Origin of the sequence: Streptomyces polyrhachis, assembly GCF_042663125.1 — a bacterium.
Classification (GTDB): Bacteria; Actinomycetota; Actinomycetes; order Streptomycetales; family Streptomycetaceae; genus Streptomyces; species Streptomyces polyrhachii.
Window position 1 is genome coordinate 56237 of record NZ_JBHSZO010000024.1, and the last position, 41588, is coordinate 97824.

Consider the following 41588-nt stretch of genomic DNA (forward strand, 5'->3'; position numbering starts at 1 on the left):
TGACCTGGGCCCAGGAGGTGTCGCGCCGGGTGTCCTCGGTGACCGCAATCAACTCGCGCAGGACGTGTGCGCCGCACAGGGCCTGGCCGGTGCCGTAGACGGTGTAGGAGGCCAGCGCGTCGGTGACCAGGGTGCCGGTGAAGGCGGGCAGGACGGCGAGGTCGTCCATCGCCACGCGGTCGCGGCGGGTGTGGATGCCGTAGAAGGTGACCAGGTGCGTGCACATCACGTGCAGCCAGTGCAGTTTCCCCGCGACCCGCACTGCGGACTCGTCCGCGTGCGCGACCGCGACGGTGGTCAGATGGTCCTTGACCTGCGCCTCGAAGCCTTCGAGTCCGTCGTGGGCACGGGCGAGTACGGAGATCACGGTGCCGGTGGACAGCGGCAGCTCGAACAAGGACTCCATCGCCTCGGCCAGCCGCTTGGCCGGCAGATGCTGGTAGGCCGACAGGTAGCAGATCGCCGCGCGGACGCCGGGGCCGTACACGGTGGCCGCGTTCACCAGATCCGGTGCCGGCGCGGTGGTGGCGTGTCCGCAGCCACAGACGGCCTGGTGCAACCGGTGCTCGGTCACCTCAGGGGTGATCTCGAGCAGGTCGAAGACCTGCCGGGCCCGATAGCCCACGCTGCGGGCGGAGTTCAAGGCATCACCGCAGCCGCCGCACGCGGCGGGATGGTGGTCGACTATGTCGTCCGGGTCAGCGACCTGTTCCAGACGTCCGCCCGGATCACCCTTGGCCCGGCCGGGCTTGCGGCCCGAACGCTGCCGCAGCGACTTCGGCGCGGGCTTCTTGCGCAGCCCGTCACTGGACGGCGGCCGGGAGGAGTTGTGCGAGTCCGCGGCCAGACGGCGCTTCAGTTCCGCGATCTCCGCCGCCTGCGCGGACACCAGCAGCTTCAGCTCCACCACCAGCGCAGCCAACTCCTCATAGGAAGGCGGCGACTGCTCGGCGGGGAACACAAGATCAATCTACCGGACCGCCACAGCGGGCACGCACCGCGTTCCCGCAGCTCACAGGCCGTCCTAAACAGTCACCCTGACCCGGCGATTCAACCGACTCCTCGACCGCGCCGGACTCCGCCGCATCCGCTTTCATGATCTCCGACATACGACCGCGACCCTGCTCCTGGAACAAGGAGGCGACCTCGTCGTGATCAAAGACCTCCTGGGCCACGCCCACATCGGCGTCACCGCCACCGTCTACGCCCACGTCCGACTCCACCTCCAACGCCAAGCCATCGACACCCTTGGCGACGCACTCGACGTGCCTGATAACCCCGACGAGCCGCCGCCCGCAGCAGCCCTCGTCCAGTGACGTTGCCGTCGGCGTTGCCGTCAAACACCACAGAAGCCCCACCAGAAACAAACTCTGATAGGGCTTCCAGTGCATGCCATCACTCACGGCGAATTACCAAGGCGCACCACGAGGTCACCGAGAACTACCCTCAGGAAAGAACCCACATGCGTGCTCTATCTGGCGTTACCTGACTGCGACTGAAATCGTCGCCATCGACACCACTCAAAGAAATACAACCCATCACTCCGGGGCATAATCCTCGAATTCCCAATACCCGATCCTGCCGATTTTCTCAGCAAGTTCAGTCCACGTCGAAGCAGCGAACGCCTCGACTCGATTCCTCAAGAACTCCTGAATCTTTGGCGGATCATACTCTGGAATGACCAGAAAATGACGGGCGATGAGCGGCCCGCTCCTCTGAACTTCACGCCCTAGCCATCGAGGCGTGCAGACCATCACTCCGAATGATTCTTCGCCTGGACCGCCCTCAGGCCCGACCAGCATCTGGACGAGGAATCCGACATCCTCCACATCCTCAGGCCAGTAGGTGTTGAAGTCGACGTCCGGGCTAAGGAAATGGCGTACAACTGCCTTCATAATCGATCAGTCCGTGATGTCTAGGTGCCCATTACTTTGCCACTGGCCTCGCGGGATGTAGCGTTGCTCGAAGTTTGCCTGGACTGGAGCATATCCCGTTGTGGCGCTATTTGGCTTGTTCGACGGGGGTCGGAACTGGCGCAGCCCGTCTTGACTTACCAACGTCTTCCCGTCACTTGCCACGGTATATCCTTCACCTACCCACGCCCGGCCAAGATCGTCTGCATCAGCTCGAGTTCCAGACCCGAGACCGAAATTCCCCTTCCCCCTCGAAGCGGACCGGAGTACTTCAGTCTGTGTGGCCCAATCCATCCTACTGCAGTTGGAATTATGAACGAGGACCGGCGCATTTCCGGCGAGTACATAGTACGTGTGCACGTCCGTGACTGTGAGGTCGTGCGTGCGTTGGCGCTTTTGGAAGTAGCGGATTCCCTTCAGTTCGACGGTCATGCCGTCGGGAGTCCGCAGGTGCATATTAGGCTTCAGATCGCCAGCATCGACCCAAGCGTTTTCGGACACTACCCAGAAGGGATGGGTGGTTGTGGAAATGAGAGCCGCATCACCGTCTTTGGTGGTTACGGTGAGGTCGACAAATTCTTTGTCGTCTTCGGTGACGATAGCGCCAGCGACCTTGCGGGTCGTGGTCTTTCCAGTTTCCAGGTCAGTAACGACTACCTTGTCGCCTGGCTTTACTTCCTCGATGTCCTTGGTGGTGCCGTCAGCAAGCAGCACGTCTGTTCCTGGAACAAAACTGTGCTTGATCAAGCACTCAGTCACTGCAGCGCCGGACTTGTCAAGGCGCTTGAATTTCATGAGCTTAGCGAGCTTCGCGTACGGCAGGACACTCACGGTCTCGAGTGCGCAGTCCCAGCTCACGGCATTTGCGCAGGACGCTGGGTCAAATACCAGGGCCTTCGCAAGCTCTTTGGATTTCCTCCAAAGATGGTGCTCGCCCTCGGGTACTACGAAGGGATAGGTAACACCCCGACTCAGAGTGACGTATTCGACCGTCTTGGTCGCGCCTTCGGTGTAGGTGTAGGACCAGACAATGGACCCGTCGTTGCGGGGGTTCGCCTCACGCTTCATCGTGTGCTGGGTCCACGTCCCATCCCCGTCCATCGTGAACCACTCGTCGGTCCTATCGAATCCACGCTCTTCGGCTACGCCGCCACATCCGCCGGCGCCCTCGCACATCCCGATAGGCCGCAACCCATCAGGGTCGGACAACGAAACGGGGTTGTTGTTGGCGTAGCTGTAGCCGTGGATTTGCTGAGGATCGACGACGTCCATCAGAGGATCAACACTGATGAAGCGGCCCGTGGTCGGGTCGTAGTCGCGGGCGCCGAGGTGGGTGAGGTTGAGGTCCTCGTCCTGGGTGCCGCCTACGAAGCCCTTCGTGCCGGGCCACGCGGTGGGGGCCTTGCCACGTGGGGCGCCGAAGGGGGTCGAGCGGCGCTGCTGCATGGTCAGGTCGGTGGCGTTGATGGCGAGTTCACTCGTGGCGTGGTGGTCGCCGAGGAGGAAGGAGAGCTTGTCGTCGTCGGTGCGGATCGCCTGGTTTCCGCCGCCCAGGTCGTAGTAGCGGGTCGCCTTCGGTGTCGCGCTCCCCTTCGGGAGCACGATCTCCGTGCCGCCGAGGTAGAGCGTGGTTTCGGTGGCCGTATGGGTGATGAGGCGGTTGCCGTCTGCGTCGTAGACGTAGTCGGTGTTCTTCGTGCCGCCAGCGCCGTCGGGCGCTGCGACGCGGGTGAGGTGGCCCTCAACATCCCAGGTCAGGGTCTGTGTGTCTCCGCCCAGAGTGCGGGTGGCCGTGTCGCCGAAGGCGCTGTACGTGTAGGTGTCCCGTGCCGCTCCGCTCGGGCCTGTGGTGTCGACCTGGGTGAGGGTGTGGGGGCGGGCCGCTTTCGGGTCGGGGTAGGTGTAGGTGCGCTTGGTGTCCTTCGCGGTGTTGCCGGTCAGGTCGTGCGCGGTTTCCGAGGTGCGGTTGCCGACGAGGTCGTATTCGTAGCTGAGCCAGTACGGGGCCGGGCCGCCCAGAGCGCTGCTGGTGGGAGTCCCGGCGCAGGCGGTGGTGGGCTGGGTCCAGGCTTCGGCGAGGCGGCCGAGGTAGTCGTAGTCGAAGCACTGGTTGTCGGTGCCGTCGCGGGAGACGTCCGAGATGCCGGTGATATTGCCGGCCTCGTCGTAGGTGTAGGTGGCGGACTTGTCGACGCCGGGGACGTCCTGGCGGTCGACGCGCGAGTTGCGCAGGCGCTGGGTGCCCCACTCATAGGTGTTGGTGACCTGGGTGAGCTTGGACCCGGCCGCCTGGTAGGTGTACTGCAGCGGCTTGCCCGTGAGGCTGTATGTGGTGTCGGTGACGTAGGTCAGGCCGCCGCTGCCCACGAGGGTCTTGGGCCGCAGGATCTCGTCGTAGGTGGGCGTGATGACCTCGGCGGACAGTGCGCCGGCTGCCGGGTAGCCGACGGACGACACGGTGCCGTCCATGTTGTAGTTGATCGTGCTCTGGTACGAACCGGCCAGAGCACCGTTGGCGGTGGTGGCGGGGATCGTGGTGGTGGTGCGGTGGGGGCGGTAGAGGGTGTCGTAGAGGCCGTAGGTGGTGGTGTAGGCGTCCGAGCCGACGTAGCGGGTGGCCGAGGAGAGCTGTCCTTCGTAGCCGAGGGGGTCCCACACGCGCTTGGTCAGCAGCGTGCCCGTCGCGCTCCCGGAGCGGGTTTCCAGATCACGACCGAGGTTGTCGTAGATGCGGGTGATCTTCTTGTCGTCCGCGGTGGTGGCCGGATCACCCTGGCGGGTGGAGGAGATCAGTTCACTGCGGTCACCGTAGACCGACACACTCGTGCCCGCGTCGGGGTCGACGGACTTGGTCTGGTTGCCACGCAGGTCGTAGCTGTAGGACCACTGGTTGCCCGCCGGGTCGGTGACCTGGTCGAGTTGACCGGCCGGGGTGTAGCGGTAGAGCGTCTTGTCCGGGGTTCCGGTGGGGGTGGAGCCGTGGTACTGCCACAGCTCGGTGGTCTGTCCGCGTACGTCGGTCAGGGTGGTCGTAGCCGTTGCACCGGTCGGTGGCGTGACGGTAACGCGGTCGCCGCCGTAGGAGGTCGCGGTGGTGGCCAGGGTGGCGCCGTGGTCGCTGTTGCCCTCGACCTGCTGGCTCTTGGTCAGGCGCCCCAGACCGTCGTAGGTGTTCCAGGTCTGCGTCTCCACCGACAGCGCGTCATCCAGGGCGAACAACCCCGTGGAGGGCGCCTTGGTGGCGTAGTACGGCGCGAACGACTTCGCGGTCAGGCCACGCTCGTCGTAGAAGGTGTCGGCGACCAGCATCCCGCCGTTTGGACCCGGAGCCTGGATCTGACGTGGGCGCAGGAAGCCGTCGTAGAGGGTGTAGGTGGTCTGGCGCCCGATGCCGGCGAGCGTAGTGGTTCCCACGGCGATCGGCTTGTCGGCCACTGTGCTGTAGCTGTACTCGTGGTTCGGGGTGTCGCTGGTCTTGTTGCGGTTGGGCAGCCACACCTTCAACTTGCGGCCCAGCGCGTCGTAAGTGGTCTCGGTCTTACGTGCGTTGGTGTCCTGTTCGGTGACCGGTAGCCCACGGATCGGCTCCAGAGTCGTCGTCTGGGTCTGGGCAGTGGCTGCGTTTCCGACGGTGGCCGGCGGCGTGGTGACGGTTACCGTCGTGGGAAAGCCCGTGGCGGGGCTGTAGGCGGTCGTGTGCGTGCGGCCGTCGGTACGGTCGCCGCGCACCGGGGCGGTGGTCTCGGTCGCGGTGACGTTGCCGGTGAGGTCGGTGGCCGCGGTCTGCCGGGCGTAGGAGTCGTAGGTGATTCCCGATTCCAGGTAGGTGGCCGTGGTGCCGTCGTGCGACTTGAGGGTCGCGATACGGGTGGCGTCGCCCTTGGTGGGGACGGCGCCGTAGGCCAGTCCGTCGTAGGCGGTGCGGGTGTCGGAGAGGACGTCCTTGGTCCGGTCGGGCGTGACGGAGCAGGAGACCGCGACCGTCTCGACCCGGGCGACGGCGTCCAGAATCCACTTGGTTCCGGTGGCGGTGCCGGGGTCGGCGTAGGTGGTGCGGGTGCACTTGCTGTCGGTCGCGGAGGTGTTGGCGCCGTAGTCGCGGACCTCGGTGACGCGTCCGGCGACGTTCTCGTGTCCGTATGAGACGTACGTGTTGCGCCAGTTGGTCCCTGCCCCGCCGTCCAGGGAGGTGTACGCGGTGGAGTTCAGGGTGCCGGCGAGGTTGGCGGTCGTGGTGCCCCAGGAGCGCACCCGCTTGGCCGTCTCGTAGTGCCAGGGCGTGTTCAGGGTCTTGGAGAGGATCTTCCCGCCGGGACCGCTGTAGTTCTCCGTCTTGTACTCGAAGCCGGCCGCCGAGTCGTGGTCGACGATGGTGTTGCCGTTGTCGTCGGTGACGGACACGGCCTTGGTGCCACCGGACGGAGCGGCCCTGTCGCCGTCCATGCCACGCAGGAAGTAGTGGTCGCTCTGCGACTTCATCCCCACCGGGTCCTGGCCGCCGGTCTGCACGCGCACATGCCCGTAACCGCGGTAGCTGGACCAGGTCTTGTGCTTCTCCTTCGTCAGCCCGTCATCGTCGTCGTAGTGCCAGGCCGCCCCGTCGAGGTAGGTGTAGCGGGTGACCATGTCGGGGGCGTTGGAGTTGGTGCGATCCGTGCGGGTGACGGCGTCGACCACGTACTTGTTGAACCACTGCAACTGCGGATCGGCGTAGCCGGGTTTGGGGGCGTAGACGGGGAAGCAGCGCGTGATGTTGGACTGCGGGGTGGGCGGGCTGTCCGGGTTGCAGGCCGCTGCGGAGTATGCCACGTCGATCTGACCACCGGACTCGTCCGAGATCGTGGAGAGGCGTTCCTTGATGAACGGTGCCAGGTCGTCGCCCAGGACGTCGGGGCGGTTGGGGCGCTGGTCGTACTCGAACGTCACCTTCGGCAGCGGGACGTCGGTGGCGGTGTCGGCCTTGCCGATGTGCTGCACATCGTCCAGCAGCAGCTGGTAGTCGGTGTCCGCCATGCCCCAGCGGTGGTTCATCGTCCAGGAGTCCACCGGCGCGTACGTGCCGTCCGTCTTCAGTACCTGGGTGGTGACGTCCGTCAGGCGCAGCCGGGTCCAAAAGCTCGGGGAGGCGGACTTCGTGCAGTCCACGCCGGACTTGCAGTTCAGGTCCCAGGGGGTGTCGTACCAGTAGAACGACTGGGTGTCGATTGAGGACGCCGTACACGTCACGCCCGACTCCGGCAGGCAGCGCTCCTTGGAGGTGAAGTCGACCTTCGCCAGCGCCTTCGTGCTGTAGATTCCGGTGTCCTTGAAGCCGTACTCGATACGGTCCAGCGAACCGCCGCGATCGTAAGACGTCTCATCGGCCGCCTTGAGATTGCGGGCGTAGTAATTGGATTCCTTGTCGTAGTAGTAGGCGATCGCGTTGCCGTGCACGTCGATGGCAAGGTCGAGGTTCCATCGCCAGGCCTGCTGACACCACGACGTCTCGAAGGTCGACCCGTGGCAGGGCTCGTTCGCATCGTCACCGTAGACAGGGGCGGTCCAGGCGGAGTCGGAGGTCTCCTTGTCCGTCGCCCAGCCCTGCAGTCGGTTGTAGCCGAAGTAGTAGCGGGTGCCGTCGGTGGTGGTCACCCGCCAGTACTCGTCGTCGTTGTCGCCGTTGGCCCGCACGTTGGTGGAGCTGCCGAAGATCCTGGTGACCTTCGTGCCGTCATCGCCCTTGATCTTGAACTCGTTCGCGGTGCCGGTCGGGATCAGCTCCCCCGCACGGCCGTTGAAGGAGATCGTGGCGTTGTCGTACGCCCAGCACAGGTCGCCCGGATCTGTCCCGTTCACACTCGTGACGTTGTCGTCCGCACACGACTTGTAGCTGCGCTCGATCGACCCCGGCCACAGGTTGAAGCCGTCACCGGCCCACGAGGACTGGTTGTTGGTGTTGGCTGTACGCCCGTCCACACCCCCCGAGCTGTAGGACAGGCCCACCTTCGGCGAGAAGCCGCCCGGCACACCGGGAACGCCCATCGTGTACGACCAGCCGAAATCACCGGTGCTGAGATTGGTACTCCAGGTCGCGGACGCCGCGAGAGGGCTGGCTGCGTAGTCGCCCTGGTCGCTCGATGCCCCGGCGGTGACCGCCAGGACCAGGGGGGCGCCGGCGGTCAGCAGCGGACCGCTGTCCGCTGCTTGCACGTTCAGCGAAGTCGCCGTCAGAGTTCGGGTCTTGGGATCGTTGTGGGAAGCGACCGGCCTCGCGGTCGAGCAGTGATTCAGCTCGGGGGTGGTGGTGGCACAGGCCGGCAGCTGCACAAGTTGCAGTCGGCGCGCCCACGCTCCGCCGTAGGACTGGGCGAAGGCGGAGTAGTCCACTGCTATCTGGACGTCGCCGCTGGACGCGCCGAGGGTGGGGATGACGGAAAGCAGGGGCCCGTCCACTCCCGCACGGCGAGAGGTCTTCCGGTCATGGAGGCGTACGGTCGCCTCGCCCCTGAACACCTCGCGTTTCGCGCTCTTGGACTTGGCGGCCGGAGCGCCCACCGTGATGGGCAACGCGCCAGCCCGCGCACGGGCCTCCTTGGCGCTGCCGGAGCCCTTCAGCGTGACCGTGGCGCTTCCGGGAGCCGGCCATATGTGCTTGGGTTGCTGTTCGGGGACACGTGGCTGGCCATCTCTCTTGCGGGGCTTCATCTTCACCCCGTGACCCGACAGCGGTTTCTCCGAAGCCGGAATCCCGGGCAGGTCGTCCGCCTGCGCTGGCGTCGAGGTGATCGCGCCCTGCAGCAAGGTGCCGACCATCACGGCGGAGACGAGCACCGCGATCCGGCGGTTTGTGTAGAAACGTGTCCTCATGCCATCCCTGCTTCAAAGTGGTGCACGTAATGCCCCGTACGCGGGGCGGAGAAGTCTCTTTGGTACGAAACCTGCGAGCCGCAGCCCTTGGAGGGGCGGAGACGTATACGTCTCCGCCCCTCCAAGGGGCCTCGCACTATGGCCCCTTGGCTGTCAGAAGCTCGGTCTCGCTGGCCAGCGCCTGGATCTGGGTGTCGCTCAGCACACCCTGGAACGCCCACACGTCGTCGATCGCGCCCGGCCAATACTCACCCCAGCTGCTCGCGCCGGTCTTCGCCCGGCCGAGTTGCAGGCCCTTGGTCGCATCGAACGGCGCCGCACTCGAGCTCCACGACACCCTCGTGACGCAGCCCGCCTCGTTTGGCTTACCGTCGCCGTCGTCGTCCGCACATACGTTCTGTACCAACTCCTTGTCCACGTACAGGCGAATCTGGCCGCCGAAGGCATCGCCCATGGCGTCGTAGACCACCGCGATGTGGTTCCACGAGGTGCCGTTCTGGAAGTTGGTGTGCGTAGCCACCACCGTGCCCGCGGTCGTGGAGTCCGCATCGTAGACTCGCAGCTCCCAATGACCGCTCACCGACTGCCCATCGGTCGATTCCGGCGGCGGTGCGTCCGGTACGTAGCGGACCTTGAAACCGTTGGTGTTACTGCCGACTTGACTCAGCACCGTCACCGGCTTCTGCGGTCGCCCCAGGGCGAAGACCCGCGCCGCCACAGTGAAACTGGTGTTGGTGTGCACGGGCGAGGTGCTCGTACTCGCATAGCCCGTGACGCCGTCCAGCAGCAGGCCGCCACCCTGTCCGAAGAAGTCCGCGCTGGGGTCGACCTGCGCACCACTTCCCAGAGTCAGCGGATGCTGCCCCTGCTGCACTGTCACATCGTCCGGCGAGACAGCAGGGCTGCCGGAAGCCGTGTTCAGCTTCCAGCGTCCCTCGACCAGTGCACGGGCGTCGTACATCGTGGAGATCTCTCCGCTGGGGAGCATCCGGTCGAAGACCTGCACGTCGTCGATCTGTCCGGGGAAGAAGCTGGCCGCAACCCCGCCGTAGGAGCCGGCGCCGATCACCATTGGTTTGCCACCGTGCCACGTGTTGACGTGGTCGACGTAGTCGACGTACTTGCCGTTGACGTAAAGCCGCAGTTGCCCGGCCGGCTGGGAGTACACACCCGTCAACAACGTCCACTCCCCCGGCGCGATGGCGTTCGGGTTGTTCACCGTGGCGCGGGTGATACCGCTGGTGGTGCTGTCGGTGTCGTAGTTGTTGAACGACCAGCCGTAAGTGGTCGAATAGTACAGCTCGAAGGCCGACTTCTGGTCGCCGGGCTGCGCGGCCACGATCGCCGAGGCGGTCGGCTTCTTCGACAGCTTCACCCATGCCGATACGGTGAAGCTGCGCATCGTGTGGACATAGGGAGCACCGGTGGTGGCGTAGTCGTTAACACCGTCGAACGTCGCCGCGTTGCCGTCAGGGGTGTCCTCCCCTGCGACGACGCCGCCCTGGTAGACGGCCGGGAAAGCGTCGGCCTTGCCGCTCACCTCGGTGCGCGGTGCGCCGTCCGCGTCGGTGGGCGTCTCGTCCAGCTTGAACACCGCCCGCGCCGGACGACCGTTGCCCATCGGCTGCTTGTTGTAGAGGGCTGTGATCTCCGACTGGGCCAGCCCCTTGTCGAAGAGCCGCACCTCGTCGACGGAGCCTGGGAAAAAGCTGTCGGCAACTCCGCTGTAGGAGCCGGCGCCGATCCGCAGTCCCCGGCGTGCATCCCACGGGGTGGTGTAGGGGGTGGAGCCTGCCAGGGTGCCGTTGACGTAGAGCTGCAGGACGTCGTCCACGGAGTTGTACAGCCCGACCAGGTGCACCCACTCGCCGGTCTTCACTCCACCGGCTGCCGATTGCATGGCCCGAACCGGGGTGGCGTTAGCAGTGTCGGCCGTGTACTGGTTGAACGCCCACCGCTGATACCCGCTGGAGTAGTACAGCTCGAACCCCGGACTATTGTTGCCCGGCTGCGCGGCAATGATCGCAGCCTCGGACGGCAGCGTCGACATGTTCACCCACGCCGACACCGAGAAGGACAGCGACGTGTCCACCGTCGCAAGGTCCGACTCCAGGTAGTCATCGACGCCGTCGAATGCTATGGAGGAACCGACCGCGCCCGTACCGCCCAGCGCCGGGTTGCCGTGGATGGCAAGGGTGCGCTCTCCTGCTGTGCCTACGCTCTGCGTGGCACCTGCCCTCTCGTCGAAACTCCACTGAGCCCGGGCGGGTTGACCGCTCGTCACGCGGAACATGTATGTGGTCTGCTCGTCCGTGGGACTGACGTTACCGGCGATATCCTTGGCCACGGCGGTGATGAAATTCAAGCCTGGCTTTGGCGCAGCGATCGACACACTCTTCTCGGCACCCCCCGAGGTTGTGATCGTGTGGGCACTGTCACACACGGGATCACTGTTAATGCCCCAGCAGTACTTCACGACGTCCGAAGACGAGGAGTCGAACGTGAACGTACCGTGGCGGCCCACTCCGTCGTACCATTTGTCGCCCGGATCTCCGGTCATCGAGCCCGGGTAGTCCCCCGAAGCAATCTTGGGTCCGGATGGGACAGAAGTGTCGTACTGAAAGTAGCAGTTGGTCGCGTTTCCATCGGACACCCAGGGCGACCAGGCGGCCCCGTCGCTGACCCGCACCGACCACGAGACCAGCTTGTTCGCCGGGATCATAGTCGGCAATTGAACACCGAAGTCCGAGCCGGCCGCCTTGTATCCGGTGATGACGTTCCAGCGCATGGAGGTGCCGTTGCCATCACCGGTATCCCAGAAGACACCAAACTGGACCTTGACCCGATCCTTGTCCGGGTCAGTGATGTTGTTCGCCGTCACGTACGGACGCGAGCGTACCCAGTCCTTGTTCGCAACCGAGTCACAGTCACCACCCGGGCTCATCGCCAACTGGGACATCGACGGCTGCCGAGGCGGCACGTTGTACGTCACCCGTAGATAAGCGTCGTCAGTGAACCGCTTCCACGCATACCGGTCACCCTCATCCTTTGCCTTCAGACCGAAGGTGGTGTAGGAATCACCGCGTGCAGCAGCATACTTCACCCCATCAATGGCGTTGAACTCCACATCGGCCGGGCCCGCGCACCCATCCCCGCCGTAGGCCACGTCCCGGTAGGACAGGTAGTCCAGCCAGTCATCCGCCGAGTTATCCCACGTCGTCGTAGCTCCCATCCCCTTGGTACGCCACAGCTCGACTGTCCGCCCGTCACAGGAGGCAGACCACGTCTCGTGGGCGACAAACTCCGCGCTGATGATCGTCTTGCCGTCGAAGCGGGCGGTGGGGAACTTGTAGAAGAGCCGCTTGGTGTCGTACGGCGCGCAGTACGACCAACCGCAGTAGCCGACCCCCTGGTTGGAGTCGCCGTTGAAGCGGTACTGCGGCGAGTCGTGCCAGTACTTCGACACCATCGTCCAGTCACCCGCCTTGGGGGTGTACGACTGGGGGTCGATCATCACAGGCCATTGGGTCTGCTCGTCCTTCAGCAGCCTCTGGTCGGGCGTCAACCGCAGCTCCTTGGCCGCCGACGCCACCTCCAGGCCGATCGGCGCCACTCGGGACAGTTCTCCCGGACCGTCCGAAACGGTCGTGGTCGACCGTGCGCTCACCGTGTCGGGCACACCGGCCGAGTCCCACATGATCGGCTTCAGTGAGGTGAACACCACGCCGCCCGCGCTCTTGTCCAGCGCCTCCAGCCGGCCGTCGGGCGTCTCGTGTACATCAAGACCGGGGGCGTTCAACCCGAAGGTGATCTCCGCCAGTTCAGGATTCGCCGCCGCCTCGGGCGTGTGGACCACCAGCAGCTCGTGGTAGCCGTCGATGTCCGCTCGCAGGGTCAGGTCCACGCCCGGCAGTACGGATTCGTAGGTGGCCGTGTCCCCGTTGAGGGTCGGCACAGGCAGCGGCTTCGGCCAGGAGATGGCCATCTTCCGCCCCACGCGGTCCAGCTCTACGAGGGGAGCCGACGTGCCACCGTGGGAGAACCGCATACCGACCGCGGCGACCTTGGGGCCGACCGATCCGTCGGGGCGTATCTCCAGGGTGTTGTCGATCGCCTTCCACGCCCCGCCCACCCGCGCCCGTACCGGCCGCAGATGCTGCACCACCTCGCGCTTGCCCTCGGGGGTGGCGAAGGTCTCGCTCGACTCGTCCCGCAGCGAAATGATCTCCACGTTCGCGTCCGTGTCCGCCGCGAGGGACTCAGCAGCAGCCTCCGTCTGCGCGCTCTTGGCCGCCGGAGTGGGTGAGAGGGGCGGCGCGGCAGCAGGCGTGGAGGCCGCGGCGGGGATGGACAGCACACCCGCGAGCAGCGCTGCTACAAGCCCTGCTCCTCCCATCGACCAGGGCATACCGTTTCGATGCGAACGCATCCGATGGCCACGTACCCGTTGCACGACGTTCCCCTCCCCCACACCTTGCGATCAGAAGAAGATCGCAGGCGGAAATCTAGAGAAGGAAGCAGCAGCACGTCTACACAGGTAGATTGGGGAGAAATAGGGTCTTGTCTTGATCTACTTCCTTATAACGTCGATGTGATGCCCGCCACGCGACGACTGGATATGCGACGCCCAAGACGTACGCCGCCCCCCGTCGCACCCCTACGGCCACCGGCACGCCTCCCGCCACACCCCCAGGTCCAGCCGCTTGCGCATCGAGCTGAGGTGCAGGCGGCGGCTCTGGCGGCAGAACGCCGACGGGGGGAGTTCGTACTCCACGTGGAAGACCGCCTTGCCGGCGGTCGTGAACGGGCGCAGGTCGGCGCACTCGCCGTTCTCCGCGCACTCCTCGTTCACCGCGAAGTCGAAGTCGGGCAGCAGTTCCGGGATCTGCTCCACGTCGTTCTTCAGGCCCACCGCCAGGCCCCGTTCGTGGGCCAGCGCCGCCAGCATGCGGTTGTACGTGAGCTGGTCCTGCGCCGTCAGGTCGAAGCCCGTGTCGTTGGCGAAGCCGTCCATCAGGTCGGGCTCGACCGCGTCGAAGCCCTTGTCCGCGCACATGTCGAAGCGGGCCGCCATCAGCGGGCGCAGTACGTCCAACCGCCGGATGTCCAGCCAGCGTTCGCCCGCCCAGCCGTTGCCCTCGCCCAGGACGGAGTCGGGGAAGCGGTCGGCGTCCGGGCGGTACTCCTCCCAGGCGCCCGCGTTGACGTAGCAGATCACCTTGCGGCCGGCGGCGTGCAGCTCGGCTACGACCGAGGCGTCGTTCTCGAAGCCGTCGATGTCGTAGACGGGGACGTCCACGGAGGTGTCGACCCGGCCGCTGAGCTGCCACTGCCAGGGCTGGCCGGGACGGGGGCGCCAGTGCTCGCCCGGCTCGCGGTCCTCCTGGACGGGGGACGGCGAGGGGGGCCGGGGATCACCCGGCCCCCCGCAGCCGGCCACCACGACGGCGGCCAGCGTCGCCAGCAGCGCCCTTCTCAGCCCGTCGGCACCGACACCCATGGATTTCTCCCGTCTCCCGGTACCGCACAGTGCACCCCGGCACCGCGCTGGCGCGCGAGTCGGGCGACCAGGTCGTGCAGTCCCTCGGGCACCCCGTAGACCAGGTGGCAGAAGCGCTCCGCGCGGTGCCGCCTGGTCCACGCCGGTACGGGCGTCTGGGTGTACGTCTGCCAGGTGCCCTCGAAGGTCACCAGCAGATCCGCCGCCTGGGCGTAGTCGGGATCGGGGTGGACTCCCGGGTTGAGAACGACCGTTCGAGCGCCCTCCGCGCGCGCCGCCCGGATCATCGCGCGGGTGCCCGGCAGCCGGTCGGCGCCCGAGGGCGCGCGGTCGAGGAAGGCGCCCTGCGCGCCGTACCACTCGCGGTAGCGGCGCATGTCGCGGCCCACGTCGCCGGAGGCGCGCACCCCGTACGCCAGGTCGGCGTAGCCCAGGACCCGCACCCCGGCGGCGCGCAGGGGCTCGCACGCCTGCGCGAACGCCGGGTCGAAGGCGCGCCCGGGGCCGTCGGCCACGTTCAGCACGACCCCGTACAGCCCCGGCGCCGCCCGCACCAGCTGCCGCCAGGGCTGCGGGTCGACGGCCGGGTGCACGTACATCGGCACCAGCAGAGAGCCGGGCGCCGGGCCCACCGCCGCCAGGGGGCGGCGGTGGGCCGGCGTGCGCGGCGCCGGTGACTGCGGGGGTCGGCGCGGCACCGGGCGCCTGCCTATGTCGGGCAGTCCGTCCAGCGCCGGCACACTCGGTCGCCTCACCCCTCGGCCCACATGTCCTTGAGGGACTGGGCGAGGGTGAGCTCCGGGCGCCAGCCGAGCGCCCGGTCGGCCGCCGAGACGTCCGCCTGCTGCCAGGGGACGCCGGAGGAGCGGGCGGAGTCCAGCTCCGCCGCCTCCTCGATCCGGCCGTCGAAGCCGGCCGCCTCGACGAGCCCCTCGACCAGGGCGCGGACCGGGACGGCCCGCCCGCCGGCGATGTTGAGGACGCGCGGGAGCGCGCCGTCCGGGCAGCGGGTGGTGACCGCGAGGGCGACCGCGCGGGCGATGTCGCGCGCGTCGACGAAGTCGCGCACGGCCGCCAGCGTTCCGGTACGGATCACGCCGGCGGGGTCCGCCGTCCGCAGTTCGTGCACCAGCCGCCCCGGCAGGGAGGTGGCCGGGGCGCCGGGCCCGATGACGTTGAACACCCGCAGCACCACGGCGTCCAGGGCCGATTGGGCGACCGCGAGCGAGCCGGCGAGCTTGCTCGCCCCGTACAGCCCCTGCGGGCAGGTCGGCGCGGACTCGGTGACCGGGACGTCCCGGGCGACCGCGCCGTACTCGCCGGCGGAGCCCAGGTGGACCAGCCGCGCGTGCGGGGCCGCCGCGGCCAGGGCGGCGCAGAGCGTCGCCGGGCCGCGGGCGTTGACGCCGATCATGGTGAGCGCGTCGCCGGCGACGGCGCCCGCGCAGTTGACGACCGCGTCCGGGGAGAGGGAGGCGAGGAGCCCGGCGAGGTCGCCGACCCCCGCCGTGCCCAGCTCCGCCGCCGCGCGCGGGACGGGGACGACCTCGGTCACCTCCGGGCCCGCGTTCAGCTCGGCCAGCACCTGGCGGCCGAGCCAGCCGGTGCCGCCGAAGAGTACGACGCGCATCGGGGTCGTCACGCTCCCTTCAGGAGGAGGTCGCGGTAGGTGGTGAACTCCGCGTTGGCACGGTCGTAGTCGTCGGGGCGGCCGATGTCCAGCCAGTAGCCGCCGAAGTCGTAGGAGTGCGGCGGGCGCTTGCCGTTCAGCAGGTCGAGGACCAACTCGTCGAAGCCGAGCGGCAGTCCGGGCGTGTAGCCGGCCAGGGTGCGGCGCGAGATGCCGTAGACGCCCATGGAGACGCGGTAGTCCAGGCTCGGCTTCTCGGTGAAGGCGACCACGTCGCCGTTGCCGCTGTCGGTGGTCAGCACCCCGAAGTCGATGTTGACCGCGCGCTTGTGGGTGGCGATGGTCAGCGGGGCGCCGGCCTCCTGGTGGCTGCGCAGGACGTCGCCGAAGTCCAGGTCGGTGAGGATGTCGCCGTTCATCACGAGGAAGTGCTCGGGGAGGCGGTCGAGCATGGGCAGCAGCGGGCCCATGGTGCCCAGCGGGCTGTCCTCCATGGCGTAGTCGACCTTCAGGCCCCACTGGGAGCCGTCGCCGACGTAGGCGCGGATGATCTGGCCGAGGTGGCCGATGGCGAGGGTGATGCTCGTGAAGCCGGCGCCGGCGAGCTGGCGCATCACGATCTCGAGGATCGGGTGCTGGTCGCCGATCGGGACGAGCGGCTTGGGCAGCGCGGTGGTGTACGGGCGCAGTCGGACGCCCTTGCCTCCGGCGAGGATGACAGCGTGCATGGTGCGGGTTCCCCCCTGGTCGTTCGCTGGGTGTTCAGCGGTGGTGCTCATGTCGGTGGGTGATCGGTCCGTTGTGGGCTGGTGGGTACGGGGTGGGGCCGGGTGGTCGCGCCGGCCTCAGATGTTGTAGGCGGACGTCTTGTAGCGGGCGAGGTTCGCCGGGTCGCGGAAGAAGCGGATGGTGTGCTCCAGCCCTGCCTCCAGGGTGTGTTCGGGCTTCCAGCCGGTGGCCTCGCGCAGCCGGGTGGCGTCGCACAGCAGCCGCATCACCTCGGAGCCGGCGGGGCGCAGCCGCTGCGGGTCCTCCTCGACGGTGGCCTCGCTGCCCATCAACTCCACGACCAGCCGTACCAGTTCGCCGACGGAGACCTCGACGCCGGTGCCGGCGTTGAAGACCTGGCCGACGACCTGCTCGGCCGGGGCGGTGCCGACGGTGAGGAAGGCGGCGGCCGTGTCGCGTACGAACATGAAGTCGCGGATCGGACGCAGGTCGCCGAGCTTCAGCACCGGTGCGCCGGCGGCCAGTTGGCCGATGACGGTGGGGATGACGGCGCGCATCGACTGGCGCGGGCCGAAGGTGTTGAAGGGGCGCAGGGTGACCGCCGGGATGCCGAAGCTGGCGACGTAGCTGCCGACGAGCTGGTCGGCGCCGGCCTTCGAGGCGGCGTACGGCGACTGGGCGTTGACCGGGTGGGTCTCGGCGATCGGCACGGTCTGCGCGGTGCCGTAGGTCTCGCTGGTGGAGGTGTGCACCATGCGCGGGACCTGTGCCTGGCGGACGGCCTGCAGCACGTTGAGGGTGCCCGTCAGGTTGGTGTCGATGTAGCTGTGCGGGGCCTGGTACGAGTACGGGATCGCGATCAGCGCGGCCAGGTGGTAGACGCACTCGACGCCCTCCACCAGGCCGGCGACGGAGCCGGGGTCGCGGACGTCGCCGAGGACGATCTCGACGTTCGCCGCCGTGTCGGGGTGCAGGGTCTCCAGCCAGCCGTGGCTGCCGAAGGAGTTGTACTGCACCATCGCCCGCACCCGGTGGCCGGCGGCGACGAGCGCCTCCACCAGGTGGGAGCCGATGAAACCTTCGGCGCCGGTGACTGCTGCCAGGGGAGCCGAGGGCGCCAGAGGAGGGGTCATGGAAGTGCGTGCCTTTCGGTCGGTCGGTCGTACGGGGTGGTCGTACCGGGTGGTACGGGTCGCGCCGCGGGCCGGGGCTCAGCGGTGCGAGGTCGCGCGGGCGAGGACCGTCAGCGCGAGGACCAGGAGGACTGCCGTGGCGCAGAGCGCGACGGTCAGCTGGGCGCCTGCGGGGCTGGCCGACTGGCTGCCGAGCAGGGCGAGTTGGACGATGGCCGCGGCGCCGCAGACCAGGGCCGGCGGCCAGGCGGTGCCGAGTGCCTGCAGGAGCAGGGCGAGCCACAGCACGGCGCCGAGCGCGGCCAGGGACAGGAGCGCCAGGTCGGCGGGCTGGCGCAGCAGCAGGGCCAGCAGGGTCAGCAGGCCGAGGTAGCCGGCCAGGGTGCTGAGCAGGACGGCGGCGACTCCGGCGCGGAAGACGGCCAGGGTGTGGCCGTGGCGCAGGACGGCCAGGGTGCGGCTGCGGATGCGGTAGAGCAGCCACTCGGCGCCGCCCATGCTGAGGGTGAGGGCGAGGGTCGCGGGGCCGGCGAGGGGTGCCCCGGCCCCGTAGCGCAGGATGCCGCCGACGGCGGTGGTCAGGGTGAGCAGTCCGGCGGCGAGGCCGAAGAGGCCGTAGGGGATGGAGCGGACGGCCGGGGGCGGCGGGGTGAGCTGCTCCTGGACGGCCCGCTCCAGCGCGGTCAGCCGGCCGGGGCGGGCGGCCCAGTCCTCCACCAGTGCCCGGGTGACCACGCCGGCGGCGGCGAGGACCGCGAGGGCGACGGTGCCGCCCAGCAGGGCGGTCAGCAGTCCGTCGGAGACGTCGGCGACGGTGAGCACGCCGGCGCCCAGCACGGTGGGGGCGAGGGCGGCGAGGAGCAGCTTCTCGCCGCCCATCACCAGCAGGACCGTCGCGGCGCCCAGGTAGCAGGACTGCCCGGCGGCGAAGACGCCCGCGGCGGCGGTGTCGGGCACCACCACGGCGGGGACGGCGACCGCGAGGGTGCCCAGCGGGGCGCCGACCAGCATGCAGCGGGCGGCCGCCGCCCGGCCGCCGTCGCCGATGGCGAGCAGCAGGTAGGCGCGGTGGGCGAGGGCCTGGTTCCAGGCCCAGCCGAAGAGGACGGAGACGGCCAGCACGGCGCCGCCGGCGGGCAGGCCGAGGATGTCGGGGGCGCCGGCGGGGAGCAGCCGGGCGCCCAGCACGTAGCCGAGGCCGGGGAGGGCGAAGAGGACGCCGCGCAGGACGCAGCGCCAGGGGTCGGTCTGCCAGGGGTCGGGGGCGGCCTCCGGCTCGGGGTAGGCGCGCGGCGCCCGTTCGTACAGCTCGGCGGCCAGCTCGAAGACGGAGCGGCGTCCGTAGCGCTCGCGGACCTGCTCGTCGGTGAGGCCCTCGGACTCCAGCACCGCGGCGACCTCGTCAGGGTGCACGGCGGCCGAGCAGACCTCCAGGAGGCGGCCGTCGAGGCTGGGCAGCGCATGGGCGCCCTCGGTGGGGATGAGCCGCAGGGGGCCGCTCACGAGGCGGCCCCCTTCCGCAGGCGCGGGCGCGGCAGGGCGTCCGCGTGCCGTATGTCGAGGAGTTCGCGGTAGATGGTGCGGAAGGAGTCGATGGTCTGGCGCAGGGTGAACTGCTCCACGACCCGCAGCCGGGCCGCCTGGCCCATCGCGGTGCGCCGCTCGGGGTCGCGCAGCAGCTCCAGCGCGGCGCGCGCCATGGCCTGGGGGGCGCGCGGCGGTACGACGAGGCCGGCGTCGCCGGCTGCCTCCCGGACGCCGCCGACGTCGGTGGCGACCGTCGCGCGGCCGCAGGACATGGCCTCGATGAGGGTGAAGGGGAAGCCCTCGCTGATGCTGGAGAGGATCACCACGTTGCCGGCGGCGTAGGCGTCGCGGATGTCGGGGACGCGGCCTTCGAAGACGACCGGGGCGGGCGCGCTCCCGGCTGCCCCGCCGTCCTCCGCGCTCTCCCCGTCCGGCTTCGCGCCGCTCTCCTCGTCCGGCTTGGCGCCGCCCTCCCCCACCGCGCCGCACAGCTCCACCGCCAGCGCCATGCAGCGCTCCCGGTAGGCCTTCGCGTCGCCGGCCGTGCCGCCGAAGATCCGCAGCCGGGCCTCGGGGACCTCCTCGCGGACCAGGGCGAAGGCGCGGATGAGTGTCTCCAGGTCCTTGATCGGGTCGATCCGCCCGGCCCAGACCAGGGTCGGCGCCTCGGGCTCGGGCCCGGCGAGGGGGAAGGCCTGCGGGTCGACGCCGTTGTAGACGGTGCGGATGCGCTCGGGCTCGGTGCCGCCGTGCTCCTCCCAGCGGCGGTTGTAGTCGCTGCCCGGGGTGACCAGGGCGGCGCTGCGGTAGGTCTCCTCCATCAACTGGCGGAAGAAGCCCAGCAGGAGTGCCTTGACGGGCCAGCGGTGGTCGCCGGCGCGGTAGCCGATGTAGCGCTCGCGCAGGTAGAGGCCGTGCTCGGTGAGGAGCAGGGGCACGCCGTGCACGGCGCGGGCGGCCAGCCCCGGCAGGGTCGCCAGTCCGCCGCTGACCGCGTGGGTCACGCCCGTACGGGGCAGGGGGGCGTGCAGCGGGCGCAGGGCGTGCTCCAGCAGGTCGGTGGCGGTCAGGGCGTCGGCCAGGGTGGGGCGGGCGGCCGCGACGGGCAGCCCGGGGGTGGTCCACAGGGTGTGCAGCAGGCGGACGGCCGCCTCGGTGCGCAGGGCGGCGGAGAGCCGGCCGCGCTGGGCCCAGCCGGCGAGTTCGTACAGCCCGGTGGCGAAGCGGTCCTCCTCCCAGGGGTCGGTCAGCGCGGTGAGGAAGCCCTCGTAGCTGTCGAGGAACTCGCGCCGCTCCCGCCCCCGGGGGGCCCGGCCCTCCGGGGGCGGGCCCCACAGGGGGACGGCGGTGACCTCGCCCATGGAGGTGGGCGGCTGCCAGGTGAGCGGCTCGCGGCCGGTGCCCGTCAGGGCGAGGACCCGGAAGTCGAACTCCGGCATGGCGCGGACCAGTTGGTCGCACCAGACGCTGACGCCGCCCTGGCTGTGCGGGTAGGTGCCCTCGGTGAGCAGGGTGATGCGGTCCGCGCAGTAGCGCAGTGCCTCTAACGTGATGACCATCGCCTGTTCCTCTGGTCCGGCTCCGTCGCCTGGGTCGCCTGATCGCCTTGCCGTCGTGCCGCTCGCGCTCAGCGGCGGGTCTCGTCGCCGGGACCGGCCGGTACGGGCTCGGTGACACCCTCGGGCAGCGGCATCCGCTTGCCGGCGGGCTGCTCGGTCTCCGTGGCGCGCAGGGTGGCGTTGGCCGGGGCGGCGGGGGCGGCGGTGAGGTCGAGGGTGACGCGGTCGGAGAGCAGCGTCGGCGCCGCCCAGCCGGAGAGGAGCCCGGCATAGGGGCTGCCGAAGGGGGCGGAGTAGAGCAGGGCGGTCTGCCGGGTGCCGGGCGGCATGGTGGCGGTGATCTTCATACCCGCCGGCGCCTTGACGGTGACGACGTCGCCGATGCGGTACGCGGTGACCTTGCCGCCCTGGACGGCGGCGGCCCAGTCGGCCCGGCGGTCCAGCTCGGTGGCGAGGTCGGCCTGGCGGGCGTTGACCAGGGGGGTGTTGTCGGCGAACAGGGCGCGGTAGTCGGCCAGTACGCGGTCCAGCACCGGGTAGGCGATGCGGTCCTCGGCGAGGTTGGACTGGTGGATGAAGTGGGGCCGCGGGTTGTTGGCCGTGATGTGGCCCAGGGCGATGCGGGACTCCAGCGGGACGATGTACGAGCCGTAGCCGGCGGCGGTGTCCAGCGGTCCCGGCAGGCAGGTGGTGTTGTGGGAGTTGGCCTCGCAGATGCCGCTGCCGCCGTCCGCCGCGCGGGTATAGATCCAGTTGTACTCGTCGGTCTGCTCGGCCACGCGCCCGGCGTTGTAGAAGACGTTCATCGGGTAGCGGGGCACGGTGAGCGCGGAGCCGATCGTGCGCTGGTCGGGCTCGCGGGAGTTGTCGCTGGCGGTGGAGGTGATGTTGTTCGCCGTGAGCGCCGGGGCGAGGTTGGGGTTGTCGGTGGGCTGCTGCGGCAGGGTCTTCAGGCCGGAGTGCTCACCGGTGACCAGCTCGCCGGTGACCAGGGGGAGGTTCTTGCGCTGGCCCCAGGCGCGGTTGTCGGCGATCTGCTGGGCGATGTGCTCGCGGGAGGTCCACTGGACGGCGCCGGCGGCGTCGCGGGCGCAGCGCCAGGGGACGACCGAGGTGTCCTGGACGCAGCCGAGGTAGGTGTGGTCGAGGGTGTGGTTGGTCCAGCGGTAGGCGGCGCGGTCGGCGACGAGCTGGTCGGTGAGCGGGTCGGCGCCGCCGTGGGCGGCCTTGTAGGCCTCGCTGCCGCCGCCGTTGTAGACCATGTCGAGGGTGAAACCGCGCTGCTGGGACCAGGACTTGGCGTACTGGGCGTCCGCCGTGTTCATCCGGATGGGGTTGGTCGGCAGGTTGGGGTCGGCGCAGTCGACGTCGCCGGGGGTGCAGTTGGCGGTGCTGTTCCAGCGGTCGTCGGCGCCGAAGACGTCGTCGACGTGGACGGCGAAGTGGTTGCGGTCGGCGCCCAGGTGGATGCCCTGGGTGGCCCACTCCACGATGCCGCGGGCGAGGAGGCGGAACTGCCGCTGGTACTGGTTGTAGACGAAGGTCACGACCAGCTCGCGGCGCCCGTCGTGGGCGTACTCGCCGACCAGGCTGCCCTTGCCGGGCACCTCCAGGTACGGGGTGAAGGCGGCGCCGGCGGGCTGGGCGGCGTAGCCGTAACTCTCGCCGATCGCGGGGTCGTTGTCCTCGAAGGGGACGGCGCCGTCGAGGTAGCCGAAGGGGCCGGCCCTGCCGGCGGCGGTGAGCTGGGCGGTGGCGCCGTCGAGGCTGCCGCTGTAGGCGGGGGCCTGGAGGCCGACCTCGGGGCGGGCGTAGGTGTAGGCGTCGACCTGCCGGATGCCGAAGGCCTTCTCGTACGCGGCGAGGGCGGCCATCTCGGTGGAGTCGGCCCCGAAGGGGTTGTCGTTGGGGAGGACCACGGCCTGGTACTTGGCCCGCTTGCGTCCGTCGACCGTGTCGCTGAGGAAGGCGGCGTCGATCCGGGGGCGGGCCGCGTCGTCGAGCCGGACGGTGGTGTAGGGCGTGCCGGCGCTCTTCAGCTCGTCGGCGATGGCCCCCACGGCGGGTCCGCCGTCGTCGACGACGAGCAGCCGCAGATCGACGCGGGGCGTCGCTTCCGCGCCCTCGCCGCTGCTGGGCAGTACGAAAGTCAGCGAAACGGCAGCCGCGCATGCCGCGGCCAGTCGCCGGAACCGGCTCATGGTGATCCTCCCCCGGGAGGTGGCGCCCACGGTGGGCCCTCCCGCGAAAACATCTTGTGTGAGGAGAGGCGTTTGAAGTGGTGCGGCTACCCCATCGAGTGAGGGTGAAGTTTGGTGTTCGATTGACGCCCGAGCGGGTCCGGACTCCCGCTCGGGCGCTGGGTGTTGGGCGCCTGATCGGCGGCTAGAGCGCCGCGGCGGCGGGCTTGGCCATGCCGCGTACGGTGCGCGAGTCGACGTACTCGCCCATCGCCGTCATCTCCCACTCGCCGCTGTGCTGCCTGATCAGCTTGGCCATCATGACGCCCGTGCGCGGCTCGGAGGAGGTCAGGTCGAAGCGGACCAGCTCCTCGCCGGTGGCGGCGTCCAGCAGGCGGCAGTACGCCTTGGCCACGTCCGTGAACTTCTGGCCGGAGAAGGAGTTCACCGTGAAGACCAGGCCCGTGACCTCCGGCGGGAGGCCGCCGAGGTGCACGGTGATCGCCTCGTCGTCGCCGGCGCCCTCGCCGGTGAGGTTGTCCCCGGAGTGCTGGATGGTGCCGCCCAGGATCTGGAGCTTGCCGAAGAAGCAGGCGTCGATCTTGTTGCGCTGGGGGCCGAAGGCGATGACCGAGGCGTCGAGGTCGACGGCCTTGGCGCGGCGCCCCGTGCTGTGGGCGGGCTCCCAGCCCAGGCCCATCCGTACGGAGGAGAGCAGCGGCCGGCCGCCCTTGACCAGGGAGACGGTCTGGTTCTTCTGGAGGCTGACGCGGCCCTTGTCGAGGTTGATCTTGCCGGAGGCGGGGGGCGCGACCGGTGCGGCGGGCGCGGGCCAGGCGGGTGCCGGCGCGCAGGGCGGCGGCGCGAAGCCGCCGGCCTGGGGCGCGGGGGGCGGGGTGCGCACCGGCGCGGGCGGCGCCTGCGGCGTCGGCGCCGGGCCCGGGTCGTCGACCGAGACGCCGAAGTCCGTCGCGATGCCCGCCAGCCCCTCGGCGTAGCCCTGGCCCACCGCGCGGACCTTCCACGCGCCGGCACGCCGGTAGACCTCGACCACCACGAGCGCCGTCTCGGCGGTCAGGCGCGGCGGCGTGAAGGTGGCGATGACCGCGCCGGAGGCGGCGTCGCGCACCGTCGCCGTGGGCTCCGTACCGGCGAAGGTGCCGCCGTCCACGCTGGCGGTGACGACGACGCGCTCGACGTCGGCGGGGAGGGCGCCGGTGTCCACGGTGATCGTGTCGGCGGCGCCGGAGGAGCTGTGCGCCACCCCGGGCCCGGCGGGCTGGTTGTAGAAGATGAAGTCGTCGTCCGAGCGCACCTTGCCCGACTCACCGAGCAGCAGTCCCGATACGTCGAGCCGGACGGGCGCCGTCACGTCCACGGCCACGCGCGCGGCGCTCAGGGGGAGATTCGAGCCAGGGGTCATCGCAGTCATGATCGTCCAACGAACGGCCCGCACCCCCGGTTCCGCTCCTCATCCGTTCGCCGCTCCGCCCCACCCCCGGGTACGGACGCGGTACCTTGACGCCCGTTGCCGAGGGGCGAGGAGAGAAGGGGCCATGCCGATACGCATCCTGGCGCTGCTGGGGGCCGCCGCCCTGATCGGCGGCTGGATCTGGAACGCCTTCGCGGACGCCTGGGTGGACCGCGGCTGCTCCCGCGGCCAGTCCTTCGCCCTGGTCCTGATGTACGGCACCCCGGACCCCCTGGAAGGCTGCGTGGCGGGCCCGGACGGCCCCGAGTACACGGATGTGTACGTGGGTTGAGGGGCGTACCCGGCGGGAGGGGGCGGCGGAGGCTCGCCAGGCAGCGTACGAAAAGGCCGCCGCCGCGCGCCCCGCGGCCGTTCGGGGCACCATGGAGCCATGGTCTGGCAGGCCCCCCTCGTGGTGCACCCGCCGTCCCCGGGCGGGGGACGGCGGGTGAGTGTGCGCGGGGAGGATGTGGGGCTGGCGCACGACGACGGGGAGCTGGTCGGGCTGCTGCGGGCGGCCGGGTTCGGGGACGCCGACATCGCGCTGGACGATCCGCACCTGGTGGAGTGGCGCGGTGGCGCTCCCCACCAGTGGGCCGCCTGAGCCGCTCAGCGCCCCCGGCCCCCGCGCGCCCCGCGCCGTCAGTCGCCCTGCCGCCCCCACGGCCCTGTGATCGCCAGCATGACCCCCGGGTCCTGGATGTTGGCGTACAGCGTCTTCCCGTCAGGGGAGAAGGTCACACCCGTGAACTCGCTGTACTCCGGCTCCTCCGCGCTGCCGATGTTCAGCTCGTTGCGCGCGATGGCGTACGTGCGCCCGTCCTCCGTGGCGCCGAAGAGGTGCTGGACACCCGCGCCGTCCTCGGCGAGGATCAGGCCGCCGTACGGGGAGACGGTGATGTTGTCGGGGCCGTCCAGCGCGCCGTCGACCGAGGTGTCCGGGTTGACGCCCAGGAGCACCTTCAGGGTGAGGGTGCGCCGCGAGGGGTTGTAGAACCACACCGAGCCGTCGTGCGGCGCCCCGGGGCTCTCCGAGCGGGCGTAGGAGGAGACGAGGTACGCCCCGCCGTCGCCCCACCACATGCCCTCCAGCTTGCGCGCCCGCGTCACCTCGCCGGCGGTGAACTGCTTGCGGATCGACGTCTCGCGCGCGTCGCGGTCGGGTACGTCCACCCAGTCGACGCCGTAGACGGTGCCGATCTGCGTGGCCCGCGAGAGGTCGTCGACGAAGGTGCCGCCGGAGTCGAAGCAGCGCGGCGCCTGCAGCGTGCCCGCGTCGTCGGCGAGGGTGCGCAGCTGTCCGCGGCCGTGCTGGAAGCCGCGGGGCGGGGTCCAGCGGAAGAGGAGGCCGTTGGGCTTGGAGGCGTCCTCGGTGAGGTAGAGGTGGCCGCGCCTGGGGTCGACCACGACGGCCTCGTGCGCGAAACGCCCCAGCGCCTTGATCGGCTTGGGGTCGCGGTTGGCGCGCACGTCGCGGGGGTCGACCTCGAAGACGTAGCCGTGGTCCTTGGTCATGCCGTCCTGGCCGGCCCTGACCTCGGTCTCCTCGCAGGTCAGCCAGGTGCCCCACGGGGTGCTGCCGCCCGCGCAGTTGTCGGCCGTGCCGGCGATGCCGACCCACTGGCCGACGGTCTCGCCCTGCTTGGAGACCTGGACGACCGTGCAGCCGCCGGCGGCGGCCGGGTCGTAGACCTGGCCCTGCGCGTGCGGCACGGGCAGGTCGGCGTCGGCGAGCGGGTCGCCGATCTCGTGGTTGACGACCAGCAGCGTCGAGCCGCGCGGGCCCTCGAAGGCGGCCGTGCCGTCCTGGTTGCCCGGGGTGGGCTCCCCCGACTCCAGCCGGCTGACCCCGGCGCGGGCCAGCACGCGGTAGGAGAAGCCGGCGGGCAGCGCGAGCAGGCCCGCCGGGTCGGCCAGCAGCGGCCCGTACCCGGGCTCGGCACCGAAGGTCCCGCCGGGCGCGGCGGCCAGTGCCCCCGGTGCGGTGGCCAGCACCCCGGCGCTGCCGGCGATGGCCAGCGCGGCACCGGCGGTCGCGGAACGCTGCACGAAGTCTCTGCGGGTGAGCGGCATCATCTCTCCTGGCGTACGGGAAGGCGTCTCTCCGACGTGGCGCGCCCAGGCTCGCGCCCCCCGGCGAACGGCGGTTGAACGGGGCGCGACTTCCGCTCGCGGATTCGGCCTGTCAGCGCGCGGGTGCGCACGTCCGGTGCATCGGCCCGCGCATCACGCGCAACCAAGGTCAATTGCCCCGTAGGCCGCAGATACCAAGATTTCTCGTATAACTCCTTGACCGCACCGCCTCGCGGGCAATAGACCGGGTCCTGTAAGCACCGCAGCCGGGGGTGGTGGCCCCATCCACCGCCTCCCCGCGCCGGCCGTCGTCGTACGAGTCCGGCCCCTGCTCAGCGAACCCCTTGCGACGCCGTTCCACGGTGTGCCGTCACGTCTTCGAGTCCCGCCGTCGGACTCCTTCGCGAGATCCGGGTTCGACACAGAAAGAGAGTCCGAAAGAGGTGGTCTGGCGTGAGCCGGCCCGAGATGATGCGCGGACCCACCGGCGGACAGGTGAGCGATTCCTCCCGCCAGCAGGCACAGAGTGACTTCCTCAACCCGCAGCGCCCGCTCTCCAACGTCATCGGCTTCGGCCACGGCGTGAAGTGGACGCACGGCCGCCCCACGGGTGAGGAGGCGGTACTCGTCTTCGTGACGCAGAAGGTCCCGGAGTCGATGCTCCCCGAACGCGACGTCGTACCGCGCCAGATGGACGACGGCACCCCCACCGACGTACTGGCCGTCGGCCAGGTCTCCGCCCAGCGCAGCACCGCGCGCCGGCAGGGCATCCCCGGCCAGCGGGCCGAGGAGGAGCGGATGCCCCGTTCCGACGGCGGCATGGCCGAGTTCCTCGCGCCGCCGCTGCCGGAGGAGCCGCAGTCCCGGATGGCGCTCGAACCGCAGCTGCTCACCCGGCGGTTGCGGCCCTGCCCGGCCGGCTACTCGATCGGCAACATCCGCGTCACCGCGGGCACGCTGGGCTCCGTGGTGTACGACTTCCTGCCCGGCGCCACCACCGACCCGCCCGGCCCGGGCCTGGGCGTTCCGGCGAAGTTCTACGTGCTGAGCAACAACCACGTGCTCGCCGACTCCAACCGGGCCCAGCCGGGCAGCCCGATCCTGCAGCCCGGCGTCTTCGACGGCGGCATGGACCCGCAGGACCGGATCGCGACGCTGGAGCGCTTCGTCAGCATCCAGTTCGCCCCGCAGATCCCGCTCGACCGGCACAACAAGGCCCTGTTCTCCCGAAGCTGCCGCGAAGTGACAAGTAACTCAGCGTGTCGTTAGGGCCTTGGCTTCTGCACGAGGTTCAGGAACCTCGCTGCCGGTGAGGACGGCGAAGTCGGCGTGGGCCTGTTCGACGGCTTCCGGGTATGCCGCCCGTTTCTCGTGCTCGGCGAGCGCCCGGTAGATGCTGGCGACGGAGGGGTTCTGTCCCTTGCGCTTGCCGGTGGGGATGATCAGGTCGGACTGGATCTCCTCGACGGACTCGCCGCCCGCGCGGCGCCGCAGCACGGTGTGCAGCATGTCGTCGGTGATGACCGGTGGCCGGCCGCCGTGCTTGCCCTTGCGGGCCGCGGTGTCGAGCCCCTCCAGCGTCGACTCGCGGATGTTCTCCCGCTCGGTCTCCGCCATCGCGGCGAAGAACGCGAACAGCAGCTTGCCCGGCCCCGTGGGGTCGTAGATGCCGGGCAGGGGCCCGGCCAGCATCTCCAGGACCAGGCCGTGGGCGGTGAGGTGGTCGGCGAGTGCGGTGAGTTCGGCGGCGTCGCGGCCGAGGCGCTTCATCTCGTACACGGTGAAGGTGACCCGGCAGTGCGGGGCGTGCGCCTTGACCTCCCGCGCGGTCCGCAGCGCCTCCTCGAACTTCGGGCGGACCCGGACCCGGGTGCTGATCTTCTCGCTGAAGATCTTGTCCCTGGGGATGCCGTGCCCCGCGAGCGCGTCGAGCTGGGAGTCGAGTTCCTGCCCGAGCGTCGAGCACCGCGCGTACCCGATGCGGATGTCCGCGCTCGGCAGGTCCGGGTCGATCGGCGCCGGCGGCGGGGTGCCCGGCCGCCACGGCCGGCCCGGACCGCGGTCGGCCGGGGTCGGTACCCGCAGCGCCTTCTTCAGCCGGGGCACCAGGGTGAAGCGGCGGGTGTGGTAGGCGGAGGCGACCACGCCGCCGCGCGAGCGGCACGGTGAGCCGGGCTGTGCGTCGCACTTCGGACAGGCGTGCTGTTCGACGTCGTCCGCGTCCGACCGGTCGGCCGGGAGGGGCTGCTGAGGGTCCGTCATGGGCCCGGATTTTCGCACAATGCAACTCTCAGAAGGGGGTCCGTCCCACTTTTGAGTGAGAACGGGTTCTGAGAGCAAATCCGGGATCGGCGGGGTCTCGCGCCCCCTGGTTGATCTTGCTCGCGCAAAGGACCGTTTGTGCGAGCAACCCCGCGTGCAGCTCCACCCCTTGCTCACCTTCGGTGAAGATCACCAGCAATCGGCGCCTGCGTCGTGCGGACCGCCGAGCAGTTGGTTGCGGTAGGCGCCGCGCTTGGCCGACCACAGTCCCCCGCCACACTGGCCTACGGCACCATCGCGTCCTCCCACCGGACCCGACTGAGCCACCGTTCTACGGCCGCAGCGTCGCCGTGGTGTACCCCGCCACCGTCCGGCCGTAGAACGGTTCGGTGGAGTCGGGCAGCAGCTCGGCGAGGCTTGCTCGTAACCCTTCCCTGCACGGAGCGGGCAGAGGACAATACCCGTATGCGACGCAAGCAAGAAGGACCTATTCAGAACCCCGCAGTAGCTGAAGTGATGGCCTTCCTGGATAGCGAACGTTTCCGCAATATGAGCGGCGTGAAAATGTACAGCGATCGCTCAGTTCGACGGGCGCGAATGAAAATTCACCTACACAGCAAAATTGGCCGCGCCTACTGCGAATCCTTATGGAGGGCCGAACCAGCAGCCTTGTTGAACGAGGAGAACCGTGACCACCCCTACCATGTAGCCCTATCCGTAGACAGAAGAAGCAACCTAGAGACGCTCACTAAAAGGACTGCACTGATATCCGACACGCTAGTGATATCCAACGACGCTGGCGAAGATGAATCGCCGGTGCCGCGCCTAGCGCGTCGAAAGCCCGGACCGATGCCAGTGTGCAGGGATCACAATTCCCCGGAAGGCGAGGATCGATACGTCTACGCTGAAGTCCCCCATGACGAAATCGGGCAATGGGTATTGGGCGCTAAGCCGCTTATCTCATCAGGTGCAACGTGGTTCCTCCCCAAGTACTACACTTCAACGTACGAGGGGCCAGCGCACGAGCCAGAATTCCTTCGAACTGGGGCGTTCTATGGGACAGGGGAACGTGAACCACACGAAATTCACGAATTCTCTTCCAGTGGAATAGTCGACTTCCTCGTTCGCAACGGACGAGCGGTGGACGTGTCCGGAGTCAACCCGGTCAAGAGCCGCATGGTGCGCCCCGTGATTAACATGCGGATCCCGGTCATCGAAGGGACCTCGCTCACGAACTTCAGTAAGATCACAATGGATGAATTTGGATCATTTTCTTCCTTTCGTGACTTTCTTCGTGAACGGCTACTAGAGCTTGACCCGGCCCTGAACGCGGTGGATTCAGAAGTGGAACTCACTCGCATTGGTCTGAACATTTCGGACCAGGTCCGCGACATTGATTCCCGTCTCAGGCTAGTCAAAAAGAAGAGGGCAGTTCAGGCCGCAGGTGCAGCCATAGGGAGTCTGGGAGCTGTTCTCTTGGCGGTATACGGTCCTGCCCTGCAAACCGTCGTAGCTTCCATCGGCGCCACGGGGGGCGCCTGGGGGATGCTCAATGCCTTCGCAGAAAACAGCACCCGCCCCCTCAAAGACGAGAAGTGGTACTACGTATGGGCTCTTGCACAGAAAGCTGAGAACTTCCGCTGAGCCTCAGCATTCATCGAAGGCGTGCGGCACCGTGGCCGCCGCGGCGGCGAGGTCGAGGTGGGAGTTCATGTCCAGCTCGAACCGGCCGTAGGGGTTCACGTGCGTCCAGAACAGCGGGGACAGAGCCCGCCGGTCGGCGTCGGTGAGCCGCTTCTGCCACTTCTCCTCGCTCAGGATGTCCTGGAGCAACAGGGTGTTGACGTGCACCAGCGCGGACTGCAGCAAGTGCAGGGCCAGCATGGAGACCTCCTGGGACTCCTTGTCGGAACCGGTCAGGTCGCCGTCCTTGCCGTAGAACAGATCGTGGTTGGCGGAGTTCCAGTTCTCCACGACCTGGAGCCCGTCGTTGATCTCGCGGCGCAGGCCGGCGTCCGCGAGGTAGTCGCAGATGAACGCCGTACGTGCCGCCCGGCCCAGTTCCTCGATCGCCCGGTAGGTGGGGTGCTTGGGCCCACCGCGGGTGAAGCGGCGCAGGACCTGCTCGGCCTCGGCGGTGCCCAGGCGCAGAGCGGTGGTGTACTTCACGATCTGGTCGTACTGCTGGCGGATCAGGTCCCAGTCGATCGTCTTGGTCGACAGCACCGGCGCCAGGTTCGGCCACTTCTCGTCCTCCCCGGCCGTCGGCCGGTACAGCCGCGCGGAGCCGACGTTCTTCAGCCTGGGCAGTAGGTTGAAGCCGAGCATGTGGGCGAAGGCGAACCCGACGATGGAGGCGCCGTGCGTGTCGGTGTACTGCCGGTCGATCTCCACGTCCGTGCAGTGCCGCAGCACGCCCTCGATCATCGCGGCGACCTCGGAGGCCGAGCAGGACTTGAGCTGGCTGTAGACGCACAGCGACTTCTTCTCGACGTGCCAGTAGATCATCACCCCGGGCCCGCGGTAGCGCTGGTGCCACTCGGTCATGAAGTTGCTGGACCAGGAGCCGAACTTCTTCGAGTCGCTCGCGCAGGCGGTGCCCTCGCCCCACCACGCGGCATCGCGGGCGGCGAAGGTGGCGTTGACCAGCCGCACCAGCGCGGAGCGCAGGTTGGCCCGGTTGACGAACAGGTGCCGCACCCGCCGCAGCACGGCCTCGCTCTCGCCGTGCTTGCCGGTGACCGCGACCCGCTTGATCCCCATGTTCGTCCCCAGCGCGAACAACACCAGCAGCAGGCGGCGCCGCAGCACCGCCTTCGGTACCGCCTCGCGTGTGGCGACCGACGTGAACTCGCCGGTGAAGCCGGTGGCGAACTCGGCCTCCTTGAGGATGTCGATCAGGTCGATAGTGCCCCAACGGCGTTCAATTTCAGCCTTCAAGGCGACCAGGTTCTCCGGCTCCTCCTGCTTGCCCAGCGGCGAGACCTTGATCCACGGCTCGCCGTGCCGACGGACGATGTCCACCCCGCCCGTGGTGCCCACCTCCAGCGCCGTGTCGAAGCGGGTCAGGGCCTCGCGCAGCCGCTTCTGAAGGGCCCCGATGAACGCCCCAGGGTCCTGCGGCTGACGGATCGCGTCGTAGTGCACATCACGGTTGTCCTCGAAGTCCGGCGGCAGATCGTCCTCCGGGTTCTGCCACCGGTTCGCGCCCGGCACCCAGATCTCCCGCCGCCGCAGCGCGTCCCGCAGCGCCACGAGCACGCACAGCTCGTACGGGATGCGCTCGACCCGGCCGCGCTCGTCCACCACCGCCTTGCGCCACTCCTCGCGCACGACGCCCGCCAGCGGGATCTTCTCCGCCTCGTCGAAGAACGCGCCCTCCTTGGCGATGGGCTGGTCCAGGTACCGCTTGAGCAGGTCGATCGCGTCCATCACCGGCCGGTAGGCGGTGTTGTTGCACTTCATCTCCAGCGCGCCCAGCAGCGGCGAGAGCATCCGCCGCCAGTGGTTGGAGTACGACGAGCGAAGCACCGTACGCACCCGGGCCCGGTAACGGGCCTCGTTCGCCGCCGCCTCCGCCGCCAGCGCCTTCAGCGTCGACTCCCCGGCCACCGGATAGATCACCTTGCGGACCGTGCCGCCCGGCTCGGCGACCGCAGCCTCCGCCAGCCGCAGCAAGATGCCCTCCTTGCCGCGGACCCGCTTCATCTCCTTGTTGAACTCGCCCTCGACCTTCTTCTCCGCCCGCGTGTTGATCTTCTGCACGAGCTGGATGAACAGCTCCACCAGCGAGTCGGTGATCTCCGTCTCCCGCACATGGCACAGCGTCGACAGCAGCATGTACCGCACCGGGCCGCCCGCCGCCCGCAGGTCCGAGGGGTACTCCTTCGACGCCCGCGCCCGCCAGGCAGCCACCAGCTTCTCCGTCACGTCCCCGAACAGCCCCGGCGGCAGCTCCAGCGCGCGCACCCGCTGGAGCTTGTTCACCTCCGCCAGCAGGCTGTCCAGCACCAGCGCGCCCGGGTCGGCCTTCAACTCCGTGAAAAACGTGCCCCCGCCGCCCGCGCTGTCCTCGCTCGCCTCGGCGTCCTCGGCGATCAGGTCATCCAGCCGGGACCGGGTCGCCGCAGACAACCGGCCCACCGTGGTCGCGCAGAACCGCTCCTCGAAGGTGCTGACCGCCGACCCCACCAGGCGGGCGATACGCCCCGGCGTCGGCGGCTCCAGCCGGTCCTTGCGGCAGCGGGCCACCACCGCCTCCGCCAGCCGGTCCCTCGACAGCTCCACCCCGCACAGCTCCACCGCCAGCCATTCGGTGAGCTGGGCCTGGTCCTCCTCCGTGCACTCCCGGAAGCCGAACGCGCCCCGGATCTCCACCCGGTGCCGCTTGATCGCCCGCCCCGCCCAGTCGTAAGCGGCCCACTCCTCGGCGGGCACCTTCACCTGCTGGGCGACGTACGACACCGCCGGCGCCGGGATCTCCTCGGCGTTCTCCGGGAACCGGGCCTCCACCTCGAAGAACTTCAGCAACAGCGCGAACCCCAACCGGTTCGCCCCCGACTTGTTCCGCAACCGCTCCTGATCCTCCTCCAGCAGCGTCCAGACCTCGATCAGGTCCTCCGGCTCCCACTCCTGCCGCACCCCAGGCTCCTTCCGGTCGTCATGACCGGACCAACGTCGCCGAGCACGGCCCCCTACGAACCCAGAAGATCGAAAACGCTGACAAGCACACCCCAGATCCGCTACAGAGAGTTACTTGTCACTTCGCGGCAGCTTCGGGAGAACAGGGCCAACAACGTCGTGGACGCGGCGCTCGGTTCGGTCTCCTTCCAGGACGCCACCCGCCAGCAGTACTTCAGCGGGGCGCCGCGTGCCTGGCGGCGCCGGGCGAACGTGGCGGTCGGCGACCTGGTGAAGAAGACGGGCCGGACCACGAACATCAGCTTCGGCCGGATCGTCTCGGTCGACGCGGTGATCGACGTCGACTACGGGACGGCCGGCACCGCCCGCTTCCGCGACCAGATCCTCACCACCAACATCTCCGCCGGCGGCGACTCGGGTTCCCTGGTCACCTCCTACGACAACGTGGCGACGGGGCTGCTGTTCGCCGGCTCGTCCGTCATCACCGTGGTCAACCACATCGAGAACGTACGCGCGTTGCTGCGGGTCGAAATCGCCGAGCAGTTGGCCTGATCCGACCCGAGCAGAGGGGAAGCACCATGACGCAGGCCGCACAGAGGAAGAAGAGCCGGGCGCGTACGGAGCACCGGTTCTTCAACGCGCAGGGCGCCGAGGTCAAGACGCGCGACGAGGCGTTCGCCGCGCTCGCGGCGGACCCGGTGGCGCTGTCCACGCCGTGCAGGCTGGAACTGCACGCCGGTTCGGTCACGTTCGCCATCGACCTGACCTACAACCCGACCACCTATCCGCACGCCATCACCGGCGGCCAGATCACCGCGGGTATCTGCGGCGCGCCGTGGGAGGTCACGGGCGGCTTCCTGGGCGAGCAGCTGAGGCTGGACGCCAGGAAGACGGGGCAGGGCTCGTGCGCGTCGACGATCACGATCGTCGGCGAGTACCAGAACCCGCCCGCCTACCGGGGCACGTACGGCTTCGACGGGGCGACGTCCTCGTTCAAGCACACCACGCGCTACGAGTGCTGAGCGCCTCCGGGCGCACAGCATCCTCCCCGCGCAGAGCCGGGGGCGGCGGGTCGCCCGCCGCCCCCGGTGTGCGCGGCGCGACCTGCCGGCGGCAGAGTCGGTCTCAACCCGCCGCGTCGTTCTTGGACTTGGCCTTGAAGGCCGCCTTACGGGCCTCCTTGGCCAGTGCCTTGTCCGGGTGCAGCCGGCCCATCGCCTCCAGTACGGCGGCGGTCGCCGGGTGGTCCACCCGCCACGCCCGGTCGAAGAAGCCGTCGTGCTGCGCCACCAGCCCCTCCACCAGGTCCGCCAGCTCGGCCAGCGCCATGCCCTCGTCCATGCCGGGGCGGTCGAGCTGGGCGGCGAGGGTGTCAATGGTCAGCCACAGGACCATCCGCTCGTCGGGCAGCGGGATGTCGGAGGCGCCGTGCTCGGTCAGCCAGACGCGGGCCAGTCCGCCCAGTTCGGGGTCGTCGAGGACCTCCCGCAGCGCGGGCTCCGCGGCGGCGCCGACGCCGGTCAGCGCCTGCTGGGCGGTGAGCCGGCGCAGCGGTGCGGCGGCGTCGGCGCCGCGCGCGGCGGCGAGCAGCTCGCGGGCGGCCTGGAGCGGGTCGCGCCCCTGGAGCCAGGCGGCGGCCTCGGCCTCGGCGGCTGCGTCGAAGTAGCGGGGCAGGGCCGCCAGGAGGGCGTCGGCGTCCTTGTCGGCGAGCTCGCCCAGGACGGGGGCGTCCATGCCGTCGTCCAGCAGCCGCTGACGCAGGGCGTAGACGCCGAGCGGGGTGAGGCGGACCTGTCCGTAGCGGGCGACGTCCTCCTCGCCGGGCTCCTCGGGCTCCTCCACGGAGCCGTCCTCCAGCACCATGGAGTCGTCCATCGGCCGGTACTCCACCAGCCCCATCGGCTCCAGCAGCCGCAGCTGCTCGTCCAGGCGCATCATCGCCTCGGAGACCTGCTCGATGACCTCGTCCGTCGGCTCGTCCATGTCGTCCGGTACGACGAGGGAGGCGGCCAGCGCGGGCAGCGGGACGGGCTCGCCGGCGGTCTCCACCGCCGTGAAGACGTAGAGGTTGGCCAGGGCCTCCTCCAGGAACTCCGCCTCGCCCTCGAAGTCGAGGTCGGCGTCCTCGAAGTCGATGGTGGACACGTCCAGTTCGCCGTTCTCGCCGCTCAGGGAGATCCGGTCGAAGAAGTCGCTCATGTCGGGCAGCGCGGCGTCGGCGATGACCGACTCGCAGCCGGCGGCCCACAGTTCGAGGATCTCGCTCGGGGAGCCCTTGGCGAGCACCTCGACCTCGCCGCCGGCGACGACCGTGCCGGCGGGGGCGTCCTCGCCCTCGGCGGCGGGTGCCCCGTTCTCCTCGGTGCCCTCCTCGACGGCCACCAGTCCGGCGTCCAGGGCCAGGCTCCATGCCTCGCCGGCCTCCGCGAGGGCGTCCTCGCCGCTCAGCGCGAGGACTTCGGCGGCGGCGGCCAGGTCGTCGTCCAGCAGGTCGCCGCCCGCGTCGACGGGGGTGCCGGGGCGGACCCAGCGGGCGAGGACGGCGGCGCGGGAGAAGAGCGGTGCGGCGAGGGCGGCGCGGGCGAGGTCCGCTTCGGCGGGCAGCCGGACGGGCGGCACCATGGGGCGGTCAGAGGAGGTCATCGTCGACTCCGGCGGGGCGGGGGAGGAAAGGGGGCGGTGCCTCAGCCTAGGCCATCGGCCGGGCCCGGCAACTCCGCTTCCGGCGCCCGCGCCGGTCCGGTCCCACCCGGCGGCGGCCCGCTTCCCGGCGGGGGTCCGACACCGGCTGACGGGGGCTCACCCATCCGGGGGAGGGCCGTCGTCGCCTAAGAAGAACTGAACGACGATCCGCAGAAACTCTAAGTGGACGTGAACGACGGGGGGTTCCAGGCTGGCCTCATGGACCACGCACCCCTCGGCCGTCACGCCGCCGCCATGATCACGCCGTTCACCGCCGACGGCTCGCTCGACGTCGACGGCGCGCAGCGGCTGGCCGCGTACCTCGTCGACGAGGGCGGACTGGACGCCCTGGTGCTGAGCGGCACCACGGGCGAGTCGCCCACGACGAGCGACGAGGAGAAGTCCGTGCTGGTACGGGCCGTCGCCGAGGCGGTCGGCGACCGTGCCTCGGTCATCGCGGGCGTGGGCACCAGCGACACCCGCCACACGGTCGAACTCGCCCACGCCGCCCGCAGGTCGGGGGCGCACGGCCTGCTGGTGGTGGCCCCGTACTACTCCCGTCCGGGCGAGGAGGCGCTGGCCCACCACTTCCGCACGGTGGCGGAGGCGGCCGAACTGCCGGTGCTGCTCTACGACATCCCGGTGCGCACGGGCAGCGAGCTGTCGTACGAGACCCTGGCGGCGCTCGCCGAACACCCGCGGATCGTCGGCGTCAAGGACTGCTCGGCGGACGTCCTGAAGGTCTCCCGCCTCCTGGCGGCGACGGACCTGGCGATCTACGCCGGCTGCGACGAGCAGAACCTCAGCCTGCGCGCGATCGGCGCGGCGGGCTTCGTCAGCACGGTCGCGAACGCGGCCCCGCGCGAGGTCCGCGCGGTCCTGGACGCGTACGCGGCGGGCGACCCGGCGGCGGCCACCCGCCACCACCTGGCCCTGACCCCCCTGATCACCAAGGTCATGGCCTCGGGCGTCCCCGGCACGGTGACGGCGAAGGCGCTCCTGGCAGCCCGCGGCCTGCCCGCGGGCCCGGTCCGCGCACCGCTGCTTGGGGCGGACGACGAGCTGACGGCGGGGCTGGTGCGCGAGTGGGAGGCGCTGCGGGCCGCCTGCGCCGAGCCCCGCGTACCGACGGGGGACGCCCTCCCCGTATAGGGAGGACGCCCCCGATCCGTCGTCTCCGACGGTCAGTTGTGGCTGTTCTGAGCCCCCTGCAGGTCACGGGTTCATGTTGCCTCATGGGCCGTATCGGGGCCGTCGTGGGTGTCACCCGGGTTCCGGAAGACCCGATCCACGGCGGCCCGGGGGCGCGCTTCGCTGTTCGGCATCAGGTGCGTGTACGTGCGGAGGGTGAAGCTCGGGTCGTGATGACCGAGGTATTCACTCAGGGTCTTGAGGCTCCCCCGCGTCCAGGAGCACGGAGGCGTAGAAGCGACAGAGGGCGTGCATGCCGTTCTCGCGGCCGAGGGGTATGCCGGCGGAAGTGAGCGACGGACGCCACACAGACCGGTTGAAGCGGAACCGGTGCAGCCATTGGTTCCGGGCGTTGACGAACAGCAGCGAGGCCGTGACCGGCGAGCCGTCCGGGGGCTTCCACGGCAGAGTGACCTCTACTGGCGGATGCTTCGTGATGTGAGCCGCCAGTGCGAAAGAGACCGTCTCGGGGAGCGGCACGTGACGTTCCTTGCCGCCCTTGGGCGGGCCGAAGATCGCCTGAACGCCCCGGATGAGCTTGACCTGCCGGACGACGCGCACCGTACCGCCGAGGAAGTCGATGTCTTCGAGGGCCAGGCCGAAGATCTCGCCTTGATGGAGCCCGCAGCCCGCCCCGAGGGACACCATCTCCCGGCAGGCGTCCGGCACCGCCTCATGCATGGCCATGACGCGGTCAAGGGACCACGGCTTGACCTTGCGCTCGTCGAGGGACGGCGCCCGAACCGAGCGAGCCCGGCAAGGGTTCTCGGCGATGATCCGGTCTTCCACAGCAGCCGTGAACGCGGCCGACACGTTGGCGAAGATCGACCGCCGGTAGGAGGCCGCGCGTCCCGTCGCCTCCAGCTGTCGCATCCACGCGCGCAGGTGCGAGGGCCGGAACGAGGCCATGGGGCGGTCACCGAGGTACGGCAGGGCGTGGACCCGCAGCCGGATCTCGACACTCTCGCGGGTCACCGGGTCGATGGTGAGCGCCGCCATCCAGTCCTTAGACCGTGTCCTATGTGGTGAGGCGGTCGTTGAGGTCGTCATGGGGCGGGGTACGTGGAGTTGGATTGTTCCGGACGGGTTGTGGGAGATCGCGAAGCCGCTGATCCCGCCGTCGAAGGTGCGGCCGCAGGGCGGCGGAACGCAGGACACGCCTGATGAGACGCTGTTCGCCGCGATCATCTACGTACTGGTCAGCGGATGCGCCTGGCGGGCCCTGCCGCCGTGTTTTGGGATATCGAAGTCAACAGCCCATCGCCGGTTCCTGATCTGGTCCAGAGCGGGTGTGTGGGGCCGGCTGCACGAGGAGATCCTCCACCGCCTGGACGACGCCGGCCTGCTCGACCTGTCCCGCGCGGTCCTCGACTCCGCCCACGTGAGGGCGAAAAAAGAGGCGACCTCACCGGTCCGAGCCCCGTGGACCGAGGCAAGCCGGGTTCCAAGATGCACGTCCTGCCGGACGCGAACGGACTGCCCCTCGTCGTCGACCTCTCGGCCGCCAACACCCACGACAGCCTCGCGCTGAAGCCTATGGTGCTCAGTCACCAAACGAGTGACCGGAATCAGCCCAAGAACAACGTAAGGAGACACGACCCCCACCGCGGTCGCCACTTCAAACCCCAGCGCCTTCACGCCGACAAGGCCTACGACGTTCCCCACCTGCGGAAATGGCTTCGCGGGAAACACATCGGGGTCCGTATCGCCCGCAAGGGTGTCGAGTCCTCACAACGGCTGGGCCGTCACCGCTGGGTGGTCGAGAGAACCATGTGCGCCACGAGGCGCTCTGTTTGTATCCCCGGCTCAGCCGGGAGGAACTCGGAAGGAGGTTCCTGGGCCGGATGACTTACCTGGATCCGAAAGGTGAAGGGGACAACAGCATGTCAGAAAACCAGTGACCGGGCTCAGTTGTCGGAGACGGTGTGCCGGGCGGCCCGCGTGATATGGCGAAGACTGGATTGTTTGAATCCCAATCTCCAGAAGATGCAAGTTCCCATCCGTCGGAAAGACGACTGAAACCGACGCCGTTCCCTGCACCGGGTTTCATTGTTACCTGGTGCACCTCCGGGAAGCGGGGCGATGTCCAGCGAGGACATTCAAGGAGATGAGTGGGACGCCTACGTCGCGCTAGAACGTACAGACAGAGACGAACGTGGGATCGCCTACGGGACGCGAGTCCTATGGCGACGGAGGCCCCGTAGTAGTCGCCGGAGTCACGACCGGCCAGGGAGAACGGGAAAGCCGTCCACATCGGGCGAAGGGGGCCAGGTGATTCGGACACCACAGAGTCGGGAGGTATGCGAAATGCAGAGCGCCAAAACGGTGCTGGGTGTCCTGCGTGAACGCGGCAGGCATAGCCTGCCGTGCGAGGAACTATATCGACAGCTGTTCAACCCGCAGTTGTATCTGCTGGCCTACGGGCGGATCTACGCCAACCATGGCGCGATGACGCCCGGGGTCACCCCGGAAACCGTGGACGGCATGTCCCAGCGGAAGATCGGCCGGATCATCGAGGCGATGCGCCATGAGCGCTACCGCTTCCGTCCGGTCCGGCGCGTCCATATCCCGAAGAAGAACGGGGCGACGCGTCCGCTGGGGCTGCCGACCTGGTCGGACAAGCTCGTCGGCGAAGTGATCCGCCTGCTGTTGGAGGCGTATTACGAGCCGACGTTCTCCGACCGCTCCCATGGATTTCGTCCCCGCCGTGGTTGCCATACCGCTCTGCGGGAGGTGGACCACACCTGGACCGGGACATCCTGGTTCATCGAAGGGGACATCGCCGACTGCTTCGGCAGCCTGGACCACCAGGTCCTGCTGTCGATCCTCGGTGAGAAGATCCATGACCAGCGGTTTCTGCGGCTGGTGCGCAACATGCTCAAGGCTGGATACCTGGAGGACTGGAAGTGGGGTGCCACGCTCTCCGGAGCACCGCAAGGGGGAGTGGCCTCCCCGGTTCTGTCCAACATCTACCTGCACAAGCTGGACGAGTTCGTCGAGAAAGTCCTCGTTCCGGAGTACACCCGAGGGAAGCGCCGGGCCCGAAACCCGGCGTATCTGGAGTTGCAGAATCTGCTGGCGAAGGGCCGCCGGTGCGGCGACCGAGCCCAGGCCCGTGCGCTGCGTCAGCGGATGGTCAGCCTACCGAGTGCGGATCCGAACGATCCGGCATATCGTAGGCTGCGCTACGTACGCTACGCGGACGATCATCTCCTTGGTTTCACCGGACCGAAAGCCGAGGCCGAACAGATCAAGCACCGCCTGGCCCAGTTCCTGCGTGACGAACTCAGGCTGGAACTGTCCCAGGAGAAGACGCTGATCACTCACGCCCGCACCGGGGCAGCGAGGTTCCTCGGCTACGAGATCACAACCCAGTACAACAACACGAAGAAGACCGGCCGTTACCGTCGGGTCAACGGCCAGATCGCCCTCCGTGTCCCCCGGGACGTGATCAAAGCCAAATGCGCGCCCTATCTCGCCCGCGGAGAACCCGCGAAGAGGACGGCCCTGATCAACAGCACCGATCACGCGATCGTGGCGACCTTCGGGACCGTCTACCGGGGCATCGTCCAGTACTACCTGCTCGCCGGAGATGTCTTCCGGCTGCACCGGCTGCAATGGGTCATGGAAACCTCCATGCTCAAGACTCTCGCGGCCAAGCACCGCTCGTCCGTGTCGAAGATGGCCGCCAAGCACAAGGCCAGAATCGACACACCGAACGGGCCCCGAGTCTGCTTCGAGGCCCGTATCGAACGGAAGAACAGGAAGCCACTGGTGGCACGTTTCGGTGGAATTCCCCTCCAACGGCAGCGAGCGGCTCAACTCGCCGACCGCGAGCCGGTCCGGGTGGACGATCCGCAAAAGGAACTCATCGCGAGACTCCTGGCGGACACCTGCGAAATCTGCGGAAGCAAGGGCAACGTGCAAGTGCACCACGTCCGCGCTCTCGCCGACCTCGCACATGCCGGATGGAAGCCTTCCGACTGGGCACGCGTCATGCTCCAACGACGCCGCAAAATGGTCGTGGCCTGCGACGTCTGCCACGACCGGATCCACTCGGAACAGCCAGCCAGAACATTCACGCCGTAGTCACTGGAGAGCCGGATGACCGGGAAACCGTCATGTCCGGTTCGGCGGGAGGCCGCGCGGAACAGGACTCGCTCACAGCGGGCACCTCACCGCGTGGCCGACCCAACGTCCTGGCTGACCGGCTACCGCCGACTCAACCACCGCTACGAACGCCACCCCCGC

Annotated in this window: 26 protein-coding genes and 2 pseudogenes (1 of these 28 cut by a window edge); 10 read left to right on the plus strand and 18 right to left on the minus strand. The window is 69.1% G+C overall.

All coding sequences use genetic code 11. The annotated features are described in order from the left end of the window. Window positions 1-961 carry the 5' portion of an IS66 family transposase gene (gene tnpC, locus ACFQLX_RS16510; RefSeq protein WP_386415784.1) on the minus strand. The gene continues 257 nt to the left of window position 1, outside the view, so the window shows 961 of its 1218 coding nt (coding positions 1-961); its start codon is at window positions 959-961; its stop codon lies off the left edge, out of view. Window positions 962-1037: 76 nt separating this feature from the next. Between tnpC and ACFQLX_RS16515 the strand changes: the two are divergent. Next, a pseudogene (locus ACFQLX_RS16515) lies at window positions 1038-1316 on the plus strand (tyrosine-type recombinase/integrase); the annotation flags it as partial. A 222-nt stretch (window positions 1317-1538) separates the two neighbouring features. On the opposite strand, the gene ACFQLX_RS16520 reads toward ACFQLX_RS16515, so the two are convergent. The 12 genes from ACFQLX_RS16520 to ACFQLX_RS16575 all read right to left on the minus strand — a co-directional run bounded on the left by ACFQLX_RS16520 (window position 1539) and on the right by ACFQLX_RS16575 (window position 24440). Next, the gene (locus tag ACFQLX_RS16520) at window positions 1539-1895 is read right to left on the minus strand and encodes an immunity 8 family protein (protein ID WP_386415787.1); all 357 of its coding nucleotides are present in this window, start codon (window positions 1893-1895) and stop codon (window positions 1539-1541) included. 6 nt (window positions 1896-1901) lie between these two features. Continuing rightward, the gene (locus tag ACFQLX_RS16525) at window positions 1902-8759 is read right to left on the minus strand and encodes a polymorphic toxin-type HINT domain-containing protein (RefSeq protein ID WP_386415789.1); all 6858 of its coding nucleotides are present in this window, start codon (window positions 8757-8759) and stop codon (window positions 1902-1904) included. A gap of 136 nt (window positions 8760-8895) precedes the next feature. Then, window positions 8896-13116 carry a LamG domain-containing protein gene (locus tag ACFQLX_RS16530; protein ID WP_386415791.1) on the minus strand — a complete coding sequence of 1407 codons (4221 nt, stop codon included), beginning with the start codon at window positions 13114-13116 and terminating at the stop codon, window positions 8896-8898. Between the two features lie 300 nt (window positions 13117-13416). Then, window positions 13417-14259 (minus strand): endo alpha-1,4 polygalactosaminidase, encoded by an 843-nt coding sequence (locus ACFQLX_RS16535; protein WP_386415794.1) that lies wholly within the window; start codon window positions 14257-14259, stop codon window positions 13417-13419. Further along, window positions 14235-15014, minus strand: coding sequence for a spherulation-specific family 4 protein (locus ACFQLX_RS16540; RefSeq protein ID WP_386415796.1), 780 nt, complete (start codon window positions 15012-15014; stop codon window positions 14235-14237). The genes ACFQLX_RS16535 and ACFQLX_RS16540 overlap by 25 nt, the downstream gene beginning before the upstream one ends. After that, entirely contained in the window at window positions 15011-15889 is an 879-nt protein-coding gene (locus ACFQLX_RS16545) for an NAD-dependent epimerase/dehydratase family protein (protein WP_386415846.1), read from the minus strand. The genes ACFQLX_RS16540 and ACFQLX_RS16545 overlap by 4 nt, the downstream gene beginning before the upstream one ends. 8 nt (window positions 15890-15897) lie before the next feature. Then, window positions 15898-16617 carry a nucleotidyltransferase family protein gene (locus ACFQLX_RS16550; protein WP_386415799.1) on the minus strand — a complete coding sequence of 240 codons (720 nt, stop codon included), beginning with the start codon at window positions 16615-16617 and terminating at the stop codon, window positions 15898-15900. A gap of 117 nt (window positions 16618-16734) precedes the next feature. Then, entirely contained in the window at window positions 16735-17751 is a 1017-nt protein-coding gene (locus tag ACFQLX_RS16555) for an SDR family NAD(P)-dependent oxidoreductase (protein ID WP_386415801.1), read from the minus strand. A 78-nt stretch (window positions 17752-17829) separates the two neighbouring features. Then, window positions 17830-19254 (minus strand): hypothetical protein, encoded by a 1425-nt coding sequence (locus tag ACFQLX_RS16560; protein ID WP_386415804.1) that lies wholly within the window; start codon window positions 19252-19254, stop codon window positions 17830-17832. Next, complete coding sequence (locus ACFQLX_RS16565) at window positions 19251-20837, minus strand: DUF3492 domain-containing protein (RefSeq protein WP_386415805.1); 1587 nt, start codon at window positions 20835-20837, stop codon at window positions 19251-19253. The genes ACFQLX_RS16560 and ACFQLX_RS16565 overlap by 4 nt, the downstream gene beginning before the upstream one ends. A gap of 68 nt (window positions 20838-20905) precedes the next feature. Continuing rightward, complete coding sequence (locus ACFQLX_RS16570) at window positions 20906-23038, minus strand: hypothetical protein (RefSeq protein ID WP_386415807.1); 2133 nt, start codon at window positions 23036-23038, stop codon at window positions 20906-20908. A 184-nt stretch (window positions 23039-23222) separates the two neighbouring features. Continuing rightward, the gene (locus ACFQLX_RS16575; protein ID WP_386415810.1) at window positions 23223-24440 is read right to left on the minus strand and encodes a TerD family protein; all 1218 of its coding nucleotides are present in this window, start codon (window positions 24438-24440) and stop codon (window positions 23223-23225) included. Between the two features lie 133 nt (window positions 24441-24573). On the opposite strand from ACFQLX_RS16575, the gene ACFQLX_RS16580 reads away from it, so the two are divergent. After that, on the plus strand, window positions 24574-24780 hold the full coding sequence (locus ACFQLX_RS16580; RefSeq protein ID WP_386415812.1) for a hypothetical protein: 207 nt from the start codon (window positions 24574-24576) through the stop codon (window positions 24778-24780). 99 nt (window positions 24781-24879) lie between these two features. Further along, window positions 24880-25092 (plus strand): hypothetical protein, encoded by a 213-nt coding sequence (locus ACFQLX_RS16585; RefSeq protein WP_386415814.1) that lies wholly within the window; start codon window positions 24880-24882, stop codon window positions 25090-25092. 38 nt (window positions 25093-25130) lie between these two features. Here the strand turns inward: ACFQLX_RS16585 and ACFQLX_RS16590 are convergent, their stop codons facing one another. Continuing rightward, complete coding sequence (locus ACFQLX_RS16590; protein ID WP_386415849.1) at window positions 25131-26561, minus strand: alkaline phosphatase PhoX; 1431 nt, start codon at window positions 26559-26561, stop codon at window positions 25131-25133. 453 nt (window positions 26562-27014) lie between these two features. Here ACFQLX_RS16590 and ACFQLX_RS16595 point away from each other — a divergent pair, with 453 nt between their 5' ends. Then, a complete protein-coding gene (locus tag ACFQLX_RS16595; RefSeq protein ID WP_386415816.1) occupies window positions 27015-27830 on the plus strand; it encodes a hypothetical protein in 816 nt (271 codons plus the stop codon). Here the strand turns inward: ACFQLX_RS16595 and ACFQLX_RS16600 are convergent. Beyond that, window positions 27816-28823, minus strand: a complete 1008-nt coding sequence (locus ACFQLX_RS16600) for a recombinase family protein (protein ID WP_386415818.1) — start codon at window positions 28821-28823, stop codon at window positions 27816-27818. The two genes, ACFQLX_RS16595 and ACFQLX_RS16600, sit on opposite strands and share 15 nt — an antisense overlap. Window positions 28824-29288: 465 nt before the next feature. Between ACFQLX_RS16600 and ACFQLX_RS16605 the strand changes: the two genes are divergently transcribed. Beyond that, window positions 29289-30467 carry a hypothetical protein gene (locus ACFQLX_RS16605; protein WP_386415821.1) on the plus strand — a complete coding sequence of 393 codons (1179 nt, stop codon included), beginning with the start codon at window positions 29289-29291 and terminating at the stop codon, window positions 30465-30467. Window positions 30468-30470: 3 nt separating this feature from the next. Here ACFQLX_RS16605 and ACFQLX_RS16610 read toward each other — a convergent pair whose 3' ends face one another. After that, window positions 30471-33464 (minus strand): Tn3 family transposase, encoded by a 2994-nt coding sequence (locus ACFQLX_RS16610; protein WP_386415824.1) that lies wholly within the window; start codon window positions 33462-33464, stop codon window positions 30471-30473. A 159-nt stretch (window positions 33465-33623) separates the two neighbouring features. On the opposite strand from ACFQLX_RS16610, the gene ACFQLX_RS16615 reads away from it, so the two are divergent. Continuing rightward, window positions 33624-34016 carry a chymotrypsin family serine protease gene (locus tag ACFQLX_RS16615; RefSeq protein ID WP_386415826.1) on the plus strand — a complete coding sequence of 131 codons (393 nt, stop codon included), beginning with the start codon at window positions 33624-33626 and terminating at the stop codon, window positions 34014-34016. A 26-nt stretch (window positions 34017-34042) separates the two neighbouring features. Beyond that, window positions 34043-34486 (plus strand): hypothetical protein, encoded by a 444-nt coding sequence (locus ACFQLX_RS16620; RefSeq protein WP_386415828.1) that lies wholly within the window; start codon window positions 34043-34045, stop codon window positions 34484-34486. A 103-nt stretch (window positions 34487-34589) separates the two neighbouring features. Here ACFQLX_RS16620 and ACFQLX_RS16625 read toward each other — a convergent pair whose 3' ends face one another. After that, the gene (locus ACFQLX_RS16625; RefSeq protein WP_386415830.1) at window positions 34590-36107 is read right to left on the minus strand and encodes a hypothetical protein; all 1518 of its coding nucleotides are present in this window, start codon (window positions 36105-36107) and stop codon (window positions 34590-34592) included. A 258-nt stretch (window positions 36108-36365) separates the two neighbouring features. Between ACFQLX_RS16625 and dapA the strand changes: the two genes are divergently transcribed. Next, entirely contained in the window at window positions 36366-37298 is a 933-nt protein-coding gene (dapA, locus tag ACFQLX_RS16630) for a 4-hydroxy-tetrahydrodipicolinate synthase (protein WP_386415831.1), read from the plus strand. A 225-nt stretch (window positions 37299-37523) separates the two neighbouring features. On the opposite strand, the gene ACFQLX_RS16635 is transcribed toward dapA, so the two are convergent. Beyond that, the gene (locus ACFQLX_RS16635) at window positions 37524-38336 is read right to left on the minus strand and encodes a tyrosine-type recombinase/integrase (protein WP_386415833.1); all 813 of its coding nucleotides are present in this window, start codon (window positions 38334-38336) and stop codon (window positions 37524-37526) included. Between the two features lie 49 nt (window positions 38337-38385). On the opposite strand from ACFQLX_RS16635, the pseudogene ACFQLX_RS16640 reads away from it, so the two are divergent. Next, window positions 38386-39110, plus strand: a pseudogene (locus tag ACFQLX_RS16640) (IS5 family transposase); the annotation flags it as partial. Between the two features lie 534 nt (window positions 39111-39644). Next, window positions 39645-41426 (plus strand): reverse transcriptase/maturase family protein, encoded by a 1782-nt coding sequence (locus ACFQLX_RS16645; RefSeq protein WP_386415836.1) that lies wholly within the window; start codon window positions 39645-39647, stop codon window positions 41424-41426. Window positions 41427-41588 lie beyond the last annotated feature (162 nt).

What these genes read in the sequence shown, in the direction of transcription:
- ACFQLX_RS16520 (WP_386415787.1), bottom strand. Translation starts at nt 1,895, where the DNA reads ATGAAGGCAGTTGTACGCCATTTCCTTAGCCCGGACGTCGACTTCAAC.
- ACFQLX_RS16525 (WP_386415789.1), bottom strand. Translation starts at nt 8,759, where the DNA reads ATGAGGACACGTTTCTACACAAACCGCCGGATCGCGGTGCTCGTCTCC.
- ACFQLX_RS16535 (WP_386415794.1), bottom strand. Translation starts at nt 14,259, where the DNA reads ATGGGTGTCGGTGCCGACGGGCTGAGAAGGGCGCTGCTGGCGACGCTG.
- ACFQLX_RS16545 (WP_386415846.1), bottom strand. Translation starts at nt 15,889, where the DNA reads ATGCGCGTCGTACTCTTCGGCGGCACCGGCTGGCTCGGCCGCCAGGTG.
- ACFQLX_RS16550 (WP_386415799.1), bottom strand. Translation starts at nt 16,617, where the DNA reads ATGCACGCTGTCATCCTCGCCGGAGGCAAGGGCGTCCGACTGCGCCCG.
- ACFQLX_RS16555 (WP_386415801.1), bottom strand. Translation starts at nt 17,751, where the DNA reads ATGACCCCTCCTCTGGCGCCCTCGGCTCCCCTGGCAGCAGTCACCGGC.
- ACFQLX_RS16565 (WP_386415805.1), bottom strand. Translation starts at nt 20,837, where the DNA reads ATGGTCATCACGTTAGAGGCACTGCGCTACTGCGCGGACCGCATCACC.
- ACFQLX_RS16570 (WP_386415807.1), bottom strand. Translation starts at nt 23,038, where the DNA reads ATGAGCCGGTTCCGGCGACTGGCCGCGGCATGCGCGGCTGCCGTTTCG.
- ACFQLX_RS16575 (WP_386415810.1), bottom strand. Translation starts at nt 24,440, where the DNA reads ATGACCCCTGGCTCGAATCTCCCCCTGAGCGCCGCGCGCGTGGCCGTG.
- ACFQLX_RS16580 (WP_386415812.1), top strand. Translation starts at nt 24,574, where the DNA reads ATGCCGATACGCATCCTGGCGCTGCTGGGGGCCGCCGCCCTGATCGGC.
- ACFQLX_RS16585 (WP_386415814.1), top strand. Translation starts at nt 24,880, where the DNA reads ATGGTCTGGCAGGCCCCCCTCGTGGTGCACCCGCCGTCCCCGGGCGGG.
- ACFQLX_RS16590 (WP_386415849.1), bottom strand. Translation starts at nt 26,561, where the DNA reads ATGCCGCTCACCCGCAGAGACTTCGTGCAGCGTTCCGCGACCGCCGGT.
- ACFQLX_RS16600 (WP_386415818.1), bottom strand. Translation starts at nt 28,823, where the DNA reads ATGACGGACCCTCAGCAGCCCCTCCCGGCCGACCGGTCGGACGCGGAC.
- ACFQLX_RS16605 (WP_386415821.1), top strand. Translation starts at nt 29,289, where the DNA reads ATGCGACGCAAGCAAGAAGGACCTATTCAGAACCCCGCAGTAGCTGAA.
- ACFQLX_RS16620 (WP_386415828.1), top strand. Translation starts at nt 34,043, where the DNA reads ATGACGCAGGCCGCACAGAGGAAGAAGAGCCGGGCGCGTACGGAGCAC.
- ACFQLX_RS16625 (WP_386415830.1), bottom strand. Translation starts at nt 36,107, where the DNA reads ATGACCTCCTCTGACCGCCCCATGGTGCCGCCCGTCCGGCTGCCCGCC.
- dapA (WP_386415831.1), top strand. Translation starts at nt 36,366, where the DNA reads ATGGACCACGCACCCCTCGGCCGTCACGCCGCCGCCATGATCACGCCG.
- ACFQLX_RS16635 (WP_386415833.1), bottom strand. Translation starts at nt 38,336, where the DNA reads ATGGCGGCGCTCACCATCGACCCGGTGACCCGCGAGAGTGTCGAGATC.
- ACFQLX_RS16645 (WP_386415836.1), top strand. Translation starts at nt 39,645, where the DNA reads ATGCAGAGCGCCAAAACGGTGCTGGGTGTCCTGCGTGAACGCGGCAGG.